At 40.0% G+C, this 57671-nt stretch carries 50 protein-coding genes (1 of these 50 running past the window's edge); 20 read left to right on the top strand and 30 right to left on the bottom strand.

Annotation, left to right across the window (positions count from 1 at the left end; translation table 11 throughout):
- The 10 genes from cysN to rpoS all read left to right on the top strand — a co-directional run.
- On the top strand, positions 1-1210 hold the 3' portion of the coding sequence (gene cysN / locus TI10_RS22240; RefSeq protein ID WP_049585547.1) for a sulfate adenylyltransferase subunit CysN. It extends 233 nt beyond the left edge of the window; only the last 1210 of its 1443 coding nucleotides appear in the window; its start codon lies beyond the left edge, outside the window; it ends in the stop codon at positions 1208-1210.
- Between the two features lies 1 nt (position 1211).
- Positions 1212-1826 carry an adenylyl-sulfate kinase gene (cysC, locus tag TI10_RS22235; RefSeq protein ID WP_244161695.1) on the top strand — a complete coding sequence of 205 codons (615 nt, stop codon included), beginning with the start codon at positions 1212-1214 and terminating at the stop codon, positions 1824-1826.
- A 148-nt stretch (positions 1827-1974) separates the two neighbouring features.
- Entirely contained in the window at positions 1975-2295 is a 321-nt protein-coding gene (ftsB, locus tag TI10_RS22230; protein ID WP_049585545.1) for a cell division protein FtsB, read from the top strand.
- Positions 2296-2300: 5 nt separating this feature from the next.
- On the top strand, positions 2301-3035 hold the full coding sequence (gene ispD, locus TI10_RS22225; protein WP_049585543.1) for a 2-C-methyl-D-erythritol 4-phosphate cytidylyltransferase: 735 nt from the start codon (positions 2301-2303) through the stop codon (positions 3033-3035).
- 13 nt (positions 3036-3048) lie between these two features.
- Positions 3049-3522 carry a 2-C-methyl-D-erythritol 2,4-cyclodiphosphate synthase gene (gene ispF / locus TI10_RS22220; protein ID WP_011145090.1) on the top strand — a complete coding sequence of 158 codons (474 nt, stop codon included), beginning with the start codon at positions 3049-3051 and terminating at the stop codon, positions 3520-3522.
- 3 nt (positions 3523-3525) lie between these two features.
- Positions 3526-4575 carry a tRNA pseudouridine(13) synthase TruD gene (gene truD / locus TI10_RS22215; RefSeq protein ID WP_049585541.1) on the top strand — a complete coding sequence of 350 codons (1050 nt, stop codon included), beginning with the start codon at positions 3526-3528 and terminating at the stop codon, positions 4573-4575.
- The gene (gene surE, locus TI10_RS22210) at positions 4553-5317 is read left to right on the top strand and encodes a 5'/3'-nucleotidase SurE (RefSeq protein ID WP_049585540.1); all 765 of its coding nucleotides are present in this window, start codon (positions 4553-4555) and stop codon (positions 5315-5317) included. The genes truD and surE overlap by 23 nt, the downstream gene beginning before the upstream one ends.
- Complete coding sequence (locus TI10_RS22205; protein ID WP_049585537.1) at positions 5311-5937, top strand: protein-L-isoaspartate(D-aspartate) O-methyltransferase; 627 nt, start codon at positions 5311-5313, stop codon at positions 5935-5937. The genes surE and TI10_RS22205 overlap by 7 nt, the downstream gene beginning before the upstream one ends.
- A gap of 169 nt (positions 5938-6106) precedes the next feature.
- Entirely contained in the window at positions 6107-7084 is a 978-nt protein-coding gene (gene nlpD, locus TI10_RS22200) for a murein hydrolase activator NlpD (RefSeq protein WP_049585536.1), read from the top strand.
- A 51-nt stretch (positions 7085-7135) separates the two neighbouring features.
- Positions 7136-8134 (top strand): RNA polymerase sigma factor RpoS, encoded by a 999-nt coding sequence (rpoS, locus tag TI10_RS22195; protein ID WP_049585535.1) that lies wholly within the window; start codon positions 7136-7138, stop codon positions 8132-8134.
- Between the two features lie 901 nt (positions 8135-9035).
- On the opposite strand, the gene miaE is transcribed toward rpoS, so the two are convergent.
- Entirely contained in the window at positions 9036-9797 is a 762-nt protein-coding gene (gene miaE, locus TI10_RS22190; RefSeq protein ID WP_049585534.1) for a tRNA isopentenyl-2-thiomethyl-A-37 hydroxylase MiaE, read from the bottom strand.
- Between the two features lie 4 nt (positions 9798-9801).
- Positions 9802-12357, bottom strand: a complete 2556-nt coding sequence (gene mutS, locus TI10_RS22185) for a DNA mismatch repair protein MutS (protein WP_049585533.1) — start codon at positions 12355-12357, stop codon at positions 9802-9804.
- A 134-nt stretch (positions 12358-12491) separates the two neighbouring features.
- Between mutS and TI10_RS24685 the strand changes: the two genes are divergently transcribed.
- Positions 12492-12719, top strand: coding sequence for a hypothetical protein (locus tag TI10_RS24685; protein ID WP_081348041.1), 228 nt, complete (start codon positions 12492-12494; stop codon positions 12717-12719).
- 176 nt (positions 12720-12895) lie between these two features.
- Here TI10_RS24685 and TI10_RS22175 read toward each other — a convergent pair whose 3' ends face one another.
- From TI10_RS22175 to TI10_RS22135, 9 genes are all read right to left on the bottom strand, one after another.
- On the bottom strand, positions 12896-13213 hold the full coding sequence (locus TI10_RS22175; protein WP_074524912.1) for a type II toxin-antitoxin system PemK/MazF family toxin: 318 nt from the start codon (positions 13211-13213) through the stop codon (positions 12896-12898).
- 379 nt (positions 13214-13592) lie between these two features.
- The gene (locus tag TI10_RS22170) at positions 13593-14723 is read right to left on the bottom strand and encodes a membrane protein (RefSeq protein WP_049585530.1); all 1131 of its coding nucleotides are present in this window, start codon (positions 14721-14723) and stop codon (positions 13593-13595) included.
- Between the two features lie 646 nt (positions 14724-15369).
- Positions 15370-16485, bottom strand: coding sequence for a DUF346 domain-containing protein (locus TI10_RS22165; protein ID WP_049585529.1), 1116 nt, complete (start codon positions 16483-16485; stop codon positions 15370-15372).
- A gap of 491 nt (positions 16486-16976) precedes the next feature.
- Positions 16977-18092 (bottom strand): hypothetical protein, encoded by a 1116-nt coding sequence (locus TI10_RS22160; protein WP_049585528.1) that lies wholly within the window; start codon positions 18090-18092, stop codon positions 16977-16979.
- A 472-nt stretch (positions 18093-18564) separates the two neighbouring features.
- The gene (locus TI10_RS22155) at positions 18565-19671 is read right to left on the bottom strand and encodes a membrane protein (RefSeq protein WP_049585527.1); all 1107 of its coding nucleotides are present in this window, start codon (positions 19669-19671) and stop codon (positions 18565-18567) included.
- A 578-nt stretch (positions 19672-20249) separates the two neighbouring features.
- The gene (locus TI10_RS22150; RefSeq protein WP_049585526.1) at positions 20250-21365 is read right to left on the bottom strand and encodes a membrane protein; all 1116 of its coding nucleotides are present in this window, start codon (positions 21363-21365) and stop codon (positions 20250-20252) included.
- Between the two features lie 512 nt (positions 21366-21877).
- Positions 21878-24460 (bottom strand): TonB-dependent receptor, encoded by a 2583-nt coding sequence (locus TI10_RS22145; RefSeq protein WP_049585525.1) that lies wholly within the window; start codon positions 24458-24460, stop codon positions 21878-21880.
- Positions 24461-24546: 86 nt separating this feature from the next.
- Positions 24547-25527, bottom strand: coding sequence for a FecR domain-containing protein (locus tag TI10_RS22140; RefSeq protein WP_049585523.1), 981 nt, complete (start codon positions 25525-25527; stop codon positions 24547-24549).
- An 11-nt stretch (positions 25528-25538) separates the two neighbouring features.
- On the bottom strand, positions 25539-26003 hold the full coding sequence (locus TI10_RS22135) for a sigma-70 family RNA polymerase sigma factor (RefSeq protein WP_244161694.1): 465 nt from the start codon (positions 26001-26003) through the stop codon (positions 25539-25541).
- 543 nt (positions 26004-26546) lie between these two features.
- On the opposite strand from TI10_RS22135, the gene TI10_RS22130 reads away from it, so the two are divergent.
- A complete protein-coding gene (locus TI10_RS22130; protein ID WP_049585521.1) occupies positions 26547-27578 on the top strand; it encodes a hypothetical protein in 1032 nt (343 codons plus the stop codon).
- Positions 27579-28003: 425 nt separating this feature from the next.
- On the opposite strand, the gene TI10_RS26285 is transcribed toward TI10_RS22130, so the two are convergent.
- From TI10_RS26285 to TI10_RS22120, 4 genes are all read right to left on the bottom strand, one after another.
- Entirely contained in the window at positions 28004-28255 is a 252-nt protein-coding gene (locus tag TI10_RS26285) for a hypothetical protein (RefSeq protein WP_244161693.1), read from the bottom strand.
- A gap of 65 nt (positions 28256-28320) precedes the next feature.
- A complete protein-coding gene (locus TI10_RS26280) occupies positions 28321-29091 on the bottom strand; it encodes an AAA family ATPase (RefSeq protein WP_244161692.1) in 771 nt (256 codons plus the stop codon).
- 47 nt (positions 29092-29138) lie between these two features.
- Entirely contained in the window at positions 29139-29258 is a 120-nt protein-coding gene (locus tag TI10_RS26275) for an ATP-binding cassette domain-containing protein (RefSeq protein ID WP_244161697.1), read from the bottom strand.
- Between the two features lie 48 nt (positions 29259-29306).
- The gene (locus tag TI10_RS22120; RefSeq protein WP_244161691.1) at positions 29307-30293 is read right to left on the bottom strand and encodes a reverse transcriptase domain-containing protein; all 987 of its coding nucleotides are present in this window, start codon (positions 30291-30293) and stop codon (positions 29307-29309) included.
- Positions 30294-30871: 578 nt separating this feature from the next.
- Here TI10_RS22120 and TI10_RS22115 point away from each other — a divergent pair.
- The 8 genes from TI10_RS22115 (at position 30872) to TI10_RS26750 (ending at position 40454) form a co-directional block, all read left to right on the top strand.
- Positions 30872-31126: a hypothetical protein gene (locus TI10_RS22115; RefSeq protein ID WP_049585519.1), complete on the top strand. Its 255-nt coding sequence runs from the start codon at positions 30872-30874 to the stop codon at positions 31124-31126.
- A 649-nt stretch (positions 31127-31775) separates the two neighbouring features.
- Complete coding sequence (locus tag TI10_RS22110) at positions 31776-34493, top strand: CRISPR-associated helicase/endonuclease Cas3 (protein ID WP_049585517.1); 2718 nt, start codon at positions 31776-31778, stop codon at positions 34491-34493.
- Positions 34494-34507: 14 nt separating this feature from the next.
- Entirely contained in the window at positions 34508-36112 is a 1605-nt protein-coding gene (casA, locus tag TI10_RS22105; protein ID WP_049585515.1) for a type I-E CRISPR-associated protein Cse1/CasA, read from the top strand.
- A complete protein-coding gene (gene casB, locus TI10_RS22100; RefSeq protein ID WP_049585513.1) occupies positions 36112-36693 on the top strand; it encodes a type I-E CRISPR-associated protein Cse2/CasB in 582 nt (193 codons plus the stop codon). Before casA ends, casB begins: the two co-directional genes overlap by 1 nt.
- A gap of 20 nt (positions 36694-36713) precedes the next feature.
- Positions 36714-37748, top strand: coding sequence for a type I-E CRISPR-associated protein Cas7/Cse4/CasC (gene cas7e, locus TI10_RS22095; protein WP_049585511.1), 1035 nt, complete (start codon positions 36714-36716; stop codon positions 37746-37748).
- Positions 37749-37758: 10 nt separating this feature from the next.
- Complete coding sequence (gene cas5e, locus TI10_RS22090; RefSeq protein ID WP_049585509.1) at positions 37759-38505, top strand: type I-E CRISPR-associated protein Cas5/CasD; 747 nt, start codon at positions 37759-37761, stop codon at positions 38503-38505.
- On the top strand, positions 38492-39166 hold the full coding sequence (gene cas6e, locus TI10_RS22085) for a type I-E CRISPR-associated protein Cas6/Cse3/CasE (RefSeq protein ID WP_049585507.1): 675 nt from the start codon (positions 38492-38494) through the stop codon (positions 39164-39166). The genes cas5e and cas6e overlap by 14 nt, the downstream gene beginning before the upstream one ends.
- Positions 39167-40067: 901 nt before the next feature.
- Entirely contained in the window at positions 40068-40454 is a 387-nt protein-coding gene (locus TI10_RS26750) for an IS1 family transposase (protein WP_074524913.1), read from the top strand.
- Positions 40455-40504: 50 nt separating this feature from the next.
- On the opposite strand, the gene TI10_RS22075 is transcribed toward TI10_RS26750, so the two are convergent.
- From TI10_RS22075 to TI10_RS22010, 15 genes are all read right to left on the bottom strand, one after another.
- Positions 40505-41764 (bottom strand): pyridoxal-dependent decarboxylase, exosortase A system-associated, encoded by a 1260-nt coding sequence (locus TI10_RS22075; RefSeq protein ID WP_053093495.1) that lies wholly within the window; start codon positions 41762-41764, stop codon positions 40505-40507.
- Between the two features lie 186 nt (positions 41765-41950).
- Positions 41951-42889 carry a ketoacyl-ACP synthase III family protein gene (locus tag TI10_RS22070; RefSeq protein ID WP_049585505.1) on the bottom strand — a complete coding sequence of 313 codons (939 nt, stop codon included), beginning with the start codon at positions 42887-42889 and terminating at the stop codon, positions 41951-41953.
- A gap of 5 nt (positions 42890-42894) precedes the next feature.
- Positions 42895-43809: a transglutaminase domain-containing protein gene (locus TI10_RS22065; RefSeq protein ID WP_049585504.1), complete on the bottom strand. Its 915-nt coding sequence runs from the start codon at positions 43807-43809 to the stop codon at positions 42895-42897.
- A complete protein-coding gene (locus TI10_RS22060; protein ID WP_049585503.1) occupies positions 43802-44734 on the bottom strand; it encodes an alpha/beta hydrolase family protein in 933 nt (310 codons plus the stop codon). The genes TI10_RS22065 and TI10_RS22060 overlap by 8 nt, the downstream gene beginning before the upstream one ends.
- Positions 44735-45103: 369 nt before the next feature.
- The gene (locus TI10_RS22055; protein ID WP_049585502.1) at positions 45104-46669 is read right to left on the bottom strand and encodes an AMP-binding protein; all 1566 of its coding nucleotides are present in this window, start codon (positions 46667-46669) and stop codon (positions 45104-45106) included.
- Positions 46666-47613 (bottom strand): ketoacyl-ACP synthase III family protein, encoded by a 948-nt coding sequence (locus TI10_RS22050; RefSeq protein ID WP_049585500.1) that lies wholly within the window; start codon positions 47611-47613, stop codon positions 46666-46668. Before TI10_RS22050 ends, TI10_RS22055 begins: the two co-directional genes overlap by 4 nt.
- Positions 47610-50651 carry an efflux RND transporter permease subunit gene (locus tag TI10_RS22045; RefSeq protein ID WP_049585498.1) on the bottom strand — a complete coding sequence of 1014 codons (3042 nt, stop codon included), beginning with the start codon at positions 50649-50651 and terminating at the stop codon, positions 47610-47612. Before TI10_RS22045 ends, TI10_RS22050 begins: the two co-directional genes overlap by 4 nt.
- The gene (locus TI10_RS22040; RefSeq protein ID WP_049585496.1) at positions 50648-51721 is read right to left on the bottom strand and encodes an efflux RND transporter periplasmic adaptor subunit; all 1074 of its coding nucleotides are present in this window, start codon (positions 51719-51721) and stop codon (positions 50648-50650) included. The genes TI10_RS22045 and TI10_RS22040 overlap by 4 nt, the downstream gene beginning before the upstream one ends.
- Positions 51718-53295 carry a class I adenylate-forming enzyme family protein gene (locus TI10_RS22035; protein WP_049585494.1) on the bottom strand — a complete coding sequence of 526 codons (1578 nt, stop codon included), beginning with the start codon at positions 53293-53295 and terminating at the stop codon, positions 51718-51720. The genes TI10_RS22040 and TI10_RS22035 overlap by 4 nt, the downstream gene beginning before the upstream one ends.
- A gap of 25 nt (positions 53296-53320) precedes the next feature.
- Positions 53321-54691 (bottom strand): MATE family efflux transporter, encoded by a 1371-nt coding sequence (locus TI10_RS22030; RefSeq protein ID WP_049585491.1) that lies wholly within the window; start codon positions 54689-54691, stop codon positions 53321-53323.
- A 34-nt stretch (positions 54692-54725) separates the two neighbouring features.
- Positions 54726-55466, bottom strand: a complete 741-nt coding sequence (locus tag TI10_RS22025) for an acyl-CoA dehydrogenase family protein (protein WP_244161690.1) — start codon at positions 55464-55466, stop codon at positions 54726-54728.
- Entirely contained in the window at positions 55409-55804 is a 396-nt protein-coding gene (locus TI10_RS26270; protein ID WP_244161689.1) for a hypothetical protein, read from the bottom strand. Before TI10_RS26270 ends, TI10_RS22025 begins: the two co-directional genes overlap by 58 nt.
- Positions 55797-56471, bottom strand: a complete 675-nt coding sequence (locus TI10_RS22020) for a hypothetical protein (protein ID WP_049585489.1) — start codon at positions 56469-56471, stop codon at positions 55797-55799. The genes TI10_RS26270 and TI10_RS22020 overlap by 8 nt, the downstream gene beginning before the upstream one ends.
- A gap of 10 nt (positions 56472-56481) precedes the next feature.
- Positions 56482-57360, bottom strand: coding sequence for a hypothetical protein (locus TI10_RS22015; RefSeq protein ID WP_049585487.1), 879 nt, complete (start codon positions 57358-57360; stop codon positions 56482-56484).
- 1 nt (position 57361) lies between these two features.
- Positions 57362-57628, bottom strand: a complete 267-nt coding sequence (locus tag TI10_RS22010) for an acyl carrier protein (RefSeq protein ID WP_240042845.1) — start codon at positions 57626-57628, stop codon at positions 57362-57364.
- Positions 57629-57671 lie beyond the last annotated feature (43 nt).

Raw genomic sequence — 57671 nt, 5'->3', positions numbered from 1 at the left:
TGAAAAATTAGATCTGGCTTTATTGGTGGATGGTCTTGCCGCAGAGCGCGAGCAAGGTATTACTATTGATGTAGCTTATCGTTATTTTTCAACAGAAAAACGCAAATTTATCATTGCTGATACACCGGGACATGAGCAGTACACCCGTAATATGGCAACGGGTGCATCGACGTGTGATCTCTCTATTCTGTTGATTGATGCGCGTAAAGGTGTTCAGGAGCAGACCCGTCGTCACAGTTTTATCAGTACATTGCTAGGCATTCGCCATTTGGTGGTAGCAGTGAATAAAATGGATCTGATGGAATATCGTCAGGAAGTTTTTCATCAGATCAAACAGGATTATATGAATTTCGCTGCCCAATTGCCGACAGATTTGGCCGTTCATTTTGTCCCAATCTCTGCACTTGATGGCGATAATATTGTCACTAGAAGTCGCAATATGTATTGGTATGAAGGACCAACGTTGTTGGATATCCTTGAAATAGTTGATGTAAAGAAGGAAGCCTCGGAGCAGTTACTACGTTTCCCGGTACAATATGTTAGTCGGCCTGATCTCGACTTTCGTGGTTACAGCGGCACACTTTCGTCTGGGATTTTACGTAAGGGGCAGAAAATTAAAGTCATGCCATCCGGTATCTGCTCACAGGTGGAGCGGATCGTGACTTTCAATGGTGATTTGGATTTTGCTGTTCCGGGTGAAGCCATTACGGTGGTGCTGAAAGATGAAATTGATATCAGCCGGGGTGATCTCCTAATTTCTGCCGATGATGAGATGAGGGTTACCCGACATGCGCTGGTGGATGTGGTATGGATGTCTGAACAGCCTTTGGTGCAGGGGCAGAATCTTGATATCAAAGTGGCGGGTAAAAAGAGCCGTGGGAAAGTTGAGAATATTCAGTACCAGGTGGATATTACTCACCTGACACAGCGGGTGGCCGTTGATTTACCATTGAACGCCATCGGATCGGTGGAGTTTTCTTTTGAAGAGCCATTAATGCTCGATAGCTATCAGCAAAATAGCGACACTGGCGGTATTATTTTGATCGATCGACTGACTAATGTCACTGTTGGCGCGGGATTAGTGCGTGAAATTCAGACAGATGTTTATGAAGGGCCAAAAGAATTCAGTGAATTTGAACTGGAATTGAATCGGTTGATTCGTCGTCATTTCCCTCATTGGGGGGCCAGAGATTTACTGGGAGGTAAATAAATTGGCTGACATTGAAAATCTGGCATCAGAAAACGTTGTCTGGCATTCACATCAACTGACCAGAGCGCAGCGGGAGGTTGAAAATGGACATCCTGCATTGGTTATTTGGTTCACTGGTTTATCGGGTTCAGGGAAATCTACTGTGGCTGGGGCCTTAGAGCAGGCCCTGTTTCAACAGGGAATAAAAACTTATTTGCTTGATGGCGATAACTTGCGTCATGGCCTTTGTAGTGATTTGGGTTTTTCTGAACAGGATAGGCAGGAAAATATCCGCCGTGTGGGTGAGGTTGCTAGTCTAATGGTCGATGCGGGTTTAGTCGTGCTGACGGCTTTTATCTCTCCTCATAAAGCAGAGCGGCAAAAGGTTCGTGAACTGCTGGAACCGGGGAAATTTATTGAAGTTTTTGTCGATACACCGTTGGAGATTTGCGAATCTCGTGATCCGAAAGGATTGTACAAAAAAGCCCGTGCCGGTGAAATTCGTCATTTCACGGGGATTGATTCGGTCTATGAAGTTCCCGATAACCCGGAAATTTATCTTCCAGGTCAACAACCCGTTGAAGCTTCTGTGGCCCAATTGCTAGCGGCATTAGAAAAGCGCGGCATGAATCCATAGCGTATAAATTAACAAAAGCACATTATTGCATCTTAAATGATGTGCTTATGTAACGACTTCATTTAACTATTTTCCCTATTCCTGTTTTGTGATAGTAGCGTCATTCTTTGAGTTATGGGATGATTGACAGATATTTCAGGGGGCGGAAATGGGTAAGCTGACGCTACTATTACTGGTTTTACTCGGATGGTTACAGTATTCACTGTGGCTTGGTAAAAACGGCATTCATGATTATGTGCGGGTTAAGAATGATGTTGCGATGCAAGAACGTAATAACAGCAAACTTAAAGCGCGTAACGATCAGTTATCGGCGGAAATTGATGATCTTACTGGTGGACAGGAAGCCATCGAAGAACGATCCCGTAGTGAATTAGGCATGATCAAACCGGGTGAAACTTTTTATCGTTTAATCGTTGATAAATCTAAAGAAAACACTTCGCGTCCCTCGACTCCAAATAAAACTCAATAATTAAAATGAACAATCTATTACTTCATTCCTGTGCTGATATTATGGCTTTGGTACCAGCAGCGGGTATTGGTAGCCGAATGAATTCGGATTGCCCAAAGCAATACCTGTCTATTGCCGGAAAGACCATTATTGAGCATACGTTGGCTCTATTACTTGATCATCCCCGTATTCGGCATGTTGTGATTGTTTTAAATCCCGCGGACACACAGTTTCATTCCCTTGAGGTTGCATCAGATTCGCGCATTACTACGGTAGTGGGTGGTGAACAGCGAGCAGATTCTGTGCTGGCTGGTTTAAATCATCTCGCCCATTTGACTGGCAGTGATAATAATTGTTGGGTTTTAGTGCATGATGCAGCCCGCCCTTGTTTACACCGTGATGATCTTGAACGTTTGCTGCAATTGGCAGTAGCAGATGAGCAGGGAAATATTGTATGCGGCGGTATTCTGGCCTCGCCGGTCCGCGATACGATGAAACGTGGACGGGTTGGTCAAGTTATTGACCATACGGTAGAACGGCAAGATCTCTGGCATGGGCTGACACCGCAGTTTTTTCCATTGATGTTACTAAGGGATTGTTTGTCAAAAGCGCTTTCGCAACACGCTAATATTACAGATGAAGCTTCCGCACTGGAATATTGTGGTTACCAACCGGTGTTGGTTAACGGGCGTTCGGACAATATAAAAGTTACGCGCCCTGAAGATTTGGCATTGGCAGAATTTTATCTGTCTAGAAAATAGAGGAACAGACATCATGAGGATCGGACACGGTTTCGATGTACATAAATTTGGTGGTGAAGGGCCGATTATTATCGGTGGTGTTCGTATTCCTTATGAACAAGGGTTGTTGGCGCATTCCGATGGTGATGTTGCTCTCCATGCGGCGACTGATGCTTTGTTAGGTGCTGCGGCATTGGGCGATATTGGGAAATTATTCCCAGATACTGATCCAGCGTTTAAAGGGGTGGATAGCCGTAAATTATTGCGCGAAGCCTATTCACGTATTAGAGAAAAGGGTTATCGAATTGGTAATCTGGATATTACGATTATCGCTCAAGCACCCAAAATGCTGCCGCATATCCCACAAATGAGAGTCAATCTGGCAGAAGATCTGCAATGTCACATTGATGATATCAATGTTAAAGCCACAACTACCGAAAAATTGGGATTTGTTGGGCGTAAAGAAGGTATTGCTTGCGAAGCGGTTGCTTTACTGGTTAAGGAATAATGGATGGTATTGGCTGAATTAAATTGGCTGTATGGGCAACCAGAAGCGACGGGGATACTAAAAGCCTCGCCGGAAGATTTTATTGTCTGTGAAGATTTGGGATTTTCTCCTGATGGAGAAGGTGAGCACTTAATGGCGCACATCCGTAAAACGGGTTGTAATACCCAATTTGTTGCAGATAACCTCGCTCGTTTTGCTGGTATACCGTCTAGATCGGTCAGTTATGCCGGTTTAAAAGACCGTCATGCCGTGACAGAACAGTGGTTTTGTTTGCACTTACCGGGCAAACAAGAACCTGATTTTGCCTCGTTTCAGCTTGAAGGATGTGAAGTTCTGACGACGGCCCGTCAGAAACGTAAACTGCGCATTGGCGCATTGAAAGGAAATTCATTTACGTTGATTTTGCGGGAAATCAGCCATCACCAATTGGTTGAAAATAGACTACGGCTGATTCAGCAAGGCGGCGTGCCTAACTATTTTGGTGAACAGCGTTTTGGTCGGGATGGACAGAATCTGATCCAAGCGCAGCGTTGGGCAAATAATGAAATCCGAGTCAAAGAGAGAAATAAACGTAGTTTTTATCTGTCGGCCAGTCGTAGTGCTATGTTTAATGCGGTAGCCAGTGCGCGGATTGTTCTGAAACAACAGCAACAGGTAATGAAGGGTGACGCCTTACAATTAACGGGGCGTGGTAGTTGGTTTGTCGCTGATGAAACTGAATTGCCTTTATTGCAACAGCGGGTGATCGATGGAGAATTACAAATAACTGCACCGTTGCCTGGTGATGGTGAATTGGGAACGCAGCATCAAGCTGCGGATTTTGAACGGCAATATTTGCAGCCTTATGAATCATTGTGGGAGCTTATCAAGCGTGAAAGGGTGGATGGTTCCCGTAGGGCGATTCTGGTGCAGCCTCAGAATCTGAGTTGGCAATGGCAAGATAATGACACGGTGAAAATCAGTTTCTGGTTACCCGCTGGCAGTTTTGCTACCAGCGTGGTCAGGGAAATTATCAATCAGGATCAAAATAATGTTACGAATATTGTTGAGTAATGATGACGGTGTAACCGCTCCAGGGATTCAGGTTTTAGCGGCAGCGTTGCGGAAAAGTTACCATGTGCAGGTTGTTGCGCCCGATCGTAATCGGAGTGGCGCATCTAATGCGTTGACCCTTGATCGCTCATTAAGTGTTAATACGTTGGAGAATGGTGATATCTCGGTGTTGGGCGGCACACCAACGGATTGTGTTTATCTTGGTGTTAATCGCTTGGTTCTCCCGCGTCCTGAAATTGTTGTTTCCGGCATTAATCGCGGCCCCAACCTTGGGGATGATGTGATTTATTCCGGTACGGTTGCTGCTGCGATGGAAGGGCGTCACTTGGGATTACCGGCATTGGCTATTTCACTTGATGGCGAATTGCATTACCAAACAGCGGCGGAAATCACATGTCGTTTGCTACAAATGTTACAAACAACGCCTTTAAGAGCGGGTAATATTTTAAATGTGAATGTTCCTGATCTGCCGCTTGAGCAAATTAAAGGTTTTCGGGTAACACGTTGTGGTAGCCGTCATGCTGCGGAAGAAGTTTATGCTATGCAAGATCCGAAAGGCAACATGCTTTACTGGTTGGGGCCGCCGGGAGATAAACATGACGCTGGCCCTGAAACAGATTTTGCGGCGGTGGAACAGGGATATGTATCTATTACGCCATTACAGGTAGATCTGACTGCGTATAAAGCGCAGGCGTTAGTAAAAGATTGGTTAGCTAAAGCTGAGGTTGATGGAGAATGCTGAGTCGGGCAATGAAAAATTTGCTGACACAATTACGCCAGCAGGGAATAAAAGATGAACGTTTACTGGCTGCTATTTCCGCCGTGCCTAGGGAACGTTTTGTCGATGAAGCACTGGCGCATAAAGCGTATGAAAATACAGCTTTGCCTATTGGTCATGGGCAAACGATTTCTCAGCCTTATATTGTCGCCCGTATGACGGAACTACTTCAGTTAACACCCGATGCTAAGGTTTTGGAAATTGGTACCGGATCTGGTTATCAGACGGCAATATTAGCGCATTTGGTCAAACATGTTTTCTCGGTAGAACGGATCAAGGGCTTACAGTGGCAGGCTAAACGGAGGTTGAAACAGCTTGATTTGCATAATGTTTCAACTCGTCATGGGGATGGTTGGCAAGGATGGCCGTCTCGTGGGTTATTTGATGCTATTATTGTGACCGCAGCGCCTCCGTATATCCCACAAGAATTGATGCTTCAGCTTACGGATGGGGGAGTGATGGTTTTACCGGTGGGTGAGCGTACACAAACTCTTAAATCCGTGAAACGTCATGGCAATGGTTTTCATAGTGAAGTGATCGAAGCTGTGCGTTTTGTGCCCCTTGTGCAAGGGGAACTGGCTTAAGTTCATAGCCTATTGCAACTATTTTTCAATTAATGGTTATATTTGCTTTAATAAGCGAAATTACTTTCGTTTTGGAATTTTTTTAGTTATGTATAACCTTTAGAAATTATTAACTTTTACGCTTATCTTTGCCGTTATGGGGGAAGGAAATATGAATTCGGGAAGCCCAATGAAAAAAATACAGCGGATTGTAACGTGTTTATTGATGGGAGCTTGGTTAGTCGGCTGTACAAATACGCCAACTCGTCCTGCGCCTATCACCAGTATTGATCAAAAACAAAGCAGAGGGAGTAGTCATCCAGTAATATATTCTGGCAATTCTGCTATATCTACGCCGATGCTATCTTCACCTTCATCAATGAGTGAGACTGATAGCAATTTGCAGGGGAAAATTGTTTATAACCGTGATTATGACAGTATTCCTAAGGGCAGCTATAACGGCAGCGCTTATACGGTCAGGCATGGTGATACTCTGTTTTATATCGCTTGGATCACAGGTAATGATTTTCGTGATCTTGCGAGCAAAAATAATATTTCAGAACCTTACAGTCTGACGGTGGGGCAGACTTTGAGGACCGGTAGTAGCGGGATGTTAACCACTTATAACCATAATCAAAAGCAAACAGCCCTGGTTGATTCTCAATCAACTAATGCGTATCCTGCAAATTCCGGGATACAAAAGAGTGTAAAAATGTTGCCACGGGCAACTACGTCAACAGTAAACAATACGTATTTAGAATCACCGACGACAACCGCGAGCAGTGGAAACAGTGTTGTTAGCAGTTGGATGTGGCCGGCTGAAGGTAAAATGATTGAGAGTTTCTCTGATACCCAAGGGGGTAACAAAGGGATTGATATCGCAGGTAGCAGGGGCCAGTCAGTATTTGCGACAGCAGGTGGTCGAGTTGTCTACGCCGGAAACGCCTTACGCGGATATGGAAATCTAATAATTATAAAACATAACGATGACTACCTGAGTGCCTATGCTCATAACGATACAATGCTAGTTCGTGAGCAACAGGACATCAAGGCGGGGCAAAAAATTGCCACTATGGGTAGCACGGGTACCAGTTCTGTAAGATTACACTTTGAAATTCGTTACAAGGGAAAATCCGTAAACCCGCTGCGTTATCTTCCGCAGCGATAAACTGGGCAGAATGCTGAATTCTGCCTGCATTATCATGGGTAGGGGCAGCTTATGAGCCAAAATACGCTGAAAGTTAACGAGTTGTATGATGATGCGGATTTAGATGAAAGTGGTATTGAAGCTGACGACTTCGATGAGAAATTATTGAAGAACGATGAGGATGATCTAACTGATTTTGAAAATGATTTAGATGTATTGCATGGCATGAGCCAGCGGGTTCTTGATGCGACACAGCTTTATCTCGGCGAGATTGGTTTTTCTCCTTTGCTGACAGCGGAAGAAGAAGTTTTTTTCGCAAGGCGGGCATTACGTGGCGATGTTCTGGCCCGCCAGAGAATGATCGAAAGTAACTTGCGATTGGTTGTCAAAATTTCCCGTCGTTACAGTAACAGAGGCTTAGCTCTTCTTGATTTGATTGAAGAAGGTAATCTTGGCCTTATCCGTGCTGTTGAAAAATTTGACCCGGAGCGCGGGTTCAGGTTTTCTACCTATGCAACATGGTGGATTCGGCAAACCATTGAACGGGCGATTATGAATCAAACCCGTACTATTCGGTTGCCAATCCACATTGTTAAAGAGCTCAACGTCTACTTGCGTACCGCAAGAGAACTTGCCCATAAATTGGATCATGAACCTAGCCCGGAAGAGATAGCAGAGCAACTGGATAGACCGGTTGATGATGTAAGCCGTATGTTGCGGTTAAATGAACGTATCATTTCGGTTGATACACCTATTAGCAGTGATTCTGATAAAGCGCTATTGGATGTTTTATCGGATGAGAATGAAACCGGGCCGGAGGGAACAACACAAGAAGACGATATGAAAAAGAGTATCGTCAAATGGCTGTTTGAGTTGAATTCGAAGCAACGTGAAGTATTAGCGCGTCGTTTTGGTCTTTTGGGATATGAAGCTGAAACGTTGGAAGATGTGGGTAAAGAGATCGGTTTGACAAGGGAAAGAGTGCGTCAGATCCAGGTCGAAGGTTTGCGACGTCTGAAAGATATTATGCAAACTCAAGGTTTGAATATTGAAGCGTTATTCCGTACTTAATTGTTGAATAGTTTGGCTACTTGGGTTCTGAAGAACTGTTATCCCTGTTTTTGCATTGTTGATGCTTGGTATTATCAGGTTCTTCAGTACCCTGTAGAATGACTCTAATTGTCTGAGATGATGATAATAAATTTCAATCAAATATTTTTGATACTTAAATTGCAGTGATGTGATGAACGCCCCTTTTTTAACTTCTTTCCTGATTCGCTTTGAGATTCCACATTCGATTAGTGGCAGTCCAGAGAAGGGGAGAATCCAGTCTAAGGGGTTACCGGCCAACTTGAGGTTGCCCTTCTTGAACCTAAACGATACGCCAATAAAATTAATCGAAAATAATTGATAATTGTGTCACAAGTCACTACTTTGATTACTATGCCAACTTAATGGTTTTAAAACAGCAATTATTTTCAATAAAATTGGTTGTATAATTAAAGAAAAATTTTTCAACAAAGGATGTGGAATGATATTTTTGTTATCACGACTAATTGATGCCATTGTTTTTTTTCTATTATCTATAACGGTTAGTTATTTCTTTATTTTAAATAAAAACATAAAAAAAGCATTAATATCATCGGTAGTAAGTGTTATTATTTTTATTTTAGTTGATATTTTTTCTCCGCTACTACTTTACTATTTTTTAAATCTATCTGAGTTTCTATATTATGTCGTGCATTAAATGCACGATAATAAATATCCGCTATTGTTTATCAATTAGCAGTTTGATTTTATTATCATATACATTTTTATCGATATTGAAATTTACAAGCTCTTTCCATGCTCCAGTTATATCATGGGGTCAGAATATTTTTCAAAATGGAAAAAAACCTCGTTATTTTAAACGAGGTTTATCATCGGTGTGAAAGGTGAGTATAAGCTCACCTTTTTCTAATCAATGTTACATTCAAATTACAGGGATGCCGCTATGGAATTTAAAATTGCTATCTGGATTTTGAATTAATTCAGCTTCAACACGGCCAAAATAGTTCACTCGCTCGGTAATATCTTCATTAGCAATAGATTGCGCTAGTGAAAGATAGTCTTGGTAATGACGCGCTTCAGAGCGCAGCAGCGAGATATAAAATTTACTCAGATCTTCATCCAGATGAGGAGCTAGTTTGGCAAAACGTTCACAAGAACGCGCTTCAATGTAAGCGCCGATAATCAGCTTATCTACCAGTGTATAAGGTTCATGGTTGGTAATGTGACTAAGCATACCTTTAGCATAACGGCTGGCAGTGATGCTTTCATAGCTGATATTGCGCTCATCCATGATCTCCAGCACCTGATAGAAGTGATGTAACTCTTCTTTAATCAGCAATACCATTTTATCAATCAGATCCTGGCTATAGGGTGAATTAGCTTTGGCGACGATCTGTTTGGTTACTTGGTTTTGGCCTTTTAGTGAATTGAGATCGCCAATCTTCTTGTAAGCAAAATCTTCATAAGGTTTAAACCATGCCAGAAGTGTATCCTCACTTCGCTGATCCACAGCATATTTGCGGATCAAAAACATCGCGCTCTGTGCTGCTTTGAGTTCACATAACAGATGATCCCGTAGAAGCACAGATAAATTTTCAGGCTGTTTTGCTTTATCTACCCACAAATCCGGGGTTTCACATTGCAAAAAACGGTATATTGGTTGTAAAAGGCTTTTGTCAAACACGTTCTTACACCATATCTTTTAATCGATAAATCCATTCTAATGCTTGACGCGGAGTCAGTGAATCTGGATTAAGATTTTCTAATGCTTCAACCGCCGGTGATGTTTCTTCTGTTAATAGCGCAAGCTGCGGTGTATCCACATGACTTGCCGTTGCATGATTGGATAGCGATTCCAGCTCTTTAAGTTTCTGGCGAGCTCGTTTGATCACTTCGCGTGGAACTCCAGCGAGAGAAGCCACTGCCAGCCCGTAACTCTTACTGGCTGCACCCTCTTGTACGCTGTGCATAAATGCGATGGTATCCCCATGCTCTACCGCATCCAGATGAATATTGACCACTCCTTCAAGTTTTTCCGGCAATGTGGTCAGTTCAAAATAGTGAGTGGCAAACAAGGTCATTGCTTTAATGCGGTTTGCCAGATTTTCTGCACATGCCCATGCCAGAGAAAGGCCATCGTAGGTTGATGTGCCTCTGCCAATCTCATCCATCAATACCAAACTTTGTTCTGTCGCATTATGCAAAATATTGGCGGTTTCGGTCATTTCGACCATGAAGGTTGAACGGCCGGATGCCAGATCATCGGAAGCGCCTACACGGGTAAATATACGATCAACCGGGCCGATAACAGCTTTTTCAGCCGGTACAAAGCTACCGATATAGGCCAGAAGTGTAATAAGCGCTGCCTGACGCATGTAGGTACTTTTACCGCCCATGTTTGGACCGGTAATAATCAGCAGGCGCCGCTGTGCAGATAAAGAGAGAGGGTTTGAGATAAATGGCTCACTCAGAACTTGCTCAACAACTGGATGGCGGCCACCGGTGATTTGAATTCCCGGTTTGTCACTCAATGTTGGGCAAATATAATTCAGGGTTTCTGCGCGTTCTGCCAGATTTGCCAATACATCAAGCTCAGCCAGTGCTTCGGCACTGGTTTGTAATTCGGCCAAATGAGGCAGTAATAGATCGAATAATTCTTCGTAGAGCGCTTTCTCTATTGCCAGAGATTTTCCTTTAGAGGTCAGAACCTTATCTTCATATTCTTTTAGCTCGGGGATGATATAACGCTCAGCATTTTTCAGTGTCTGACGACGGACATAATGAATCGGCACCAAATGGCTCTGCCCTCGGCTGACTTGGATATAGTAGCCATGAACACCATTAAAGCCGACTTTCAGAGTATCAATGCCCAGTTTTTCTCGTTCGCGGATTTCCAGTTGTTCCAAGTAGTTACTGGCGCCGTCAGCCAGTGTGCGCCACTCATCCAACTCGCTGTTATAACCCGGCGCGATTACGCCGCCATCCCGAACCAATACCGGAGGAGTTTCTACAATCGCTTTTTCAAGCAATTCCTGTAATTCGTCAAACCTGCCGATATTTTTCTGCAATTGCTTGATATAGGAGGAATCTGAGGAGTCCATAATTTGGTGGATATCCGGTAATTGCTGGAATGCATGGCGCATTCTTGCCAGATCCCTTGGACGAGCAGAGCGTAAAGCCAAACGAGCTAACACACGTTCGAGATCACCTACCTGTAGCAAAAATGGCTGCAACTCCAACCCAATTTCCTGCAAGGTAGCGATAGCTTGTTGACGGTTTTCTAATATCTGGCGGTCCCTGACAGGGGCATGCAACCAGCGTTTCAACATCCGGCTACCCATTGGGGTAACACACAGATCAAGAACAGAAGCGAGAGTATTATCTGTACTGCCAGACAGATTTTGTGTTAGTTCCAGATTACGGCGGGTTGCGGCATCCATAATAACCGTATCTTGCTGACGTTCCACCGTAATGCCACGGATATGCGGCAGCGCCGTGCGTTGAGTATCTTTGACGTATTGCAACAGGCAACCAGCGGCACGCAGAGCGAGTGCTGCTTTTTCCACACCAAAACCGACGAGATCACGGGTACCAAATTGCAGGTTCAATTGCTGTTTTGCGGTATCCAGCTCAAATTCCCATAAAGGGCGACGGCGCAGGCCATGAAGATTTTCAATCAGCGCCATATGCTCAAAACTTTCAGGATAGAGCAATTCAACAGGACGGCTACGTTGCAATTCAGCGGCTATCGTTTCCAACTCTGCCATTTCAGATATTTGGAAGCGGCCAGATGTTACATCCAGTGTGGCATAACCAAATCCTTGATTATCGTGCCAAATAGCCGCCAGCAGATTATCTTGCCGTTCCTGTAATAATGCTTCATCTGTCACGGTACCGGGAGTAACGATGCGAACAACTTTACGTTCAACCGGGCCTTTGCTGGCGGCAGGATCGCCAATTTGCTCACAGATAGCGACTGATTCGCCTAATTGAACCAGCTTAGCTAAATAGTTTTCTACTGCATGATGGGGCACACCTGCCATAGGGATGGGATTGCCGGCTGATTGACCTCGTTTGGTCAGGGAAATATCCAGCAATTTCGCCGCCTTTTTGGCATCGTCATAAAATAGCTCATAGAAATCCCCCATTCTGTAAAACAGCAGGATATCAGGATGCTGTGCTTTAAGACGGAGATATTGCTGCATCATGGGCGTGTGGGTGTCGAAAGTTTCTGTATTAATCATGCAGTGGTCTTAGTTAAGTTTGTGAATCAATTCTTTTGTTATGGTATCGCACCAAGCTTTAAACTTACACAAGTAAAATCTGGAAGCAATTCGCAAAATTAGTTGTAATTTTGGTCTGGTTAATTTGGTTCTGTGTGAAAGATAAAGCTGCGTTGCCGAAGTGGTTTAAAGAATTTCCCGATGTTGACTGGTTTTTGCTTTCTAATACTACAGCCGTAATTGCCTTGTTGGTAAAGAATTTCTTCGGTGACGATAGTGAGATTGTTGAGTTCGATATTGATGTCGCTGACGCCAGTATGACCAATGCAAAATCAAAGCAAGTGTCTCATTGGTTTTTGTCATTAGTTTTGCCAACAGCCTAAGTTCTTATGTACTAAGAGCTTTTTTTATGGAAATTTTTTGTTGAAATTATGGAGCGCTGAAATGGCAGAAGCCTAGCAATTAGCTAGGCTTTGCAGGTCCCTCAAGGGGAATAAATACTTTAGGCCTCTATGGGCAACAGTCATATTGTCAGCGATCTTACTGGAAAGATCAAGTGTTATGATTTTGATAACAATTGACTTGCATTTATGGCTTTAATTATTGCCAATTGAATTTTAGTGATAATTTCTCTGGGTAAAATTTGATTTAAATAACCTCTATCAGTTCTTGGCCTTTGTAGCCGTTGTCGGCTGACTTGTTGTACAAGATCCGCTTTTGCCCAACGTGTTATTTGTTCAAAATATTTCATATTTTCAATAACGTTTTTATCAATTACAACATGCATTCCACGTTGTAATTTATTTTGATCACATTTGCTTGATAGAGGAACAACTATACAGGCATTGCCATCTATTTTACCGTTTATACCCGTTATCTTTCAAGTTGCCTCTTTGTTGGCTGCACTCACTCACCCCGGTCACATAGTTCTCTATGCTCCCGGGGATTCGCTCCCTTGCCGTCGCGATGCATCTTGAAATCCATTGGGTATAAACCATTGCGGTTGAATGATGAAGATTAAGTGGGACAGTAATGACGGGTGAATTAATCAGTTGTAAATGTGTAGGTTGAGATATAGCTTTTTTTATAAAAATAATCCTTAAATGTTCGAATATTGATGATAAAAGAGCCTTGATACAGAATTTGGGTACAGCCCATTATCCCCCTATCTGGCCCGGTGAGACGCAATGGATATTTTCCTTTTGCACCGGGCCAGCAGCTCACGATCGCCTCGTGTGAAGCTAGCTTCTTTCTGATTACTTGATCACAGAAGCGTCGATCAAGGTGATACCGCCGATGAGAGCCCAGGCGGTCCACGATGATGTCGGTGATGAAGTGGTTTGCCAGAGGTGCCAGAGGGCTTTATCAAGACCAAGCACAAAGACCTCAATCCGGCCATCTGAATTCTTTGCTAGCGTTGGGGCGCTGGCGATAATGCCTGTGAATGAGGCCCAGTTAGACCACGGACCGTTATGAGAAATTTGCCTGGTGCGCCAGAGCGTGTTATCAGCGCCGCGTGCAAAGACCTCAAGCTGACCAGAGATATTCTTCACTGCCGCCGGGGCGCTAGTAATCACACCATCCAAACACTGCCAGTTTGACCACGAAACAGAATCTGAGCTGATCTGTGAGATGTGCCGGAGTGTGCTATCGGCACCGCGTGCAAAGACTTCGAGCCGACCATCGCAGTTGTCGATGACCACTGGATCGCTAGTGATTATGCCTTTTAGTGATTGCCAATTTGACCACTGATCCGTGTGGGCAGTCGTTTGCCAAATGTGCCATAGCGCGTTATCGGAGCCACGTGCAAAGACCTCAATCCGGCCATCGGCGTTGATATGTGCGGCAGGGTTACTGGTGAGTGTGCCGCCTAGAGATTTCCAGTTTGACCACGAATTGGTATGGGCTGCGGTTTGCCAGATGTGCCAGAGAGCGTTATCGGTGCCGCGTGCAAAGACCTCAAGTCGGCCGTCAGAGTTGATGCATACCTCTGGGTTACTGGTGATCGCTCCCTGTAGCGGCTGCCAGCTTGACCAAGTATTGCTATCAGCGGCGGTCTGCCAGTTGTGCCAGAGTGCATTGTCCGTACCACGCACGAATACTTCCAATCGGCCGTCCGAATTACGATGAACAGCGGGTTTGCTAGTTACTACTCCGTTAAATTTGCTCCAGCCGGCCCAAGAGGAGCTTGGCAGCGGTGTTGTTTGCCAGTTGTGCCATACTGCGCTGTCAGCGCTCACACCGAAAACTTCAAGTCGATTATCGGCGTTGTTTGCTACTGAGACAATTCCAGGTAATGCTATTGCAGAGCTCTCTATTCCTACTTCATCGGCAACATATACTTCGGTATTATCTGGATTTGGCGTTTTTATGGGCTCTTTTTTCATATATATATTCTCTTTAAAAATAATTTTTCGGACTAAAAATAATCACTTAATGGGAAGGTTATTGGGCTTTATATATTGATGTTTTTACTGGTCTCCTATTTTTTTAATGAAATAAATGGTGGATGTTTTTTTGTTAATGATTGAACTGTAAAATGTTAAATAAATATAGCCTCGTATTATGCGGTTACATATTTTTATATGTTGTTTTTATACGAAATTATTTAATTTAAATTAACTATTTTTTTATTTTAAAGTCCCAGTTGGTTCCTATTTTAAATATATTTTTCTATGTTTTTTAAATTTTATTTAAAATATTTTTTTGAATCATTATTAAAGCACACAATTCGTAATCTGGCTATTGATAAACACAGATCCTGATTTAATCATGTACCTAAAAAAGGTTATTCTGTTTGAAGTTGTTTTCCAGGCATATTCGACTAACAGTCTGTTTCAGATAGACAAAAATATGTTCTTATTATCAAAGATAATATGTAATTTAGAATTCGTACCGGGTTTATGTATCGAGTATCAGATTTTTATCAGCAAATTTTGTACCACTGGCCCGATGAAGCGCAGTGAATATTTTCCTTAGCGTATCGGGCCAGAAGGTGACGTTTGTCTTATGCAAAGCTGGATTCATTCCAGATTATTTGATTGCTGAAGCGTCGATTAATGAGCCATTGAGGGATACCCAAGCGGACCACGATGATGTGCCTTGCCTGGTGTTCCAGAGAGCGTTATCGGTGCCGCGAACAAAAATTTCAAGCCGACCATCGGCGTCTTTCACTGCCGTTGGTGCGCTGGTGATCGTGCCATTGAACGGGGCCCAATTAGACCACGGACCGGAATGGGAAGCCGTTTGCCAGATTTGGTAGAGTGTGTTATTAGCGCCGCGTGCAAAAACTTGAAGTCGTCCATCGGCGTTCTTTGCCACCGCAGGGGCACTGGTGAGCCAGCCATTTAACGAAGCCCAGCCAGACCACGGCCCGGAATGGGGAACGGTTTGCCAGATGTGGTAGAGTGCGTTATTGGTGCCGCGTGCAAAAACTTCAAGCCGACCATCAGCGGTGTCGATGACTACAGGATCGCTAGTGATGATGCCACCGAGTGAATCCCAATTTGACCACTGGTTGGAATGGGGAGCGGTTTGCCAGATGTGCCAGAGAGCGTTATCGGTACCACGCGCGAAGACTTCAAGCCGACCGTCGGAGTTGATATGAACTGCGGGGTTGCTGGTGATCGCGCCGTTCAAAGATTGCCAATTTGACCACGGACCGGAATGAGCGGCAGTTTGTGAGATGTGGTAGAGAGCGTTATCGGTGCCGCGCGCAAAGACTTCTAGCCGACCATCGGTGCTAACAGCTACCGCTGGGTTACTAGTAATTGTACCTCCTAAAGATTGCCAGTTTGACCAACCGGCATTGACGGCGGTTTGCCAGGTATGCCAGAGCGCATTATCGGTGCCGCGTGCGAATACTTCCAGTCGACCATCTGTATTGATATAAACGACAGGTTTGCTGGTTACGTTTCCGTTAAGTGAGATCCAGCCAGACCAGGAAGAGCCTGAATGTGGTTCTGTTTGCCGATTGTGCCACACAGCATTGTCAGTACCGACGCCGAAAACCTCAAGCCGACCATCAGCGGTGTTTACTACTGAGACAATTTCAGACAACGCGATTGTGCCGTTTTCGATGGCTACCTCATTTTCAACAGGTAGTTCGGTATTATCTGACTTTGGCATATTAATAGATTCTTGTTGCATATATATCCTCGTTAGAAATAATTTTTCAGATTGACTAAATAGTCATTTAATAAGTAAGGTGTTTAATTCTGTGAATTAATACTCTCATTTTTACTCTTTCTTCTTTGAAGAAATAATTAATGTTTTATTTTATGCTGATTAATGATCCGTTAAGTATTAAGTGGATGAGATGCTACATTATAAAGTCTCGTGTGTTTATATGTATTTTTGCATACAATTATTCAAAAATAATAAATGATAAATAAATTATTTCTTTGTTTTAAAGTTTCATTTTACTTATATTTGAAAAATATATTTTTATCATAAATAACGGGAGTTAGGTCGAGGGAATACCTGGCTTGTGTGTTGAATATTAGGTTAATTCCAGCAAACAAGGTACTACTGGCCTGATGCAGAGTAGTAAATGTTTTCTCTAATGCATCAGGCCAAAAAGTTATGTATGTCTTGTGCGGAGCTGAGCTTGACAGATTATTTCATTGTTTAAGCGTCGCTCAAGGTGCCCCAAGGGATGTCCAGCCAGACCATGAACTAGACCATGAACCGGATGCTACCTTCTGCCAGATGTGCCAAAGCGCTTTATCGGAGCCGCGAGCAAAGACTTCAAGACGACCATCGGCGTTAGCATATACGGCAGGGTCACTGGTAAGTACGTTCCCTAAATATTGCCAGTCTGACCAGCCGGAATTGGGCGCGGTTTGCCAGATGTGCCAGAGGGCGTTATGGATGTTATCGGCGCCGCGGGCAAAGACTTCAAGGCGACCATCGGCGTTGGCATATACGGCAGGGTTGCTAGTAATTGTGTTCTTTAAAGATTGCCAGTCTGACCAGCCGGAATTGGGAGCAGTTTGCCAGATGTGCCAGAGGGCGTTATCGGCGCCGCGGGCAAAGACTTCAAGGCGACCATCGGCGTTGGCATATACGGCAGGGTTGCTAGTAATTGTGTTCCCTAAAGATTGCCAGTCTGACCAGCCGGAATTGGGCGCGGTTTGCCAGATATGCCAGAGGGCGTTATCGGCGCCGCGGGCAAAGACTTCAAGACGACCATCGGCGTTAGCATATACGGCAGGGTTACTGGTAATTGTGTTCCCTAAAGATTGCCAGTCTGACCAGCCGGAATTAGGAGCGGTTTGCCAGATGTGCCAGAGCGCGTTATCAGCACCGCGGGCAAAGACTTCAAGACGACCATCGGCGTTAGCATATACGGCAGGGTCACTGGTAATTGTGCTCCCTAAAGATTGCCAGTCTGACCAACTGGAATTGGGCGCGGTTTGCCAGATGTGCCAGAGCGTGTTATCAGCACCGCGGGCAAAGACTTCAAGGCGACCATCGGCGTTAGCATATACGGCAGGGTTACTGGTAATGGTGTTCCCTAAAGATTGCCAGTTTGACCAATCGGAATTGGGAGCGGTTTGCCAGATGTGCCAGAGCGCGTTATCAGCACCGCGCACGAATACTTCCAATCGACCGTCCAAATTACGAGAAACAGCGGGTTTGTTAGTCACTGAGACAATGCTGGACATCGCGATAGATGAGTTTTCGATTAGCTCATTTATAACAGAAAGCTCGGCATTATCTGGCTTTGGTATATTAATAGATTCTTCTTGCATATATATCCTCGTTAGAAATGATTTTTCAGATTCACTAAGTATTTATTTAATAAACAAGATATTTAATTTGTTGAGTTAATATTCTCACTTTTATTTTTAGAGAAATAATGAATATTCTATTTGATACTGGTATATGAGCCATAAAGTGTCAAATAAGTGTGATGCTACATTATAAAGTCTCATGTGTTTATATATATTTTTACATACAACCATTCAAAAATAATAAACTATAAATAAATTGTTTCTCTATTTTAAGATTTCATTTTACTTATATTTGAAAAATATATTTTTATCATAAATAACGGGAGTTAGATGGAGTGAATATCTGGCTTGTATGTCGAATATTGGGTTAATTCCATCAAATCAGGTACTACTGGCCTGATGCAGCACTGTGAATGTTTTCTTTAATGCATCAGGCCAGAAAATTATGTGTGTCTTGTGCGAAGTTGATCCTACTAGATTATTTAACTGCTCAAGCATCAATTAAGGTGATGCCGAGGGATGCCCAAGCGGACCACGATAATGATGTAGTTTGCTGAATGTGCCAGAGTGCGCTATCGGAACTGCGTGCAAAAACTTCAAGCCGGCCGTCAGAATTCTTCGCTACCGTAGGGGCGCTGGTAATCACACCAGACAATGAGGTCCATTCAGACCATGAACCAGATGCTTCCGTCTGCCAGATATGCCAGAGAGCGTTATCGGGGCCGCGCGCAAAGACCTCAAGCCGGCCGTCGGCGTTGATATGTACCGCTGGGTCGCTGGTGATGACGCCAGACAGTGAGCGCCAGTTTGTCCAACCTTCATTAGGCGCGACTTGCCAGATGTGCCAGAGAGCGTTATCGGAGCCGCGTGCAAAAACTTCAAGCCGACCATCAGAGTTGCTGATCACCACCGGATTGCTAGTTATCACACCACTCAGTGACTGCCAATTTGTCCAAGGATAAATCTGAGAAGTCGTTTGCTTGATGTACCAGAGAGAGTAATCGTTGCTGCGCGCAAAGACCTCAAGCAGACCACTGGCGTTGATATATACCGCTGGATCACTGGTGAGCACGCCATTTAGTGATTGCCAACTAGACCACGGACCGGCATGGGGAGCGGTTTGCCAGATGTGCCAGAGAGCGTTATCGGAACTGCGAGCAAAGACCTCAAGCCGACCATCGGCGTTGACATATACCACTGGGTTACTAGTGATGATACCGCCTAAAGATTGCCAGCCTGACCAACCGGCGCCGGGGGCGGTCTGCCAGTTATGCCATAATGCATTGTCAGAACCACGGACGAATACTTCCAATCTGCCGTCTGAATTAATGTAAACGGCGGGTTTGCTGGTGGCTCCTTCATTCATCGAGCGCCAACCAGACCAGGAAGATTCGGTGTTTGGTTCTGTTTGCCAATTGTGCCACACAGCATTGTCGGTGCTCACACCGAAAATCTCAAGCCGACCATCGGCGTTGTTTGCTGCTGAGATAACTCCGGGTAGTGCGGTCCAAGAAATTTCGTTGGATATTTCTACTTTGTTTGCAACAGACGGCTCGGCATTATCTGGATCTGGTATATTAATAGGTTCTTTTTTCATATAGATATCCTTTTAAAGTAAATAGTCATTTAATAAGAAATATATTTAATTTAACATTAGTATTTTCGATTGCATCTTGTATAAATAACTTTCCAAAATGGTGCTACACCTTATCTACCAACAACCCTATGTATAACAATGAGTTGAATAAAACCATGTGTAGCGGAATTATGAAACCTTATTTATTCTTATTTATAGAATGAGTAAGTAATATTTTGTTTGACGTTAAATTATAATTCTTTAGTTATCATAAGAATGTGATTTTATATTATTCTGCTCTATATGTTGATATGTATTTTTAAATGCAAACGTATAAAAAACATTAATTATATATAAACTATTTTCTTATTTTAAAGTTTTATTTATTTTCTATTTTAAATCTGTTTTTTTCACGGTTATTTTATTTTTTATTCAAAATATCTGATGATCGTTATTAAAGTACACAATTCGTCATCTGGCTATTGGGATAACGCCAGCAAATGAGGTATTACTGGCCTGATGCAGAGTAGTGAATACTTTCTCTAATGCATCGGGCCAGAAAGTTACGCGTATATTGTGCGAATCTGGCTCCTTTTAAATTATTTGATCACGGAAGCGTCGATTAAGATGCCGCCAAGGGAGGTCCAAGCTGACCACGATGATGGGGTACGCCAGATGTGGTGGAGTCCGTTACCATTGTCACGTACAAAGACTTCAAGTTGACCATCAGAATTTTTCACGACTTCTGGGCCGCTGGAGAGTCCACCACCCAATCGCTCCCAGTTAGTGTGCCATGAACCGGAATGGGTATCATTTTGCCAGATGTGGTAGAGAGCGTTATCAGTGCCGCGTACAAAAACCTCAAGTCGGCCGTCGCAGTTCTTTGCTACCGCAGGGGCGCTGGTGATAATACCACCCAATGAAGCCCAGTTAGACCACTGACTGGAATAGGGGACGGTTTGCCAGATGTGGTAGAGAGCGTTATCAGTGCCGCGTACAAAAACCTCAAGCCGGCCATCGACGGTGCGGATGACCACAGGGTCACTATTGATGACGCCGCCTAAAGACTGCCAACTTGACCAATAACCGGTATGGGGAGCGGTTTGCCAGATGTGCCAGAGTGCATTGTCGGCGCCGCGGGCAAAAACCTCCAGCCGACCGTCAGAGTTGATATGGACTGCCGGGTTACTGGTGATCACTTGGCCCAGAGAATACCAGCTTGACCACGGATTGGAGTGGGGGGCGGTTTGCCAGATGTGCCAAAGTGTGTTGTCGGCGCCGCGGGCAAAGACTTCAAGCCGACCATCGGCGTTGACAGATACCACAGGATTACTGGTGAGCACGCCACCTAAAGATTGCCAGCCTGACCAACCGGCGCCGGGGGCGGTTTGCCAGTTATGCCATAGGGCGTTATCGGCGCCGCGTGCGAATACTTCCAATCGACCGTCTGTATTGATGTGAACGGCAGGTTTGCTGGTTGCCTTTAAGCCGAGTGAGGTCCAGCCGGTCCAGGAAGAGCCTGTATGTGTCGTTTGTCCATTGCTCCATACTGCATTATCAGTACTTACACCAAAAACTTCGAGTCGGCCATTATAGGTATTCGTCACTGGGACAATGCCGGACACCGCGATAGGTAAATTTTCGGCTTTTATCTCGTCTGTAACAGATAATTCGATATTATCTGGATTTGATGTATTAACTGGTTCTTTTTTCATATATATCCTCGTTAAAAATAATTTTTAGGTTAACCAAATAGTTATTCGATAAGAAAAAATTAATATTTTTGTTTATATCTTGATTGTTTTATTAAATAATGAATTATTAATGTCTTATTTGCAGTTAACTTATGGTTGTTAACTCATTGGGAAAAGTGATTATATATTATAAATCCCTACGTGCTGGTATATATTTTTACATACGGTCTTTTAAAAACAATTAATTACATATAAACTATTTCATTGTTTTAAAGTTTCATTTGAATTTCTGTTTTAAATATATTTTCCATGATTGTTTTAATTTCATTAAAAATACCTGATGGCATATTATATTTATGCGATAATTTAAACCAGCGCTGAGCTTTCATTGTTAAAATTATATTAACTCCGACGAAAGGAGATAATAATTTATATTGACATTCTGCTTTCGCTCTAATTACATTATTTGGCGGGAGAGTGGCATATCGTGGATATGCCACCAGTTTAACGAATGGATTTAAAAATAAATAGATTTAAAAATAAGTCGTCATTCCGGCCCGAAACGTTCTGCCCGGTGAAGGGATATAGCCGAGGCTGAGAGGCTGGATATAATATTTGTCGAACACATTATCTACACCAAACTCAAACTCGACATGCTTATTGATACGGGCAGTCAGAGAGATATCCGCCACGGTTGCAGGCCGCCAGATAATGGGTGCTAGCAGGGGAGCAGAACCTCGGCCCGGTTTTGCCGCTGGGACAGATCTTTGCCCATAATGAGAAACTCTGACGTTAGCAGATACATTGTCATTTAAAAATCGCTGTGTCAGATCGAGTGATACCGCATATTTAGGCGGAATGTGATTAGTCGCATAATCCGAAGGGAGGCTACGTGCGACACAACCTTCATTTTCCGTACAGAATCTCACTTTTGTGTAGTAATTCATTGATAAACGCGCATCAAAGTGATCGCTGTGGTAAGTGCTTGCTAATTCTAATCCGGCGAATTTCGCCTCTTTAATATTACTGATGTACATACTCCAGTAATCATCCATCCATGAGCGGCTGATATAGTCCTTTATCCGATTATCAAAGTAGGACATTGCGATATCGAAGCTATCATTTTGAGCAATAACATTCTGGAAGCGTGATGTCAGCCCGACTTCGATATTTTTTGAAATTTCAGGTTTTATATGGTCGTCAACACTCATCATGTAGCCGCGAATACCTTCAACCATTGATGGAAAACGTGGGGCATAGGCATATTTGGCATGCAGCGCTGTTTCATGATTAAGTTCAAGCTTAGTGCCTACCCAATAGCCATGAGCATGATCTCGCTTATTGTTTACTTTCCCAGAGGTGAGCTGTGGTAACCAAGAGCTACCCGGACGAACTGGACTGTCATCTTCGATCTGATAGGATTTGTAATCCCATCCGCCCATTAGGGTCAGACGGTCGGCAAGTATATAGTTCCCGTTCAGGAAAAAATGGCCTTCTTTACGCTCTCCTTCCCGATTAACGGCATATTCCCATTTACCCGCGCTTGGGCCAGTGCGTTCACGAATAAAGCTGGCGCCGTAGTTCAACTCAATATCTTGCATTGAAAGCGCAAATAATGAGGTGTTACTCAAATTCATCCCTACTGTACGCATGAATTTTTTATCACCGAGGGTATTATTTGCGGTTCGAGGGCGATCGTTAACCCGTGTTTGCCATACTCCGATATCCAAATTAATCCAGGGATTTGACGCAGGTTCCCATTTATAATTTAGGCTATGTCTGTTCATATTGAGCCGTGTCAGTGGCCCCTGTTCCAGAATCATAAATGTTTGGCTTAGGTTTGCCATATCCGCGACATAGGATTCTCCGTAGAGATTTTGATAATGGCTAATGATAGCGGAGATTTCATGACCATCGCCAAAACGAACTTTTCCTTTACCCAGTAATGACTGACTATCTTCAGAAGTATTTGGGACGGCATCTCCCATTGCATATAACGAATAACCTGCCATCTGTTCACTGAATTGTGGAATGTAGCAATCTTGTGGATCACTTTCACACAAATAGCCGGGCATGCCACGTTCCTTCGCGCCCGGTCCGTGTTTACCCGAATGGTAATTGCCCCGCTTGCGCTGAGAAGCGCCAAACAGCAATTCATAGGAAGGTTCGGCTATCGCGAAAACAATACTCCCGGTGCGATTCTTAGCGTCGAAAAGAGAAGTTTTTGATGGGGAAGCCCAATCATTGCGTTGATAATCGTCAGGATTGGAATGGTTGCTCAACAGACTTCCTTTCAGGCGCAGCCCTGCCTTTTGTCCATCAAGTAGGATATCACTGGCTTCAATGGTTTTTATCTCCACGGTGCCGCCAATGGCTCCCATACCACCTTTTCCTGTCGGGCCTTTACTGATATCTACCCGGCCAATGAAATCGGGATCAATAAAGGAACGGTTGGAGACACCTTGATAACCGCGGTAGAGCGCGGTTTGGTTAGATGCGCCATCAACGGTGGTTAAGACTCTGCCTTGTCCTTGCAGGCCCCGGATATTCACATCGAGACTGCCTGAACTACGCGCTTCGCCGGATAATACCCCCGGTGTTGTTTTGAAAATATCAACGGGATGGATCACACCGAATTTTTCAATATCTTTACCTTTGATGGTGGTACTGCCGAACCGCAATGGTTCATTACCTGCGTATCCGCGATTACCTGCTACCGTAAGGGGATTTAGTACGATTACACCTTTGTTGGTCATATTCTTTGTCATTTTTACCAAGGTATAACTGCCATCGGTACGTTGGGACAGTTGTAAATGACTGCCTGTGAGCAGTTGTACTAAACCTTGATGAGCAGTAAAACTGCCGTTTAATGAAGGCGCTGTTAGCCCGTTGGTTAAATTAGGATCGAAGGAGAGCGCTGTACCGGTTTGAGCTGCAAAGTGGGACAAAGCATTGCCTAATGAACCTGGTGGAATATGAACGGAATAGAGTGTATCTGCTGGTGTGGCGGCATACAGGGAACGTGCCGGTAGCAGTATTAATGGCAATAACAGTGCGACTAAGGACTTTTTCTGCCAACGTGGTTGTGAATCTTGGCAGTCAACATGATATGGCATAGTAAGTTCTCCATAACTTTTTAAGCTTCTTCTATTTCTATGCCGTATGAGATTGGAAAAAGTGTCAGTAAAAATGATTATTTTTATTAACCGGGCGAATAGAGGGTAATCCAATAGCGGGTCAGGCTGCGCATTGAGAGCGGATGGGTTTGTAATAGCATATGCAGCGCCAGATCCGTATCTCGTATGGGAAAAGCGCCAGAGACCCGCAAATTAGCGACTGCATCGTCACAACGAATGATACCGGAACGATAGCGGTTCAGTTCGTTAACTACCGTTGCCAGCGGCAGGTTATCAGCCACTATCATACCTTGTAGCCAGCTCAATGAAGTTACTGACCGGGGATGTTGTGGGGCAACGGCAAATTGAGTGAAATGGGTTGCTTCTCCAGCATAGAGTATGTGTGGCAAACCATTATCTGGCGTAATGCGAACCGCCCCTTCTACGATTTCCACCTGAGTGTGTGAGGCTTGTTGGCGGACGCTGAATTTTGTGCCCAATGCCACAATAACGCCTTGTTGGGTTTGTACCTTAAATGGTCGAGCCGGATGACGGTTATCTTTATGGGTTTCAATATAGATTTCCCCTAGCTTTAGACTAATAAGCCGTTGGGTATCGTTATAACGAACATCGGTTGAGCTTTGGGTATTTAGCGTCAGTTGACTGCTATCTGGCAGTGACCAGCGCTGAATTTGCCCCGTTTTGGTGTGATAATCGCCAGTGAGAAGCTGAAATTGATCAGATTGCCAGAAGAGTGATGATGCGCCAGCCGGTATTAACAACATGAGTATAAGCTTTCTGATGGCTTCTCGACGGGAAAGGGCTTGTTTGTTGTTTAACAGAGGTGAGGCGATATGCGGTGGCAAATGATGGATGCGTGCTAACAGACATTGTGCTCGCTCCCAGGCTTGAGCATGTTCTGGACTTTGCGCACACCAGGCGGCGCAGGCGTTCCGATCAGCTTCGCTGGCATGACTATCATGTAAAATGGTCAGCCATTCTGCGGCTTCGGCAAGTATCGTTTCAGAAGGTGTACTTGATGAGGAAGATGTATCAGTGGAAGCCATACCAATTCCTCTTATGCCATTGCTATCAGGCATTGATAAAAGCCTTGTTTCATATAACGTTTTACTGTGGACAGCGAAATATTCATCTGATTTGCAATATCTTCATACTTCATGCCTTCTATCTGGGAAAGTAAAAAGACAGTTTGCACTGGCGTGGGGAGTTGATTGAGCATGATATCAATTTCTTGAAGTGTTTCTAGGATAATAAGTTTTTGCTCTGGTGCGGGAATAAGCGGTTCGGGCAGACTGACGAGTAAATCCAGATAAGATTGTTCAAGTGAGCGGCGACGGTACCAGTTAACCATCAACCCCTTAGCAATGGTGACGATGTAGGCACGTGGCTCATTGAGTCGCTGTGGTAAAGGTGAACGAAGTAATTTAACAAAAGTATCTTGAGCCAAGTCTGCGGCAGTTTCATCGCAGTTAAGACGGTGCTTAAGCCAACGAAATAGCCAATCATGATTGTGGATGTACATGCACTGGATCTGTTGAGAGTCTGAAACATTAACGGTCATTTTCATGCCATGCTATCAATGTAAATGCAAATCATTATCATTTTGGTATATTACAGGTAATTGCTTTCCGTTACCAATGACTTTCTGTTACCAATAAATAGTGGTGGGAAGCGGCTGATCAAATGCATTTCTATTTACTATAAAGCAAATTAATGAATTAATTTGTAGTTTTGATCGTGATTGACAGGGATAAATTATAAGAACCTTAAACAGGGATTTAGGATTTAAATAATTTCGTATTGAATTTAATATTAAAAATATTTTCACAAGGAAAAATTTTTAATAATTTTAGGTTTAGGATAAAGTAATATGGTGTGGTGTTTATTGATGTGTGCCTAATATATCATGTAACTATCTTTTAATATTGATGTAATGTAGGAAGCTAGAATGACAAATCTGACGTTCAAAAATAGCAAAATCCAGATATATGGCTATAATAGAGGGTTATATATACAAGAATTGCGGTGGTTAATATATTAAAAGCTTAAATGAACGAGGGATAAGATGGAAGGTACTTTAATTATTTGTGTTGATTCGATTCTGAGATTTCGTTCAGATTACGATATGACAATCGCTGTACCGATGTTATCAGTTCAGGAACAGCTAGGGAAAAATGATCCGTTCTTTTTCCTGAAATATTTCAGAAATAAAGTCATAATAGAAAAAGGAGTGACAATATCAAATATATTTCTTGCGATAGAACCGTGGCAGGCTATGTTAAGCACTTGGCTGGAAATTGATATTGCCGCTTATATTGCAGAGATTAGAAAACCTTCGCAAGAAGAACCGATATTTGATTGGATCAGTATTCAGAGAATTACATCGGTTCATCGGGTATATCAGCGAAAAGATATGAAAGATAATGAAAAGTTGTCTGAGTATTTTAATCGTGAACATACGCCGACAAAATATTTTAATATTGAATCAGTTTGTATGGCATCGGGTTATAGAAAAGGAGATAAAGAGCATTACAGTATCAGTGAATATATCCACGAAATTAAAAACATTCCCGTTATTGCCAGTGACAGGCAAATATTAATTGGCTATGATGATAATAATACGGATATTTTGAATGATAAATGTTTTGGTATATATGATAATAGAAATATCAAATATATACAGGGAACAACCTCGTTCGCGTTTTATGAATTGATGGAAGCTATTTTTAATGATGGCTTATTCTACAATTCACCGCAAACAGCTTGCCATAGCTTAGAAATGATAAAAGAGATGCTGGAAATTATAGATCGCGGAAATATGAATCACGAAAAGGATAATAAAGAGTATATTAATCAACAAGAAAATAATAGTGGAAATATTAATGGAATTAATGATGATAGAGAATTAAATGTTGAAGTTTATGATGGTGCTTTTGATCCACTGATAGAGCATATAGAAACAGAGAGGGAATATTGGAATTATATAAAACTATTATGTCATTCGTATGGTCATTTACCGGTAAGAATTGGCACGATTAATGAAGCTAAAGTTCCTGAATATCGCTTTTATAACAATATTATTGATGATGAAAGTTAGCTTTTAAAGATTAGTTGTATATTATACGAAGGTATTTAATCATTATAGATAGCATAAACTTTTTTCTGTCGCAAGATTTGCAGTATCTGTTCAGTTTCGTATTCGTTTATAAATAATATGCGAGCGGTTCAATATAATATGGTGATGTTATGAATATTCTTCTTTTATGTTAAAAGGTTATAGCCTGGAGCAAAAAGGTAGATCTCATCATAAAAAATTAAATTTATGAATATAGATTTAGTTAGATTCGCACTTTTTACTCCAGATTTTTTAATGATAATATAGCGACTTTATATATCTGGTTAGGGATTACAGATACCTATACGTATAAATAGAAAATTGATGGATATCTATTTTAATGTCCATTTATGATATTGATGTTTTTATAAATGATTTTTATTATTTGGCTTTTAAAAAATCTATGATTATTTTTTAAAAATCTCACTCTCAAGTGGCATTTTTTTATCTAGATAATTAAATATGGTAGCCTTTGACCAGCCGTTATTATAGGTTTTTACAAGAGCTTTATATACTTTTTTTTCTAATTCTTTAGTAGCGGTAACTGTTACTCTTGGAATTGTTAGATCAGTTTGATAAGCAGAATAGATATCTTTTTCAATGCTTTGAAATGGAATACAATACACATTAGAATTCTTATAAACGTGCTTGATCGCCATCTAAAACACAAATTACATTTTCAGGTTTTGTTAGAAATTCTTCTTTTTCATTCCTTTTCATAAGATTAACAACGTTGGTGGCTCCTCCAATATATATTATTTATATTATAAAAATAAGAATTATTATTTCTGTCTATGATATATTCTAAGTAATCTTGCAAAGTTTCATCTTCAGTTAGAATATATTTATCCCAGCCTTTAAAGGCAAAAAGAGAGCTTTTAATGAAGTTATAAGATCTCTTTGATATCATGGTCTTATTGCCTTCTCTATACATATAATAAAGCTCATCATCATTAAGTGTTTTCATTAATGCCAAGGAATGGGTTGTAAAAATGATATTTAAATTATATTTATCGCAAAATTCTCTAAGTAAATTTACTAATTCTACTTGTGCTGAGGAATCTAAAGAAATATCAATTTCATCAATAATGATGTATTTTCTTTTAGATTCAATCATCCTATAAAGGTTGATGATGAAAAATTCTCCTGAACTAAAATAATCTTCCCGTATATAATATCCATTTTCGTTAAGTCGAAAGTAGTAATTATTTTGTTTAACTTTAAAAGATTTTAAGTTTTTATAGACATCAGTTTTATAAACTGAATTTAACATTTTAATAAGCTCACTGGGAACCTCATAGGTTTGAAAAGCTATGCACTTTCTTAAATCTGAGTCGATTTTACTTAATGTTGGAAAACTATTGAATCTATCCCCATAGGGAATCGGTAGTTCAACAAATATGTTAGATTTTACTTCTTCAGGAACAATTGATTTTGTATCAATAACTTTTAGGTTACTATTATAAATATAAGTTATGACATCATTATTTATCAAATATTCTATTCTGCTTTCTTGATTAAAGATATAACGTGATGATGTTTTTATGAATATATCGGCTGATTGTAAATTTTAATTGATTTTATAAATGTGGTTTTTCCAATACCATTTTTTCCTACAATACATGTAATTTTATTTTTTGTTAAATCTAATGAAAAACTCATTTCATTAATGTGTTGCACTTTTGAAATATTAATTGTAATGTTCATATCTTAGAATACATTCTTATGGAAAAACATATCGATTATAACATTGCCGTATTTTTTTCTGAGCTTGTTTAAATAACTTTTATCAATAGTATTTATATGATTAAGGTTTCCTGAAATCATCTCAATCCCTTTATCTATATCTTTACCAATAGCATCTTTGAATTTATCTTTATCGGTGATATAAAAGTAAATTAAATATTCAATTTTTTTCTTTATTTTTATATCAACAGTAACTTTTCCTGAAGGTAGCACAACCATACCAAGAAGTTTTACTTTATTTCCTTTATTAACGATCTTTGTTTTATATTTATTTAAAGAAAAATTACCATTATTCTCTTTGCTGAGGAAATTGGATACTGTTGTATAAATACTATGAATTATTTCTTTATTATCTGATGATATTATTATGTCATCAGAATATCTGGTGTAAATTAAGTTGTTTTCTGAACTATAATATTGGATGTTGTTATCAAATTTGTATAGACACGCATTGCTGAATGCTGGTGAGGTTGAAAAACCAATCGGTAATATATCATCGACAATTATAAAGTCCAATATTTTATCATAATATTCTTGTATATCAATAATAGGGATCGCTGAGGTGTTATCTTCTAACACTTCTCTTGCGAAATTTTTAGTGATGCTTGAGAAAAAATTATTAATGTCTGTGTTGAAAAACCATTTTTTATCAGAATGCTTTTTTACTGCTTCGTAAGTACTACTTCCTTTTCTATATGAATAAACTACCTCTTTATTAATGTTTAAATAGAAAAGAATAAAATCATTAATAAATTTGTGGTAGCTTTTAAGCTTAGTTGAAGGATGATAAATTATACGTCCGTTGTATTCTAATTTTTTATATTCACTTTTAATATTAAAGGATAAAAAATCATCTAATTTAGTCTTTTCATGAAATGCGATGCTGAAAATTGTTTCCAGTTTAAGTATTTTTTTACTCTTAGGAATAATGGGATTATCAGGAGTATTCACAAAAGGCTCGTTCTCTTTGAAATTTACTACCTGTACATACCCTTTTCAGGTTTATGAAGAAGGGCAGTACAAGAGTAACATTACATAAAGGCTCGTAGAGGCTAACATTGCTGACTGGAGATACTCCTAGTCGCTAGCATGGGTTAAATATAAGTCAATTCGAATAAAAAGGCAACTTTTTTAAATTTAGGGTTTGGAAAAAGAGATTATGTCCAAACTAATAAAGCTGGAGTTAGGAGTAATTGTTAACTTTGTGATTAATATTTATAGGAACACTAGTATAAAAATTGGGAGTTGTTTTAATATTTCTTAATAATTACAGAGCAATATTGTTGTTCTATTTCTATAAATATGGCTTGAGTGTTCGCATTTATGCTTAGGTAAATATCCTTAAATATATCGAACAAGTATATATTAGTCTAAGAGAGATTAATAATGCGGGTACAAAAAATCACTCTATCTATTTGAAATAGTAAGATGATTTTAAATCGCGCCATATTTGGTGGCACAAAAGTGGCGCGATTAATCTGAATTGCGCCATAATCGCGCCATATTTTTACTAGAATCTATTGTTCGCTATGAGTTTAATAACTGATATTTATGAGACCTTATGTGTTGCATCACAACCGATGTCTGTTTCGGATTTATTGGCGGAGCATCCCTCCGTTCCTGGAAGGACTGTTCAACGTTGGTTGGGGAAACTTGTTGAAGATAACAAAGTACAGATGTTGGGTGAAGGTCGAAGCCGCCGCTATGTTATCGCCACGGAGGAAATATCAGATCCGGTAGCGGATAGATCGGATAATTTCCCGAGCTATCTCAGATTCATTTAAGCAATTCTTCTTAGCGTGACACGTTAAAAGCATTGGTTATTGAGGAATTACGGCGATTGCATGAAGGTGTTTTAGCAAGGTATGGCCTCCGACCTGCGCAATTTGAAAAATGGCAGGGAAAACACCGATAGTCTTTGTATTCTCGCTATTGAATGGTCAAATGACCATAAAAAATTTCCGGGTTAATTACGCCGTTATCTTAGAAAAGCTATTAATTAGTTCTTTCGTTATGTCGTCGCATCAGGGCTTAAATTTGTAAAGATGAGGATTAAAATCGATTTACGAAATAATTGTAATTGACATCGTTAAACACCCGCCAGTATTTTCATCCCACTTTGGCCTGACATCATATACGCAGGGTTATCAGTGTAAATGAACTTTGGTAAAACGAGTACCGACATTACATGTAATTATCTTTATTTATCAAATAGATGAATATAGGTTGGCTACCCGCTCAAACTGTTCCTTGCACTATGATGTCACTTTAATTCTGGCTTATGTTCAGAGGTCGGCCAAAGATTCATCTGTTTAGGTAATGAGTTTTTATACAGAATTATCCTAAAAAAACAGAAACTAGTATTTTTCTGATCTAAATTTTCGCATTATGTTCTAAAAATAGGTAAAACAGATGTTTAAGTAAGGATTTCAGATGGAAATGCCAATTTATTTTCAATACTGGGGTAAGGCGAAGCGAGTCTTAGAGGTTGATAATGCAGATTATCATCTGCTTCCTTACCATTGTTTGGATGTTGCTGCGGTAGGAATGCAGTTACTCTCTTTAGAAAGATCGTTGACTAGAGATCTTGCTAATTTTCTAGCGTTATCTACCCAGCAGCTACAAAGCATGGTCTCTTTTATATTGGCTTTGCACGATATTGGTAAATTTGCATCTGCTTTTCAAAAATTACTTCCCGGTCTGGAGGTCGGTCTGCATCGACCAGATTGCTCTAAAGAGTCTGGCGGCCGTTATTTTTGTCATGATCGTATAGGGTTATATTTCTGGGAAAATATCAAACCGGAGTTACTTAATAGGCTGGTTAATATTGAAGGTGTGGAGCGAAGAGAACAGCGAGAGATGTTTGATACCTTAATGGTATTCATGGATTGTGTATTAGGGCATCACGGCCAGCCCATTGATAAAACACACTATAAAGCGATTAAACATTTTATTGAACCTCATAATCTTACTGCTGCCACACTCTTTGTTCATCATTTGGTTGAATTATTTCAACCTGAGTTTCCCATTGAAAAATTACAATCTAAAGAGTGGCGACGGCGATTGGAACAAGTGAGTTGGCAGTTTGCCGGTATTGCAATATTGGCGGATTGGATTGGTTCTGATAATCATTATTTTACCTATCAATCCGAACCTATGCCATTAGCAGATTATTGGCAACATGCGCAAGCAATGGCAAAAAAAGCGGTTATGGCGACCAATTTAGGTAAGGCGCCGGTCATTAAGCCGTTTATTTCCATCCAGGAATATTACGGTTTTGCCGCAACACCGTTGCAACAGTGGGTCGAATCAATATCTGTAGATAATTCTCCTCAACTATTTATTTTGGAAGATGTGACTGGGGCAGGTAAAACAGAAGCCGCGTTTGCGCTTACTCATCGTTTGATGCAAGCAAAAGCCGCTGATGGTTTTTATTTTGGTTTGCCTACAATGGCGTCTTCTAATGCAATATTTAGTCGAATTGCTAAACATTATCAGCAAATGCTATCAATAGAGGATGACAGTAAGCCGAATATCGTTTTAGCTCATGGTATGCGGGAGATGAATAATCAATTTCGTGAACCCGTTTTAGCGTTAGGTCATCCAGATAGAAACTATGGTAAAACAGATATTCCCTCTTCGGCGCAATGCAATCAATGGTTAGCCGATCCACGTAAACAGGCTCTGTTAGCGCCTGTTGGCATCGGAGCGATTGATCAGGCTTTATTGGCTGTCTTACCAAGGCGCTATCAATCACTGAGATTATTTGGGCTTAATCGTAAAGTACTCATCGTTGATGAAGTCCATGCTGCTGATGAATTTATGTTTAATTTATTGGAAAATTTATTAGCGCTGCATCTTTATCAGGGTGGTTCAGCCATTTTGTTGACAGCAACATTGACCTTTAAACAGCGTCAGCGTTTAACGGATATTTGGCTGAATGCGGGTGGACTAAATTCTCAATTATTGCAAAAAACGGATTTTCCTTTAGCAACCAAAATAAGTTTAAATGCCATATCGCCTGTTATTGAGCAACCGTTATCAAGTCGAAAAGATGTTAGCCGGGAAGTTAAAGTTGATTTCTTAAATAGCTTTGGCAGTTGTGTTGAAAAGGTATTAGCCGCCATTGTACAAGGGCAATGTGTCGTTTGGATACGAAATACAGTGGATGATGTTATTGAAGCTTATCAGACGCTGCAAAGTTTGCTGACTGAACCTGAGCGCTGTTTATTATTTCATAGCCAGTTTATTTTGCAGCATCGAAAAGAGATTGAAAATCATGTCATGACTATTTTTGGTAAAAATAGTCAGGGTGAAATGCGGCGAGGCAAAGCATTAATCGCCACACAAATATTTCAGGAAAGTTTAGATACTGATGCCGATGTCATGATTTCAGATATTTGTCCTATTGATGATCTCATTCAGCGAGCCGGGCGTTTGCATCGTCATACTCGCGATAGTGATGGTATTTATCGATGGGGTATTAAAGATTCACGCCCTGCGCCAATATTGTTTGTTCACGCGCCTGAATGGCGGGAGCAACCTGGATCAGATTGGCTAAGCTATAATTTTCGTAACACGCAATGTGTTTATCGCTCGCCTGCGCGTTTGTGGTTAAGCATGCGCGTGTTGAGAAAATTGGGGGCTATACGTATGCCTGCGGAAACTCGCCAATTAATTGAGGCAGTTTATGGTCATGCTTATGAGCAAGCGCCTGAAGTGTTAAAACACCAAGATAATGAATTCATTAACGAGGAGCGAAGCCAGACAGCTAAAGCTAAATCTTTTTGGTTACAGTGGCAATTATATGGTTATTGTGATCGCAGTGCTGATCATTGGTATGAAGATGATGCCGATATTAATGCTCGCTACAGTGATATTGAAACTGTTGAGGTGTTAATTCTGAAAAAAAGAGGTTTAAGGCAACTGGTACCTTGGGTAAATTCAGGCGAATTTTCGGTGTCACTGAGTACGATTAAATTATCCAGATATAAGTATGCAAATAAATTAGCTCCCATTCCGACAGAGTTAATACCCGCTCTCAATGCTTTGCAGCAGAGATATTACCAAATTAGATATTTGCAACCTTGGTTGCCAGAGCAAGATCCGAATTTTACTTATTCTTCAACAATAGGTTTTTGTGAAAGATAAAAGCAGGAGGTGTTATGAACTTAGTTCAGGACCCGTGGTTGCCCTTTCGATTACGTGATGGTAGTGAAAAAGTACTGCCTATTAATGCGATATGTGATCATGATGTTATGGACTTTGCTTTACCGCGAGCTGATTTTCAAGGAGCAGCTTGCCAATTTGCTATTGGTTTATTACAAACCGTTTTTGCGCCAGAAGATAAATATCAATGGCATGCTCTATATGAAGCATCGCCTGATAAAAAGATATTACAACAAGCTTTTAATAAAGTGGTACATGCTTTCAATGTTACCGGTATAGGGCCTCTTTTTATGCAGGATTTTGATCCGCTGCAAACAGTGAAATCAACCACTGTAGCTGGATTATTAATTGAAGCGCCGGGAGCGAATGGTTTAAGACTTAATACAGATCATTTTATTAAACGTGGCATTGGAGACGTGATGTCCCTTGAAATGGCGGCTCTGGCGCTGTTTACCTTACAAATTAATGCGCCGTCAGGAGGAGTGGGCCATCGGGTAGGATTACGAGGCGGAGGGCCATTAACCACGTTAATAGTGCCGCAACAAACGGATACCACATTATGGCAAAAACTGTGGTTAAACGTTATTAGTCGAAGTGAATGGCATTATTCAGAACCTGATTTAACCAGTGCTCAGATTTTTCCCTGGTTAGCGCCAACAAAAGTGAGTGTTAATGATGGGACAGAAATTTATGCTGAGGATGTGCATCCCTTACATATGTATTGGGCAATGCCGAGACGTATACGTCTTGTGGTGGAAGAGGGAGAAAATGTTTGCAAAATTTCAGGTAAATATTCTGCATTCACTGTCTCTGAATATCGGACACAAAATTACGGCGGCAATTATTCCGGTAATTGGACTCATCCGTTAACGCCCTATAAATGGGATCTGAAAAAATCGACACAACATTTATCTATTAAAGGCCAACCTGGAGGGGTGACGTATAAAATTTGGGATGCTTTGGTATTTACCAGCCATGAGAGAGGGCAACGTTGTGCGCCGGTCGTAAGCCATTTTTATGCTTTATGTTGTCATTTTGCTGAACTGCGAAGGGTAATGCCTCGTCTGTGGGTGTTTGGCTACGATATGGATAATATGAAAGCCCGTTGTTGGTATTCTGTCACTGTGCCGCTGTTTTTTGTCTTACCAGAACAGCAGGAAAAGATTCTATATCAAATCAAAGAGCTGCAAAAATTGGCAACCAATATGATTTGGCTATGCCGAAATCAAATAAAAGCAGCTTGGTTTGAAAAGCCCGCGGATGTGAAAGGCGACATTTCCTTTATTGACCTGATTTTTTGGCAACAAAGTGAATCCCTGTTTTTTTCTGTGGTGCATCAACTTATCAATAATAGACGTTTGGAGGCGCCTTTTCTGACACCAGAGCAGGCTAAACATTGGCTTAATACCTTGCGTCGTCTCTGTAGAGATTTATTCGATGAATATGTTGCTTTATCTGAATTGGGTAATGAGCGCTCAATGGCAAAACGTATGAAAGCGCGTCAACAGTTAATCATCGGGCTATATGGACAAAAAGCTTTAAAAGAGATCAACACATTTATTACCAATCACCATATTCACTCTGGTCAAGAGGAAATGTAATGGACAGCAAGATCGAAGTCATATTATTGCGTTGGTGGCAAAGTATGTTTATGTCACCGAAGCAGTTAGAAGAGAAAGGTATTATTCCAGCGCCTTTGACTTATAAAGCCCAGTTAAAGCGCTGTGAAAACGTTGAGATGGCTATGTTAACTGAAGGTTTTCGGGATTTATGGTTTAGTTTACCGGATGAAATTAGCTTATCGGATAATCCAGTAAAATTGGAATATTGGGCCACGATGGCGGCAACATTAGTTTATGTTAAAAGCAACAGTGATATTACATTGGCAGTAGCGGCGGGTAAGAAAGGAGGAGGAAATAAACCGGTTGTCAGTGAATTAAGATTTTCACAATTACAAAATGCTAAAACACCGAACGAATTACTACGTCGATTACGTCAAGTTTTACAGAAAGTTAAAGGCAATATTTCTGTTTTGGCTTTAGCGCGGGACATTGAGGAATGGTTCGCTGAATATGGACAATTACGGCCATGTAAGGCGGATAAGCGTATCAAGGTGAAGTGGGTTATGGATTATTACCGTGCAGCGAGTGGTAAATCGGTTGATTTATCGGATTTTCATTAATTGAGTTTAGGATGATTATTATGAGTCAGTTTATTCAATTACACTTATTAACTTCCTATGCGCCATCTAATCTGAATCGAGATGATTTAGGCCGGCCTAAAACAGCGAGAATGGGCGGTTTTGAACGTTTACGCGTGAGTTCTCAAAGTTTAAAACGCCACTGGCGTACTTCTGAATTATTTGAACAGGTGTTATCAGAGAATATTGGTATTCGCACCAAGCGATTTGGTATTAAGGTATTTGACGCTTTGGTCAGTGCTGGAGTGAAAGAAAAATCCGCGAAAGCATTGGCTACAACGATTGCCGGTGTTTTTGGAAAAACAAAAAAAGATGCTTTAGAAATTGAACAATTGGCGCATATCAGCCCGGCAGAGCAACGATCTGTCATGTCGTTAATTGAGGTGCTGGCGGAAGAAAACCGGGGACCAACAGCCGAAGAGCTTAATTTATTAAAGACTAAACAAACGGCGGTGGATATTGCTTTGTTTGGTCGGATGTTAGCTTCAAGTCCTGCGTTTAACGTCGAGGCCGCCTGTCAGGTCGCTCATGCTATTAGTGTGCATAGTGTGGTTATTGAAGATGATTATTTTACCGCGGTGGATGATTTAAATGATGGTAAGGAAGATACCGGGTCGGCCCATATCGGGGAATTGGGTTTTGCCGCCGCGTTGTTTTACAGTTATATCTGCATTAATAAAACGCAATTAATAAAAAATTTGGATGGCGATGAAACTCTTGCTAATAAAGCGATTAAAGCATTAACAGAAGCCGCTGTGAAAGTATCGCCTGCGGGTAAACAAAATAGTTTTGCTTCTCGTGCTTATGCCAGTTTTGCTCTCGCTGAGAAAGGTGAACAACAACCTCGTTCTTTATCCGTTGCATTTTTAAAACCTATTAATGACAGCGACCAAGGGCCATCGGCAATTAATGCATTAGAAAGCCAAATGCACAATATTGATCAGGTTTACGGTACTTGTGCCGATGCCCGCTATAAATTCAACACATTCACCGGGGAAGGAACTTTGACCGAGCTACTTGAATTTGTTGTGCAGTAATGGGGGCAGAATGAAAGCATATTTAGTCTTCCGATTATATGGCCCGATGGCAAGTTGGGGCCAACCTGCGGTTGGAGGAGAGCGGCCGACGGAATTGTATCCGGGTCGCTCGGCGATTTTGGGATTATTAGGCGCCGCGTTAGGTATTCGACGAGATAATGAGTCTGAATTAGCAAAATTACAAAAAAGTGTGTTAATTGCAATTAAACAGACAGTTCCTGGCTCTTTAATGCGTGATTATCATACGACGCAAGTGCCGACGCACAATAATAATGTGGTTCATCAGAACCGTAAAAGTGAATTAAGGTCAGATAAACTGAATACCATTCTGTCTAATCGTGATTATCGTTGCGATGGTATTTGGATCGTGGCTATTACATTAACTGAACATACTGGTTTTACGCTTGAACAATTACGGGATGCTTTGCTTAAACCTGTATTTATCTTGCATCTTGGACGTAAATCTTGCCCGCTTGCTTTACCTCTCTGCCCTAAACTCATTACGTCATCGGCATTAAAAACCGCGTTGGATATCCCTTTTCCACCGCTGATTCATTCTGATAGAGAGGATAAATTATGGCTAGGCGCAAATGGTACTGTGACTTATTTTTGGGAGGGGAATAAAGATGAAATGAGCTCTTCAAATATCTTAATCAGCCATCCTTGGGATGAGCCGATTAACCGGGCGCGTTGGCAATTCCGGCAACGTACTATGTATCAACTTTCTGTCGAGGAGGGTGTTGATGTATTTGTCTAAAGTTGTGCTTCGGCAATCGAGTCAAACAGCAAATATATTAGCAAAACTGGGTGCGAATGGCGTTTATACTTCTCATCAATTGTTATGGAAATTGTTTTCGTCAGACGAAAAACGTCAATTTCTATTTCGGGAAGAGTTTGGAATAATGGGATTACCCGTATTCTATGTTTTATCTAAAACATCACCTCAAACTGAGTCGCCATTGTTTGAGGTGGAAACGAAAGCATTTTATCCTCAATTGAAAGAGGGGCAACGTTTAGCTTTCAAATTACGCGTTAATCCAACAATCTGTATTACCGATCCTTCTGGAAAACGTCAGCGTCATGATGTCTTGATGCATGCTAAGTTTCTGGCAAGGCAGCAAGGTGAAACGGAGCAGGGGAAAATAAAAGCCATGATGGATAATGCTGCCCGTAATTGGTTGTTGAATAATCGCCGTATGCAGCAGTGGGGCATTCAGTTTGACGATTTACTGGATGTTGAAGGTTATACCCAGCATCGAAGCGTAAAAAAGCAGGGGCAGAAAATACAATTTTCCAGCGTTGATTTCCAAGGACTTTTGACAGTGACCGATGGCGAGCTATATTTGGAACAGTATGCAAAAGGCTTTGGTCGTGCTAAAGCGATGGGATGCGGATTGATGCTAATCAGATCAGTGTAATGGAAATTTATTTTTGTCGGAGCTAGTAATGCAATATTCTTTGTTGTATTGGGATATTGATGTTAAAGGTAAAGGTGGCGCATTCGCGGTTGTTAAGTGTTTGTGTTACATTTCGAAAGCATGGTAAAAAGTGATATTGCTAATGAATATCATTCTGTAGAGTAGAGGAAGTAGTCGCTACTTACGGAAATATGGATAAAATAATTACCGTGTTCCTCACGCCTGTGGGGATGAACCTGAATTTTGGTACACATTTGAACCAGACAGAATATGTTCCCTGTGTTTAATGGGATAAACCGCTATAATTAATGATAGGATGTCGTGTTAGTAGACGTTCCTGAGCGTTACCGGGGTGACCCAAACTCGATGTATCTCGTCAACGAGAGGATTTAAGTGTTCCCTGCATTTGCGGGGATAAACCGCGGCATGAGTGATGTTTTACTATGTTGACTAAATGTTCCCTGTACTGACGGGGATGGACCTAGCAGTGCTCCAAATAGTTGTAAAGTTAAAGATGTATTCCCTGTATTAACGGGGATAAACCGTGTGAAAATGACGCTGATAATCGGCTTTCCTGATGCTCCCTGCCTCTAATGGGGATAAACCGGACAGTAACAGTGATAAAGTCGGTAGTAAGCGGTGTTCCCTGTGTCCACGGGGGTGAACCAAACTGATACTGTTGTGTCTTAGGGGTTGGAAGCGTGTTCCCTGTTATTGACGGGGATAAACCGAACAGCTAGCGTTTTAGCTGGCAGAGATAGACTTGTTCCCTGTTTCTACGGGGGTAAACCGCTAAATACAGAGCTATCGCCATTTGTTACAACTTGTTCCCCGTAATCTACGGGGATCAACCGTCATCCGGAAAGGTCATTGACATAGAAAGTCAGAGTTCCTTGAATTGATGGGGATAAACCAGATTCAGGTTTTGGATGATAGCTGGAGTGGAAATGCTCCCCGTTTTTACGGGGAAATGATGATGGTGTTGTTGAGGGATAACTGCAATATTGTCTTGTGGTTTCTCTCTCAGCTTTCGATAAGCCTTTGGGAAGGGGAGTTATGTCAAAGAAATTGGTCCCAGAAAAGCACATTTGGTAGGAAAAATTTTTACCTATGTATAAAGCGGTATAATCTCAATCGACGAACATATATCAAGAAATTGGCAATAAGGACAATTTGTTATTCACGTCCAATGGAAATCCATGAAAAACCCATTGGAGCATATATTGAAAGGCATCACAAAATATACCCAATGTATAATTTGGGGGTTTCCCCCCAAAAAATCACATAATAAATCTAAAACAATATTTCTAAAATAATCAACAAAATGTATTGATACCATTAAACTAATATTTCTACTGCATTTGTTTGGCTTAGAAAATGATTTGGACTTGCGCTTAAACCATAAGCGCCAGATTGAAAAATTACCACTAAATCCCCCGGAATTGCCGCTGACATATCTCCTTGATGAACAAGGATATCTAGTGGGGTACAGAGTGGGCCAACTATATTCACTGTTTCACGTTTCTTTCCTTTAATTTTGTTACCAATGATTACAGGATAGTTTCTTCTTATTAGTTGACCCAGATTTCCTGATGCAGATAGGTGGTGATTCATTCCACCATCCGTAACTAAAAAGACCATATCGTGAGAGATCTTACGTTCAACAATTTTAGTCACATAAATTCCAGATGAAGCAACTAAATAACGACCTAACTCCAAAATAATTTCTGTTTCAGGTAGGAACTTCTCTGCACGTTCTACCAGTTTGTGCATCGCACTGCCTACTTCGGTAATATTTAGTTCTGTATCTCCCTGAAAGTAAGGGACTCCAAAACCACCTCCTAGATTAAAACGACGTATTGGAGATGGAGCAAACCGTGATAATTCAATTACTAAATCTAGAGCCTTATTTTGAGCTTCAATCAGATGCTCTGCACGTAAATTTTGTGAGCCAGGATAAATTTGAAATCCCTCAAAAACTAGGGAATCTGGACAATCACGTATAAACATCAGTGCATCAGGGACATAAATTACATCCATACCAAATTGGCGTGGTCCACCTCCCATCTTCATGCCAGAGGAGTTAAGATTATAATTAGGGTTTATACGTAAAGAAACACGTGCGCACAAACTAAGTTTTTCAGACAATATTTGAATTCGCCGTAACTCATTTAACGACTCGACATTTAACAATACCTGTGCAGAAATTGCTCTTTTTAATTCTGTATCTGTTTTACCCGGCCCTGCAAAACTAATATCTTCAGGAGAGATTCCTGTATTTAGCGCCAATGCCATTTCATTCGCAGATGCAACATCAAACCCTTCAATTTTTTGGGATAAGTGGTGGATAAGGGGTACAAAAGGATTTGCTTTAATTGCATAATGGATACTAATTTTTTCAGGTAAATATTTACGTAGTAGACGCACTTGATGGTCAATATGTTTTCTAGAATAGGCAAAAAAAGGAGTTTGTCCTATTTGAGTTTCCAGTCGGGTTAATGGTATCCCTCCTATTTCCAAACAATCGTCTTTAATGACAAATTTTTCTGCTATTTTCATCGATAAACTTTTCTGTGTCATTACATTTTTTACATTCATAATTTACCTCACATTAGAAAAAGACAGCATTAGTATATATAATTCACCAACAGAATTATAAAATTCTTATGAATAGAGTTAATCTCTGGTATTTTTAAAGTTATACCCCCCCTACCATATATATTCATGGAAATAAAAATACATTTGCTTTATTAAAAAATAAAGGATATATCCATAACTGGTTAATTACGAATAAAGTAATAAAGAGGTGCCAAATAGACCACCTACCCCAGCAGAAATCAGCAAAACTTTATCTCCTGAATGTAATTCTTCACTATTTTTCAACGAATGTAAATTAATAAGCATATCGGCACCAAAACAATGTGCTGTTTCACTAATGTTTTTAAGAAATATCTTTTCTATAGGAATGTTCATAAATTCTGCTGCTCGACGCCATATTAAAATATTCACATTATGTGGAATAATATAAGATATTTCATCCATCGTAATATCCGCCTGCCGTAATACATCTTGAATCACAGATTGTAATCTGAGTTGATAATTCGCTGCAAAATCTCGATAGGCATCAGAATTAGTTGGTAACCAAATACCTTGAGAATACCCTGGATAATTATGTATAGAATGAGCAAGAATGCTTGGACCTTTCCCGTTAAGAGATAGCAAAGTGGCGGCGGCGGCATCACCGATTACCGCTACATTAGGAACTATTCTAAGTTCAAAACTGTCAGCAATTTCCCCGACTACTATCAAAGCTTTACTATTAGGAAGTGCATTCTGTAAATAATGTTTTGCTAAAGATAATGCGGAAAATATGGATACACAATTGTTGCTGCTGGTTCCTATAGCAACAGCATTAGGTAGCTGTAAGCGTCGAACAAGCAATGAAGCCATATTTTGACCCCATACACCACTTATAGTCCCCGTATGAGCATAAACTAGCAATACAACTTCTTGCTTAATGTGGGGAGCTTGTTGAAACAATTCCTTGCAGGGTTTTAGCAGCATTTCTTCTTCACTGCCTTCCTCTACTGGACAATGAGATAATTCATACATACGGCTAAATACCCGCGCCTCATTTTGGGTTAAACCTAAGCGTTGGTATTCCCTTTCAACCTCAAGTCTCTTTTGAGGTACATAGCTAGCAAGAGTCTCTAAAGTCATCATATGAATTATTTACTCCATATAGCATGTAAATCGACACAATAAGCACCGGATACCGGGCTAAAACTATGAACTTTTCCTCGATAACTCAGTCCACTGTAATTATTAAAAGACGTAATCAGTTCATTACATTCATCTGGTAAACAAGGATCCAACAATGCCATACGATCCAAAAAGTTTAGTTGTTGTACATCCGTCACCCTAACTCCGGGCTTTTCCTCCAGCAGTATTCCCCAGCTATCCCATATCAACGGTTCATATCCAGCCAATGAAGCTAAGTCTAAAAAGAATAAATTACGTACTATCCATTGCCCATATCCATCATCAAATCGATATCCACTGAAAATACGCTCATTCATTGTTCCTTGTCGGATATGCTTCCATATTTCTGCGCCACTAAAGAATAAATACCGAGGAAAATCTGATGGATTAACATCTAATAATGGCTTAGGAGAAACATTTAATCGACTTTCGGCATATAACCATCTAGTACCATTCCAATATTCTACCAAAGTATGATCATGCATCGGACATTCATCATTATATTGATAATGAGCAAATCCATAACGGACTCTTGCAGGAATATTTTTATGTCGCATAAAGGAACATAATAAAACCGAAAAATCCCGACAAGTAGATAATAAACGTTTTTCTGGAGGCCGAGGATTTAAAAAACCTGAATCATCAAGTAACAAAAGTTTTTTTAACATCAGTGAAACACAGCGGCTATCTATTTCTATATTACGTATAGAAATGATATCTGGGTTAAGCTTGTCTTTTTCTGTCTGATAATGAATCAATAAATTCTGAACAATAGAAATTAATTCCTCCACACCATTAGGTAAGTTATCAAGCTGAGATGAATATGATTCTGCTAATGTCACCTCAGTATGCTGCCGGTAGTGATTAATAGGATCAAACATAAATAAGCTTCCTTGGTAAAGATATAGTTTCCCCTGTGCTAAATGGCGTTATAAAAGCTGAAATATAGTTCATTATTTTATAATGCAATTCTTTTCTTGGTACATAATCACCACCACTAACGATCGAATTTAATGCTTTCAATAAAGGAGAAAACTCATAAACAAAAGCGTAATGACCAGCTCCAAATAGGATATGATGCTTAGCATGAGGCAAGTGCGTTGCGTAATCAGTTGGTGATCCTAGCAACTTCATAGTATCTCTTTCACCTGATAAAATTAAAGTAGGTAAAAGCATTTCATTTAGGGTATTAGCAAGAAACAAATTTGACAAAGCTGGAGCTAGTAAGATCACAGCACAAATATCCTTAAGCAAACATTGTTCAACTGCAAAACACGATAGCTCATCTAGTACTGATGAAAACTCTGGTTCCAGTTCAAAACAAGGCTGACAACCACACATCACTAATGCATCATACGCTCCAGCGGAATGGCCTATTACCAATAGACGCGAAAAGTTTATTCTCTCACCTAGAGTCTCTAAAAGTAACTCATTATATGCATACACTAAACGTTGAGGTCTAGTCGTCAAATTCATCCAACGATACTGAGCATCCTGAATATCTTGATGATCCACAGCTAATACAGCAAAACCTTGTGTTGATAAAAATTCGGCAAGGTATGATTGATCAAAACGCGAACCGCAAGAACCATGAGAAATTATTATCAATGGCCAATTTGTTCCCATGGGAATTGCATTTTCTTCTGATTTTGCATGTAATATATCCCTGTATCGTTTTACGGTTCCACTCCCAGCATATGCAGGATACCAAAGAGTAGCAGAAATAGTTCCTAATGAAGATGGCCAATTGTAGTGCATTACTCCACTACCAATGATGTGCAATATATCATTGACTCCATTTAGCATTTAATATAAGTCTCCAATTTATTACCATTGTTTAGTAAAATGATCAAATTCCACTATAAAACGAATGGTTTTTTATACTAATATTATTTTCATTAACTCTATAAGATACTCTTCTTATTAAATCATAGACACCATTCATTTTATTTATATTTCAAACTCCATAGCATAAATTTAATTCTATTAAGAAATATTTTTACTTTCTTTCTATACTGTTCTAATCGTGAAGATGCAGGTTTTTAACCTCATAATTATATGATTTAAAATAAAAAATTCACATATCAAACCTGCATCTTAAAATAGAATGAATATATAATTAATAGATGCTGTTTTTTAAATTAAATTTTTATTCTATAAGTTGAGTACTGACCGTTAAGAAGATACTTTACCTTCAGCAAGTTTTGCCTTTAATTTCTTATAGTCTGTTTTTCCATTACGATTTTTAGGAATAGCCCCTATCACCAATCTGGTTGGCCACATACTTCGGGGCATAAACTGCTGACATCTTTTACGCAGCTCTAGATTAGATTTTTCATGCCCAGAAATAAAGAACACTAATCCTTCAACACAGTTCCCTTCTATAATAGGCCAGCCAATAACCGCAATATCGTCAATCCCTACTGCCTTACTTAGCATTGACTCGATTTCCAAACGCTCCAAACGTTGACCATTGACTTTCAGTTGATCATCACAACGTCCTAAGAAATGAAATATTCCATCACTGTCACGCTTAACCCAGTCCCCAGTACGATACCAATAACAACTACCGTCATATTCGAAGTTATCAGCCTGTATAGAATTACTTGATAAGTAACCACTAACCACCTGTTTACCGCCAATCCATAATTCACCTTCTTCTACATCCCCCTCGCTTTGACGCGGGCGCCCAATCTTTAACTTTGTACCAGGATAAGGAGTTCCAATTGGAACAATCAATTCATTAGTTACTGTCGACTCAGGGCGCCAGCGATAACCGCAAACTGCAACTGTTGCTTCCGTTGGCCCATAAATGTTATCAATATGTGATGTAGGTGCAGCCAGATGCCAACTTTCAGCCATGCTCTGTAATAAAGGTTCTCCACAAAATAGCGATTGGCGTAAGTTAGGAAAAGAACCTGGTTCCAATTGTCGTGAGCGCTGAAAGTATAGAATAATAGAAGGCACCGATGCCCAAAATGTCAGATGTTTATCTCGAATAAACCCTCCAAGCACTAAACTGTTTTTGGAATCAAAAACATGAGTCGATGCTCCAATAGTCCAAGGAACAAATAGATCGTGGACGGAAACATCAAAGCTCAGAGGACAAATTTGAGAAAAACGATCAGCACAGGTTGGTTGATACAGAGCTATGGTATTGGAGACATAGCGTGTAACATTAGTATGTGCAACCTCAACCCCTTTAGGATTACCTGTACTACCTGATGTGAACATCAAATATGCATCAGGATTATCCGTTTTCATTTGTGCAGCAGGAATCCTGGCTAAATCAGCATGTGCGAGAAAATAGTGTTTTGGATAATCATTACACCAATTCGGACGTTGTTTGCTATCTGACAAAATTATTACTAACGGTTTATCTATATGTTTCAACAAATCGTGCAATAACTTTTGCTCCTCAGCGCAAGTCACCAATAAATCAAAGTCAGTAATTTTAGATAATAAACTCAGACCTTCAGGAGTCTCGTCTTCGTTTAATGGCAAATAAGTCTTACCGTAACACAATGAAGCTACAACACCTGCTAAGATTCCTACATTTCTTCTTCCAAGCAAAGCACAATATTTTCTCTGTGAAAGAGAGAAACCTCGGGCCAGAAGGGATGCTAACTCGTGTAGCTCACGGTAACTATATACATCATTATCAATAGATAACGCTTGGTGATCTGCATATTTCAGTGCGCTATCATGTAGCCATTCACCTAAGTGTTTAAAAACTCTCATGATTCAATGTCCTCTTTAACTAATTGAAAAATAGCAGCACCGAATACTGCCCCTAATCCTACAGTGGCAACCATTACATAATCTCCTAATCGCAGTGTATCTCTAGCAAAATTCCAGTTGATAAAGATATCTGCCCCAAAACAGTGACCTAATTCAGGTAATTTATCCAAATAAACTTTGCTCAGAGGTAACGCGATTTTTTGGGTTACATCACGCCATGAAATCAAGTTCACATTATGGGGAAAAACCCAACGGATCTGTTCCCAAGACAAATTAGATTGTTTTAAACAGCGTTCCATTACATTAGCCAAGCGTTCAGCATAACTGGTTTCAAATTGCACTTGTTCTTCTGCGGTTTGCCAGGAACCTTTAGAGTGTTGTCCATAGTAATCAATTTCTAAGGCTTTCATTTTGGCGCCATCACTTCCTAGACTAATTATGCAAGCTGTAGCGGCATCGCCACACAACGTAGTATTGGGAATCTGTTGTAAAATACCGCTAAAAGTTAGGTCAGCTGTCAGCAATAATGCATAACCTTGACCACTGTTTCCAATTAGATGATTTTGAATTACCTGCAATCCATTAAGATTAGAAGCACAGTTATTCGAGTGAATAGAGAAACAAGTTGCATTACGCAATCCCAATCGTCGGTTCAACCTCGACAACAAATTATTTGGGTAAGTCCAAGTTTCTGGAGCAGTATGCGCATGAATAAGTAAAGTAATAGATTCTATTGCTATACCATTACGTGTCAGCGTATCTTGAGCTGCGCGATACATCATTTCTTCCAGAGATATCTTACTGAGAGCAATGCGATTTAACCCATAAAAACGCTGATATATCTTGATTGCATCTTCAGATAATTGAGGCTCAATAGGAACTCGCTCCAATCCAATTTTCTGTTCTGGCAAATAAACACCAATATCATTAATTATTAGACTCACGATGTGGCTCCATTCGTTTTTTTATGTACAAAGATATAAAGCGAAGGCAGCAGGAAAAGGGTAAGGCATGAACCTACTAACATTCCCATGATAATCACCAGACCTAGTTCAAAACGAGATTCTGCCGCTGGACCGCTGGCGAATAAAAGGGGTAAGGCTCCTAATATCATGGTCAGCGTGGTTAGAACAATTGCACGTAAGCGAGACGCGGAAGCTCTCACAGTTGCATAGTAAATACTAATACCGTTTTTCTTGCATAAGTTATCAGTAGCCTGCACCATTAAAATTCCTTGCTTACTGATCAACCCAACCAAAGTCAGCATGCCAACTTGTGTAAACATATCAAGCGGCACATCAAACCAAAATAACGCTAGCAATGCACCTAGTACTGAAAAAGGAATGCTACCCAGTAAAACAATGAGTGGTCCCAGATAATTAGTAAGTTGTAATGCTAATAGACAATAAATACCTACTAATGCTATAGCAAAAGTTACTAGTAAACGTTGTCCTTCTTCTTTGCTTTGTCGTGTTTCTCCTGATAGGTCGTATGACACTCCTTGTGACTTGAGATTGTGGAGTAGCTGAAGAGCAAACTCTGTTGCTTCTGATTGCCCTATTCCCGGAGCTAACACACCTTGTAGTGTCACGGCAGCTTGTTTTTGGAATGTATTTAGAGATTCAGGACCTACTTCAGGATTCTGAGTCACCAGACTTCCTAGTCTAATAAGATTGCCATCTATACTTCGTACTTGTAGATCTAATAGTGATTGTATCGCAGCCCGTTCAGTTTTTTTCAAGGCCATGATGACGTTATAGGTCCGTCCCTCATAAATAAAAGGTTGTAGCTTAGTATTGGCGTATGCCAAATTCATACTATAACCAACATCTGAAGCGGAAATCCCCACTTTTGCCAGTTGTTCACGATCTAGTCGTATGTGAATCTGTGGAGTATCATATTTCAAATCTTTTTTCAAAAATAAAAACATACCGCTAGCACGCATTTCGCGTAACATTAGATCACTAAGCGTATCCAGACTAGCGTAATCTTTATCTTCGTGCTTGAGCACAAATTGGAAAGGTAATCCTCCGACACCTGGTAAGGAAGAAGGCAAGATTACTACCGACTGTAACGCCGGGATTTTAGCAACAATATTCTGCAATTCAGGTTGTAATTGTATTGTTGAACGTTGACGTTCGGACCAATTAATTAATCGAACAAAAGAAAGCAGTTGGTTGTCTTTTGGTACGCCTATAACATAGTTAAAATTAGCTATTTCCGGTAAGGTACTATAAATATTCTCTAATATAGGTGTATGTTGCTCAATATAGTCTGTTCCTATGACACTAGGGCCTTCTGCAATTACCATTAAACTTCCCTGATCTTCTTTAGGAGCCAATGCATGAGGTAATATAATGAACAAAATGATTACTCCAGCTAATGTAGTTGCCCATAACCATAGTGGGAAATTTCCAGTTTTCATTAGCCGGATTAAAATACGCTCATAGCTGCGACGGAAGCGAGCAAACATTTTTTCCACTCGAATTACCATCAGGGAATGTTGATGATTGGTTGATAGCATACGTGCGCACATGACGGGAGTTAGGCTAAGTGCTAATATCCCAGAGATAATTACAGCTCCAGCAAGAGTCACTGCAAATTCAGAAAATAACTTTCCTACAATTCCACCAATAAATGCTAATGGTAAATATACGATTGCTAGAGTTAAGGTCATGGTTACTAGAGATATAGCAATTTCATTCCCTCCTTTTAATGCAGCCTTATAAGGAGTGTCTCCCATTCGAATTCGATGCAGAGCTATGTCTAACACAATTATGGCATCGTCAACTACCAGCCCTGTTGCTAGAACCATTGCTAACAAGGTCAGTGTATTAATTGAAAAACCACACAAATAAATCACTAAGCACACACCAATCAAAGAGAGTGGAATGGCAATAACTGGGATCGCAACAGCTCGTAATGTTCCTGCTCCCAAAAATATTACTAGGGTGACAGCGCAACAAGTAAGTAAAATAGTGATGAAAACTTCATGTACAGCACCACCAATATATTCACTACTGTCGATAAGCACGTTAGCCTGTAAATCATAAGGAAAACTGGATTTCAATTCCCCTATAGTTTTATATATATCATCAGCAGCTAACAAGGGATTACTACCTTGTTGCCAGTTGATCAATACTATTGTGGCAGGTTTACCGTTAAAAATAGATTTAATTTCCGGCTGACTACCTCCCAATTCTATATCAGCTACATCCTTTAGACGAACCGGAGATATATTTGTTGCAGTTATAATAGATAAATTAGCAAAATCACTTATTGTTGAAAGCCCTGTTTCTGGCACAAGTTGAAAACGTAATTTGCTATCATGTAAAGCACCTCCATTCGCTTGAGCATTCTCCAATTTTAAACTTTTGCTGATATCTATTGCGGTTACACCATGGCGTTCCATACGCTCTGGATCTAACCAAATTCTCATTGCATATTCACTACCCAATATTTCTACATTCCCCACCCCTTTTAAAGATTCTAAGCGTGGTTTAACAACTCGGTGCAAAAAATCTGATACCTGTGCAGCTTGCATTGTTTCACTAGTAAATGATAATGCGAAATCAGGAATTCGTTCCGCTTCTTGACGGGAGATTTGCGGTGGCTCCATATCATTAGGAAAATGAGATATGGTATTGACTCGTTCCATGATATTAGTTAGTACTTTTTGGGTATCACTACCAATTGCCAAATGCAATACCACTTTGCTACGTCCAGTTTCTGAAGTGCTGGTGACGTAATTAATATCATCAATTCCAGATACTGCCGATAATACTTCTGACGTAACACGCCCATCCATTAGATTTGCTGAGGCGCCAGGATAAAAAGTACTGACACTAATTGCGTCTGCATCTACTCTTGGATAGAGACCTACTGGTAGATACCCTAAAGAAAACAAGCCAGCAATAAACAGCAAGCCACTAAATGTTGTTACTATGATTGGACGACGTAAAAAAAGACCGATAATTTTCATTGGTGGGTTTCCTGACGAATAGGAGCATCTGGGTATAGACGCATTTGCCCGGCAGTCACCACTAATTCACCTTTTTCTAACCCTTTCCTTACTTGGACAATGCCCTCATTATCGTCTCCAGTAACAATAGAACGGAGTTGGACTCGATTGTCTTTTACTACAAATACTGATTGCCCATAGGCACTATAACGTACAGAAACTTTGGGTATCACTAGCGTCATCTGAGGAGCGTTCGCAGGATAAGTCACCCGAACGCTAGCACCATGACGAAAATTACCTTTTTCCAATTTAGCTCGTAACGTTAGAGTTCTGTTGATAGGATTTACTTCAGTATTGACCAATGTAATGTTGGCTATACCAGTAAAACCAGAGACAGTATCACTTACATTAATCTGGACACCAGGCGATAGAGCTCCAATATCAGTTTCAGGGATATTGAATTCAACATATAAATCATTTGGATCATAAAATGAAAATAACGTTTGGCCTTCCTGAATCAACTGTCCTGGCGTCAAATCATGTAAACTAGCAACTCCAGCAAATGGAGCTGTAACCATCATTTTACGCAATGTATTTTTAAATTTTTCTACTTCACTGACAGCATGAGCTAAGTTAACGTGCTCAGCTTGTTGAGCTGCTTGTGAAATTGCCTTATTCACCAGTAAATCGGCACGCTTGGTATTTTTCTGGGTCATATCTAAGTGAGCTTCTTTTTCCTTAAGCTGAAAACGTTCAACGCGGTCATCAAAATGGTACAATACCCCATTGATTGGCACCTGCCCTCCGGCAGGTGCAATTTGCAAAATGGTCCCAGATATTTCAGCTCGAACAGGGAGATAGCGTATTGATTTAACTGTAGCAATAACACTTTTTCTATCTTGCCAATTCATTGAAGTGACTTGTGCTGTTTCAACCAAGATTGGCGGAGGCCCTTTTTGTGTAACAGATATTTTTGTATCTTTCTCCTCAGTATTATTAATTCCTCGAACAGCAACCAAGTTGATAGAAATTCCTGCAAAAATAACTGCTACAATAGCACAAGATGTCAATATCACATGATGGTGTTTCATGCGGACCGCTCCTGAATTATAGATTGGTATCTTTGACGCAGTTGATGCTTATCAAACTTTCCATTTGCATTTTTTGGTAACCGAGGTAATTGTATAAAAACACTGGGTATTTGGTGCAATTCTAACAAATTAGAACAAAAATGTTTCAAATCAGATTCTAATAGTTTCTCTTGTGTCTGGGTTGCCACAAAAGCAATAATACTATCTTCAGAACTTTCTTCACCAGAATGTACAATAACCGCGGCTTCTATAATAGAATTATGACCAAACAAAACTTTTTCAATTTCACTGAAAATTACCTTGCGGCCACGGACTTTTGCAACTTCATCCATACGACCAACGAAATAAAAATACCCCTCTTCATCCAACCAACCATAGTCACCAGAATATAGACAACGATCCCCATAAATAGGATGTATGCCAATTCTTTTTTCTGTTGCTTCGGAATTACGCCAATATCCTTGCATTACAGTTTCTCCGCGAATTAATAACTGTCCAATTTCGCCTACTGCACAGGGTTGATTATTATCATTTACAACCATAATTTGAGTATTTGGGATAGCAATCCCTACGCTATCTGGTTTGCGGTCTAGATCATCTGGAGGAAGATATGTACAACGTTTACATTCTGTCAGTCCATACATAGAAAATATTTTGGCTGTAGGGAATAGTCTTTTAATCATTGACACATGCTGTTTACGCAAAGCCATACCTGTATTGGAGACAAGACGTATAGAACTCAAATCAAAAGAACCTTTACTAGCATAAATATCAAGTAAACTATACAGTGATGATAGCCCAGGCATAATTGTGCAACGGTATTGTTGAATATGCCTTAATACTACCGGTGGAGGCGTATTATTTGACTCAAGTACCACTGTTCCCCCAACAAAAAATGCTAAAATTATCTGATATAGTCCGTAATCAAAGGCAATTGGCAATACTGCCATTACTGTATCATCGTGGTGGTACTCTAAATAATTTACCAGAGACCGTGTAGCTGCCATCATATTTTGGTGACTTAACATAACTCCTTTCGGTTCACCAGTAGAACCTGAAGTATAAATAATAGAAGCCAAATCAACACTAATTGCCTGAAGTGGAATATTAGCTTCAGAAATCGGATCGGAAATAAAATCATAAAAATTAATTAAATTATTTTCAGCATATATATTCTCAACTTCATCAACAATCAAATTAATGTTTGAAAAATAAAAATGATCATATTTTAGTAATGTTGCTGCAATCTTTGAAGAAGTGAAGAAGAAACTAGCTCCACTGTTGTTTAAAATAAATTTAATTTTTTCTTCTGGTGTATCAAATGCTATGATAGATGGACAGGCACCTAATTTTTGTGCAGCAAAAAATATAGCAATAGAGTTTACATGATTTCCTAAACAAATTACTACCTTGTCTCCTTGCTGTAGTCCATTCAGCCGCATACCTGCTGCAATAGCACATATTTGCCTCCATATATCTTTGTAAGTATAATTCTGATTGTTGAAAATTAAAGCTGTTTTTTGGGGATATGCCATTTCAGCATCTCTAATAATCTCAACCAAATTATAATTCATGTAATCATCCTGACAATTAAATTAATTAAGAGTGTATATCACCGGAAGAGCAGTTAATGTTAAAATCACTTTTTTTATTAAAAATACTAAAAGTGTAAAGCACAGAAATCCAATTAAAAATAGCAATAGTCAGATACAACCGTGTAGCATCTTCCTGCTTTAATCCTAATAATGCAGCTATTCCAATCTCCAGAGAATACAAGGTGATATTGATAAGTAGTACTCGTAATCCTTGACCAATCTGCTCTAAAGCAGTCATTAACCCTAATACTATGCCTAAGCTAAGATAGGATGGAGATACACAATTTAAATAGCGTAAAGCAGCCTCAGCAATCAATTCATCTAAAGTAAAAATCTTAACTAACCAAACTTTCAAAAAGAATACAGCAACACTAATAAATATATATATAACACCAGTGAGACTAAGACCAATCAAAAATACTTGGTTAGCTCTGACAAGATTCCGTTTAGATAAAGAATTATTATAGTGAATTGCTATAGCTGTTCCTAAGGCAATAGCAGGCAAAATAACAAACGACTGTATACGAAAAGCTATGCTAAACCCTGCTATTTCATAAACATCATAAAAAGACACCAGATAATTAAAGGAAAATAAAAAAATAAAAACAAGGGAGAAACTCCCCATTACGGGTAAAGACATCGTAAATATATCTTTTATTACTTGAAAAAATTGATCGCTCATTCTTAACCAAGATATAACCACGCCTTGACGATAGAGTAAAATACTTCCTACTAAAATAAGATAGCAGCTACCAAAAGTTGCCCCCCAAATCAGGCTTTGTAAGCCCTGATGCCAATATATCTCAGTTAAGTAAGTTGTACCTATATTAAGTACGGTACCTGATATTCCTAGTAAGCTTCCATAACGATTAAATCCAAGACCAAATAAAGTGGATAAAATTAATGTGGCAAAACCAATCATTATCCCAATAAAAAGCATAGGAATGATAAAATTCATTACTTCATCTTGCTGTGAAGATTCAATATGAAACAAATAAGAAATACCACTTCGAAAATACCATACATTGAATATGAGTATTGCCATTAATGCTAACATAGCTAAAAACAACAATAATAACCGTTGTCCTAATAGAGAAAAATTAGCACTTCCTAAATGTGAACTATACCGCAATGCAGGTACACGCAATCCTTCATGGATGGACATCATCATATAATTCAGCGGTAAGAATAATCCAGTTACATATAACATATTAGGTGAATTATGACTAATAATGCTAATGTTGATTAACACAGCAGTTGCAGAAACTACCATAGTTCCCCAAAGTGTGATGCCAGTATTCCAAAGATCACTAAGTAATTTTAACCACTGATATCGCTGAAAATGTCTCCGCTGAAATATGGATTGCATTGTCATACAAATTACCAATTTATTTGTTATATTCAATAAATTATATAGATCCAGCCAAAATATTTAGACGTTGCATATCCAGACTTCCTTCCATCCATTCATATCCTTGAATATCAGTAATTGTCTTCTGTAACCAGATATCTGTTAGAAAAAGCTCTGTTCCAACAAGCTTTGGCATGATACGAACAACTTTTTCCACAAACTCGGTAGAACAAGCTTTGGCTAATGAAACAGCTGCACCATCCAATATGTTATCATCTATTCTCAAGGCGGCACGATAATTCAGATTTCTTATAGCTTCAATTTCAATCTGCAAGGAGGAGTGGAGCTCTCGAGCTTTCACATTACTTATATGTGATATGGCAAAATCAAGTAGTGCTTGAGCACTACCTAACGCCATAGCACATACACAAGGCCTCATACGATAAAAAGTTTTTATCACTGAGTGCATACCTCTTTCTAATGGTCTACGGTGCAAGCCCAAAATGTGTTCTTCAGAGATAGGAGTTTTGTCAAAATATAGGTGGCTTAAGCCAGCACCTTGCAGTCCAGCAACAGGTAGCAACTGACGAAAAACTTTAGGATGAGAAAGGGTTTCAGGTGTCAACAAAATTACACCGATACTGTATGGCCCCGTTCCAGTTCTGACAACCATTGTTCCGATCGTAGCATCGTGTCCATTACCTACTAGCCATTTTTCAGCGTTAAGTTCAAAATCATCACTTAACAATGAAGACGGATTTCCTGCATCAGAGCCTTTGCTTGGCTCTGTGACTGCCATACAGGTACGAGCTTTATGCTGAGCCACATATTCAAAAAATAGTCTTGTTGTTCAGTTGAGCCTAATTCTCGTACAATGATACCGGAAAGAGACGGACCTGGACATGACAGCAGGACATTTGGATCTCCGTAAGCAAGCACTTCATACATTTTTGTCCTTTCCAGACAGCTACTACTGCGATCCATATAAAGTTGGTCGAAAAGCGGTGCGTCAAGATGTGATAATACAGTATTCCGATCATCTAACACCTTCAAAGACAAAGAGCGAAATAGTTGAGCTAACTCTAACCATTTTTTTCCATAATGCGTACAGGCAATAGAATCGTCAAAATTAACCATGAAACTTCCTCAAATAAACTTGATTCAGAACAGAAAAAATGTGCTGCATTTCAACCAACCCTTGTTGCAGAAGAGCTCTTCCCCCTGTTATTTTAATCAGGATATTAATCATTTCCTCAATTTCTTCAGCTGCGTGCTCAGCAAATTGTGAAGGTATTTTTTCTTTTATGTCTCCTACACACTGAAATAATAATAATTGACGCTGTATAACTTGCGCTAAACGGAGACGAATAGAGGAAATTGATAATAGAGAAACATTGCCAACCTTACGTTGGGCTGTATGATCAAGTAAAATCGATATCCATCGTTCAATCCAAATAAGTTGCATTCGTATCATTTCACATTGATAGTTAACATACTTTTTCGCTATCTCTTGTGGAGCAATATCACCATCTTTTACTTTCAATTTGCATAATAATAATCTCTGGCGCTTCAGACTATTACAGACAGGAAGAACAGTGACAGTATTTATCTCTTTCCAACTATGTTGTTTTTCATCTAAAAAGTGTAATTCTGAATTCTTCCATTGTTCTTCTGAAACTACAGCAAACCCGTTTCTCACAACAATTTTGCTTGATGTAGAGAAAACTGTTTGGGCTAATTGTTCCATCGACCAGTGAAAACGTTGTTCTTTCTTTGATTCGAATGGATAGCTGATATTAAACATGATTAGATTCCTAAATTTTTTGTAAGACAGACCATGCTATTCTTAAACTTTCCATATCATGCTCTACTAATAATATGTTCCTTCTATTTAATGGTGTTAGTGTCTTATCCGCTAGAAGTAACAATATATTCATTCCTGTGACTTCAGGTTTCAAGAAAGCAAATTTGATTGAATTTTTCCTATCTTTTGCTTCTATTTGAAAACGTATTTTTTTAAAGAAATAACCTGTACGCTCTGTTAATAATACAGTATCTTCTTCATCTAACTGCAATTGATGCAATATATTTCTTACCATGCCAAAGGCATCCAAACCATCAGCCAACTCCCATTCACTTACCTGCCCTGTTTTTAATAATATCCATTTATTTTCATTGCTTTTTTCCGTTGTGAGTAAGGCTGCAATAGCACAAGACCGCTCTGGTATTGGAAATCCGTTAGAAATATTACGAGGAATAGTATTTTGCTCCATTCCTAACAGTAATATTTTACTCGCACTATCACTAGATAAATAATTGTCAGCAATACCTAAAGCTGTGGTTGATACCAAACTTCCATTGTCACAAATGTCGAATGAGTATCCTTTAAGGTTATATTGGTCCATAAAATATGGACCAAAAGCTGAATGATCCGGATCAAACTCAGGTGTCCAATAGGCAAATATAGATAAATCAACATCACTTAAAAAAATAGAATTTTCCATTTTCTTAAGAACAGAATCGCCTAATTCAGTATAAGAGTATTGTTCACCTTCTAATAAGGTTGAATCAGTTAATTCATCTTGAGAAATACGATGCAAGTCTTTCTGGTATATGGAATAACGGTTTCTTGGGGTTTTTCTGAGAGATCTCTTATTCATTATTTCGCAGAAAACTTGATTTACGTAAATCATGTCATGATACACCATTTAGGCGTTCTAAAACATAATCACAGACAGAGCCAATACTTTGTACATCACTGGCTTCCAATGTATTTGCATCAATCATAAAATTTGGAACGTTATCCTCTAGAGACATTAAAAATGTCAGTGTAGTCATTGAATCTAGCCCAAGTTCATCACGTAATGATGTTGATTCACTTATGTCATTAAGAGAACCGACATTTAATTCTTTCGTCAAAATGTTTTTAATAATAGAAAAAATCTCTGATTTATTCATCATATTTCACCAATTTGTAGTTAATATAAAATGATATCTTAGGGAG

Origin of the sequence: Photorhabdus luminescens subsp. luminescens, assembly GCF_001083805.1 — a bacterium.
Taxonomy (GTDB): domain Bacteria; phylum Pseudomonadota; class Gammaproteobacteria; order Enterobacterales; family Enterobacteriaceae; genus Photorhabdus; species Photorhabdus luminescens.
The sequence above is the reverse complement of the archived record's forward strand: the minus strand, read 5'-3'. Positions and strand labels throughout refer to the sequence as shown.

Excerpts from the sequence above, each read along its gene's own strand:
- TI10_RS22165 (WP_049585529.1), bottom strand. The coding sequence starts at position 16,485 with ATGCAACAAGAATCTATTAATATGCCAAAGTCAGATAATACCGAACTA.
- TI10_RS22060 (WP_049585503.1), bottom strand. The coding sequence starts at position 44,734 with ATGCTAAATGGAGTCAATGATATATTGCACATCATTGGTAGTGGAGTA.
- TI10_RS22160 (WP_049585528.1), bottom strand. The coding sequence starts at position 18,092 with ATGCAAGAAGAATCTATTAATATACCAAAGCCAGATAATGCCGAGCTT.
- TI10_RS22045 (WP_049585498.1), bottom strand. The coding sequence starts at position 50,651 with ATGAAAATTATCGGTCTTTTTTTACGTCGTCCAATCATAGTAACAACA.
- TI10_RS22075 (WP_053093495.1), bottom strand. The coding sequence starts at position 41,764 with ATGAATGTAAAAAATGTAATGACACAGAAAAGTTTATCGATGAAAATA.
- TI10_RS26275 (WP_244161697.1), bottom strand. The coding sequence starts at position 29,258 with ATGAGTTTTTCATTAGATTTAACAAAAAATAAAATTACATGTATTGTA.
- TI10_RS22140 (WP_049585523.1), bottom strand. The coding sequence starts at position 25,527 with ATGGCTTCCACTGATACATCTTCCTCATCAAGTACACCTTCTGAAACG.
- casA (WP_049585515.1), top strand. The coding sequence starts at position 34,508 with ATGAACTTAGTTCAGGACCCGTGGTTGCCCTTTCGATTACGTGATGGT.
- TI10_RS22135 (WP_244161694.1), bottom strand. The coding sequence starts at position 26,003 with ATGTACATCCACAATCATGATTGGCTATTTCGTTGGCTTAAGCACCGT.
- mutS (WP_049585533.1), bottom strand. The coding sequence starts at position 12,357 with ATGATTAATACAGAAACTTTCGACACCCACACGCCCATGATGCAGCAA.
- TI10_RS26750 (WP_074524913.1), top strand. The coding sequence starts at position 40,068 with ATGGGGATAAACCAGATTCAGGTTTTGGATGATAGCTGGAGTGGAAAT.
- TI10_RS22170 (WP_049585530.1), bottom strand. The coding sequence starts at position 14,723 with ATGAAAAAAGAGCCCATAAAAACGCCAAATCCAGATAATACCGAAGTA.
- TI10_RS22010 (WP_240042845.1), bottom strand. The coding sequence starts at position 57,628 with ATGATGAATAAATCAGAGATTTTTTCTATTATTAAAAACATTTTGACG.
- TI10_RS22070 (WP_049585505.1), bottom strand. The coding sequence starts at position 42,889 with ATGATGACTTTAGAGACTCTTGCTAGCTATGTACCTCAAAAGAGACTT.
- rpoS (WP_049585535.1), top strand. The coding sequence starts at position 7,136 with ATGAGCCAAAATACGCTGAAAGTTAACGAGTTGTATGATGATGCGGAT.
- TI10_RS26285 (WP_244161693.1), bottom strand. The coding sequence starts at position 28,255 with ATGGCGATCAAGCACGTTTATAAGAATTCTAATGTGTATTGTATTCCA.
- TI10_RS22020 (WP_049585489.1), bottom strand. The coding sequence starts at position 56,471 with ATGTTTAATATCAGCTATCCATTCGAATCAAAGAAAGAACAACGTTTT.
- TI10_RS22110 (WP_049585517.1), top strand. The coding sequence starts at position 31,776 with ATGGAAATGCCAATTTATTTTCAATACTGGGGTAAGGCGAAGCGAGTC.
- ispD (WP_049585543.1), top strand. The coding sequence starts at position 2,301 with ATGAACAATCTATTACTTCATTCCTGTGCTGATATTATGGCTTTGGTA.
- cas6e (WP_049585507.1), top strand. The coding sequence starts at position 38,492 with ATGTATTTGTCTAAAGTTGTGCTTCGGCAATCGAGTCAAACAGCAAAT.
- TI10_RS22205 (WP_049585537.1), top strand. The coding sequence starts at position 5,311 with ATGCTGAGTCGGGCAATGAAAAATTTGCTGACACAATTACGCCAGCAG.
- TI10_RS22025 (WP_244161690.1), bottom strand. The coding sequence starts at position 55,466 with ATGGCAGTCACAGAGCCAAGCAAAGGCTCTGATGCAGGAAATCCGTCT.
- TI10_RS22115 (WP_049585519.1), top strand. The coding sequence starts at position 30,872 with ATGAGTTTAATAACTGATATTTATGAGACCTTATGTGTTGCATCACAA.
- truD (WP_049585541.1), top strand. The coding sequence starts at position 3,526 with ATGGTATTGGCTGAATTAAATTGGCTGTATGGGCAACCAGAAGCGACG.
- TI10_RS22145 (WP_049585525.1), bottom strand. The coding sequence starts at position 24,460 with ATGCCATATCATGTTGACTGCCAAGATTCACAACCACGTTGGCAGAAA.
- ispF (WP_011145090.1), top strand. The coding sequence starts at position 3,049 with ATGAGGATCGGACACGGTTTCGATGTACATAAATTTGGTGGTGAAGGG.
- TI10_RS26270 (WP_244161689.1), bottom strand. The coding sequence starts at position 55,804 with ATGGTTAATTTTGACGATTCTATTGCCTGTACGCATTATGGAAAAAAA.
- TI10_RS22040 (WP_049585496.1), bottom strand. The coding sequence starts at position 51,721 with ATGAAACACCATCATGTGATATTGACATCTTGTGCTATTGTAGCAGTT.
- TI10_RS22065 (WP_049585504.1), bottom strand. The coding sequence starts at position 43,809 with ATGTTTGATCCTATTAATCACTACCGGCAGCATACTGAGGTGACATTA.
- TI10_RS22035 (WP_049585494.1), bottom strand. The coding sequence starts at position 53,295 with ATGAATTATAATTTGGTTGAGATTATTAGAGATGCTGAAATGGCATAT.
- nlpD (WP_049585536.1), top strand. The coding sequence starts at position 6,107 with ATGAAAAAAATACAGCGGATTGTAACGTGTTTATTGATGGGAGCTTGG.
- TI10_RS22150 (WP_049585526.1), bottom strand. The coding sequence starts at position 21,365 with ATGAAAAAAGAACCAGTTAATACATCAAATCCAGATAATATCGAATTA.
- TI10_RS22155 (WP_049585527.1), bottom strand. The coding sequence starts at position 19,671 with ATGAAAAAAGAACCTATTAATATACCAGATCCAGATAATGCCGAGCCG.
- TI10_RS22055 (WP_049585502.1), bottom strand. The coding sequence starts at position 46,669 with ATGAGAGTTTTTAAACACTTAGGTGAATGGCTACATGATAGCGCACTG.
- surE (WP_049585540.1), top strand. The coding sequence starts at position 4,553 with ATGTTACGAATATTGTTGAGTAATGATGACGGTGTAACCGCTCCAGGG.
- ftsB (WP_049585545.1), top strand. The coding sequence starts at position 1,975 with ATGGGTAAGCTGACGCTACTATTACTGGTTTTACTCGGATGGTTACAG.
- TI10_RS22015 (WP_049585487.1), bottom strand. The coding sequence starts at position 57,360 with ATGATTTACGTAAATCAAGTTTTCTGCGAAATAATGAATAAGAGATCT.
- casB (WP_049585513.1), top strand. The coding sequence starts at position 36,112 with ATGGACAGCAAGATCGAAGTCATATTATTGCGTTGGTGGCAAAGTATG.
- TI10_RS22130 (WP_049585521.1), top strand. The coding sequence starts at position 26,547 with ATGGAAGGTACTTTAATTATTTGTGTTGATTCGATTCTGAGATTTCGT.
- cas7e (WP_049585511.1), top strand. The coding sequence starts at position 36,714 with ATGAGTCAGTTTATTCAATTACACTTATTAACTTCCTATGCGCCATCT.
- cas5e (WP_049585509.1), top strand. The coding sequence starts at position 37,759 with ATGAAAGCATATTTAGTCTTCCGATTATATGGCCCGATGGCAAGTTGG.
- TI10_RS22030 (WP_049585491.1), bottom strand. The coding sequence starts at position 54,691 with ATGACAATGCAATCCATATTTCAGCGGAGACATTTTCAGCGATATCAG.